This window comes from Clostridium sp. LS (assembly GCF_002760435.1).
In the GTDB taxonomy this organism is placed as follows: Bacteria; Bacillota; Clostridia; order Clostridiales; family Clostridiaceae; genus Clostridium.
The window spans coordinates 1-57,671 of sequence record NZ_AUUU01000009.1 but is presented as its reverse complement, the minus strand read 5'-3'; the positions used below and the strand labels follow the sequence as shown (position 1 = coordinate 57,671).

The 57,671-nt window shown below is 31.1% G+C and carries 46 protein-coding genes and 1 other RNA gene (1 of these 47 running past the window's edge); 6 read left to right on the top strand and 41 right to left on the bottom strand.

Annotated elements, in window-relative coordinates:
- Positions 1-1,248: the 5' portion of a PTS cellobiose/arbutin/salicin transporter subunit IIBC gene (gene ascF, locus COL3_RS02335; RefSeq protein WP_008423335.1), read on the bottom strand. It extends 180 nt beyond the left edge of the window; 1,248 of the gene's 1,428 nt are visible here — the first part of the coding sequence; its start codon is at positions 1,246-1,248; its stop codon lies off the left edge, out of view.
- 312 nt (positions 1,249-1,560) lie between these two features.
- Positions 1,561-2,304, bottom strand: coding sequence for a MurR/RpiR family transcriptional regulator (locus tag COL3_RS02330; protein WP_008423332.1), 744 nt, complete (start codon positions 2,302-2,304; stop codon positions 1,561-1,563).
- A 192-nt stretch (positions 2,305-2,496) separates the two neighbouring features.
- Between COL3_RS02330 and COL3_RS02325 the strand changes: the two genes are divergently transcribed.
- Positions 2,497-2,907 carry an LAGLIDADG family homing endonuclease gene (locus tag COL3_RS02325; protein WP_008423330.1) on the top strand — a complete coding sequence of 137 codons (411 nt, stop codon included), beginning with the start codon at positions 2,497-2,499 and terminating at the stop codon, positions 2,905-2,907.
- A 320-nt stretch (positions 2,908-3,227) separates the two neighbouring features.
- Here COL3_RS02325 and COL3_RS02320 read toward each other — a convergent pair whose 3' ends face one another.
- From COL3_RS02320 to COL3_RS02215, 22 genes are all read right to left on the bottom strand, one after another.
- Complete coding sequence (locus tag COL3_RS02320) at positions 3,228-5,270, bottom strand: DUF262 domain-containing protein (RefSeq protein WP_008423328.1); 2,043 nt, start codon at positions 5,268-5,270, stop codon at positions 3,228-3,230.
- A gap of 2 nt (positions 5,271-5,272) precedes the next feature.
- Positions 5,273-6,808, bottom strand: coding sequence for a DUF262 domain-containing protein (locus tag COL3_RS02315; protein ID WP_008423327.1), 1,536 nt, complete (start codon positions 6,806-6,808; stop codon positions 5,273-5,275).
- Positions 6,809-6,950: 142 nt separating this feature from the next.
- Positions 6,951-7,991, bottom strand: a complete 1,041-nt coding sequence (locus COL3_RS02310; protein WP_008423325.1) for a hypothetical protein — start codon at positions 7,989-7,991, stop codon at positions 6,951-6,953.
- Between the two features lie 18 nt (positions 7,992-8,009).
- Complete coding sequence (locus COL3_RS02305; protein ID WP_242982090.1) at positions 8,010-8,246, bottom strand: YkgJ family cysteine cluster protein; 237 nt, start codon at positions 8,244-8,246, stop codon at positions 8,010-8,012.
- 5 nt (positions 8,247-8,251) lie between these two features.
- The gene (locus COL3_RS02300; protein WP_207655431.1) at positions 8,252-9,703 is read right to left on the bottom strand and encodes a hypothetical protein; all 1,452 of its coding nucleotides are present in this window, start codon (positions 9,701-9,703) and stop codon (positions 8,252-8,254) included.
- Positions 9,704-9,842: 139 nt separating this feature from the next.
- Positions 9,843-10,793, bottom strand: coding sequence for a WYL domain-containing protein (locus COL3_RS02295; protein WP_008423319.1), 951 nt, complete (start codon positions 10,791-10,793; stop codon positions 9,843-9,845).
- Between the two features lie 73 nt (positions 10,794-10,866).
- On the bottom strand, positions 10,867-11,154 hold the full coding sequence (locus tag COL3_RS02290) for a helix-turn-helix domain-containing protein (RefSeq protein WP_008423317.1): 288 nt from the start codon (positions 11,152-11,154) through the stop codon (positions 10,867-10,869).
- Between the two features lie 700 nt (positions 11,155-11,854).
- On the bottom strand, positions 11,855-14,986 hold the full coding sequence (locus COL3_RS02285) for a hypothetical protein (RefSeq protein ID WP_008423314.1): 3,132 nt from the start codon (positions 14,984-14,986) through the stop codon (positions 11,855-11,857).
- Entirely contained in the window at positions 14,980-16,014 is a 1,035-nt protein-coding gene (locus tag COL3_RS02280; RefSeq protein ID WP_008423313.1) for a hypothetical protein, read from the bottom strand. The genes COL3_RS02285 and COL3_RS02280 overlap by 7 nt, the downstream gene beginning before the upstream one ends.
- 12 nt (positions 16,015-16,026) lie before the next feature.
- Positions 16,027-18,414, bottom strand: a complete 2,388-nt coding sequence (locus COL3_RS02275; RefSeq protein WP_008423312.1) for a hypothetical protein — start codon at positions 18,412-18,414, stop codon at positions 16,027-16,029.
- 132 nt (positions 18,415-18,546) lie between these two features.
- A complete protein-coding gene (locus tag COL3_RS02270) occupies positions 18,547-19,338 on the bottom strand; it encodes an ImmA/IrrE family metallo-endopeptidase (RefSeq protein WP_008423311.1) in 792 nt (263 codons plus the stop codon).
- Positions 19,339-19,345: 7 nt separating this feature from the next.
- Positions 19,346-19,789 carry a helix-turn-helix domain-containing protein gene (locus COL3_RS02265; protein WP_008423310.1) on the bottom strand — a complete coding sequence of 148 codons (444 nt, stop codon included), beginning with the start codon at positions 19,787-19,789 and terminating at the stop codon, positions 19,346-19,348.
- Between the two features lie 2 nt (positions 19,790-19,791).
- Positions 19,792-20,124, bottom strand: coding sequence for a DUF4258 domain-containing protein (locus COL3_RS02260; protein WP_008423309.1), 333 nt, complete (start codon positions 20,122-20,124; stop codon positions 19,792-19,794).
- Positions 20,125-20,264: 140 nt separating this feature from the next.
- The gene (locus COL3_RS02255) at positions 20,265-20,783 is read right to left on the bottom strand and encodes a hypothetical protein (RefSeq protein ID WP_008423308.1); all 519 of its coding nucleotides are present in this window, start codon (positions 20,781-20,783) and stop codon (positions 20,265-20,267) included.
- Positions 20,784-20,975: 192 nt separating this feature from the next.
- Positions 20,976-22,076, bottom strand: a complete 1,101-nt coding sequence (locus tag COL3_RS02250) for a 3'-5' exonuclease (protein ID WP_008423307.1) — start codon at positions 22,074-22,076, stop codon at positions 20,976-20,978.
- A gap of 6 nt (positions 22,077-22,082) precedes the next feature.
- Complete coding sequence (locus COL3_RS02245; protein WP_008423305.1) at positions 22,083-22,880, bottom strand: UvrD-helicase domain-containing protein; 798 nt, start codon at positions 22,878-22,880, stop codon at positions 22,083-22,085.
- Positions 22,877-24,925, bottom strand: coding sequence for an AAA family ATPase (locus COL3_RS02240; RefSeq protein ID WP_035283333.1), 2,049 nt, complete (start codon positions 24,923-24,925; stop codon positions 22,877-22,879). Before COL3_RS02240 ends, COL3_RS02245 begins: the two co-directional genes overlap by 4 nt.
- A 160-nt stretch (positions 24,926-25,085) precedes the next feature.
- Positions 25,086-28,175, bottom strand: coding sequence for a DEAD/DEAH box helicase family protein (locus COL3_RS02235; protein WP_008423297.1), 3,090 nt, complete (start codon positions 28,173-28,175; stop codon positions 25,086-25,088).
- Between the two features lie 65 nt (positions 28,176-28,240).
- The gene (locus COL3_RS02230; protein ID WP_008423295.1) at positions 28,241-30,133 is read right to left on the bottom strand and encodes a site-specific DNA-methyltransferase; all 1,893 of its coding nucleotides are present in this window, start codon (positions 30,131-30,133) and stop codon (positions 28,241-28,243) included.
- A gap of 13 nt (positions 30,134-30,146) precedes the next feature.
- The gene (locus COL3_RS02225) at positions 30,147-30,869 is read right to left on the bottom strand and encodes a DUF4391 domain-containing protein (RefSeq protein WP_008423293.1); all 723 of its coding nucleotides are present in this window, start codon (positions 30,867-30,869) and stop codon (positions 30,147-30,149) included.
- Between the two features lie 11 nt (positions 30,870-30,880).
- The gene (locus COL3_RS02220; protein WP_008423290.1) at positions 30,881-34,048 is read right to left on the bottom strand and encodes a helicase-related protein; all 3,168 of its coding nucleotides are present in this window, start codon (positions 34,046-34,048) and stop codon (positions 30,881-30,883) included.
- Complete coding sequence (locus tag COL3_RS02215) at positions 34,032-34,262, bottom strand: helix-turn-helix domain-containing protein (RefSeq protein WP_242982089.1); 231 nt, start codon at positions 34,260-34,262, stop codon at positions 34,032-34,034. Before COL3_RS02215 ends, COL3_RS02220 begins: the two co-directional genes overlap by 17 nt.
- Positions 34,263-34,630: 368 nt before the next feature.
- On the opposite strand from COL3_RS02215, the gene COL3_RS02210 reads away from it, so the two are divergent.
- Together COL3_RS02210 and COL3_RS02205 are read left to right on the top strand one after the other, a co-directional pair.
- Positions 34,631-35,257, top strand: coding sequence for a reverse transcriptase-like protein (locus COL3_RS02210; RefSeq protein ID WP_008423285.1), 627 nt, complete (start codon positions 34,631-34,633; stop codon positions 35,255-35,257).
- Positions 35,258-35,285: 28 nt separating this feature from the next.
- Positions 35,286-36,215 (top strand): hypothetical protein, encoded by a 930-nt coding sequence (locus COL3_RS02205; protein WP_008423283.1) that lies wholly within the window; start codon positions 35,286-35,288, stop codon positions 36,213-36,215.
- 560 nt (positions 36,216-36,775) lie between these two features.
- Here COL3_RS02205 and COL3_RS02200 read toward each other — a convergent pair.
- The 6 genes from COL3_RS02200 to COL3_RS02175 form a co-directional block, all read right to left on the bottom strand.
- On the bottom strand, positions 36,776-37,861 hold the full coding sequence (locus tag COL3_RS02200) for a type I phosphomannose isomerase catalytic subunit (RefSeq protein ID WP_008423281.1): 1,086 nt from the start codon (positions 37,859-37,861) through the stop codon (positions 36,776-36,778).
- 15 nt (positions 37,862-37,876) lie between these two features.
- Complete coding sequence (locus COL3_RS02195) at positions 37,877-39,241, bottom strand: phosphomannomutase/phosphoglucomutase (protein ID WP_008423279.1); 1,365 nt, start codon at positions 39,239-39,241, stop codon at positions 37,877-37,879.
- 17 nt (positions 39,242-39,258) lie between these two features.
- Positions 39,259-40,293, bottom strand: a complete 1,035-nt coding sequence (locus tag COL3_RS02190; protein WP_008423277.1) for a hypothetical protein — start codon at positions 40,291-40,293, stop codon at positions 39,259-39,261.
- Positions 40,290-41,468 carry a glycosyltransferase family 4 protein gene (locus COL3_RS02185; protein WP_008423276.1) on the bottom strand — a complete coding sequence of 393 codons (1,179 nt, stop codon included), beginning with the start codon at positions 41,466-41,468 and terminating at the stop codon, positions 40,290-40,292. The genes COL3_RS02190 and COL3_RS02185 overlap by 4 nt, the downstream gene beginning before the upstream one ends.
- Positions 41,469-41,548: 80 nt before the next feature.
- The gene (locus COL3_RS02180; RefSeq protein ID WP_008423275.1) at positions 41,549-42,592 is read right to left on the bottom strand and encodes an NDP-sugar synthase; all 1,044 of its coding nucleotides are present in this window, start codon (positions 42,590-42,592) and stop codon (positions 41,549-41,551) included.
- Between the two features lie 61 nt (positions 42,593-42,653).
- Complete coding sequence (locus COL3_RS02175) at positions 42,654-43,655, bottom strand: glycosylase (RefSeq protein WP_008423274.1); 1,002 nt, start codon at positions 43,653-43,655, stop codon at positions 42,654-42,656.
- A 680-nt stretch (positions 43,656-44,335) separates the two neighbouring features.
- Between COL3_RS02175 and COL3_RS02170 the strand changes: the two genes are divergently transcribed.
- On the top strand, positions 44,336-44,815 hold the full coding sequence (locus COL3_RS02170; RefSeq protein WP_008423273.1) for a PadR family transcriptional regulator: 480 nt from the start codon (positions 44,336-44,338) through the stop codon (positions 44,813-44,815).
- A 690-nt stretch (positions 44,816-45,505) separates the two neighbouring features.
- Here the strand turns inward: COL3_RS02170 and COL3_RS02165 are convergent.
- The 5 genes from COL3_RS02165 to COL3_RS02145 all read right to left on the bottom strand — a co-directional run bounded on the left by COL3_RS02165 (position 45,506) and on the right by COL3_RS02145 (position 48,494).
- Positions 45,506-47,041, bottom strand: coding sequence for a hypothetical protein (locus COL3_RS02165; RefSeq protein WP_008423270.1), 1,536 nt, complete (start codon positions 47,039-47,041; stop codon positions 45,506-45,508).
- Positions 47,042-47,227: 186 nt separating this feature from the next.
- On the bottom strand, positions 47,228-47,662 hold the full coding sequence (locus tag COL3_RS02160) for a hypothetical protein (RefSeq protein ID WP_008423268.1): 435 nt from the start codon (positions 47,660-47,662) through the stop codon (positions 47,228-47,230).
- Between the two features lie 15 nt (positions 47,663-47,677).
- Positions 47,678-47,983, bottom strand: coding sequence for a hypothetical protein (locus COL3_RS02155; RefSeq protein WP_008423267.1), 306 nt, complete (start codon positions 47,981-47,983; stop codon positions 47,678-47,680).
- Between the two features lie 14 nt (positions 47,984-47,997).
- The gene (locus COL3_RS02150) at positions 47,998-48,285 is read right to left on the bottom strand and encodes a hypothetical protein (RefSeq protein ID WP_008423266.1); all 288 of its coding nucleotides are present in this window, start codon (positions 48,283-48,285) and stop codon (positions 47,998-48,000) included.
- A gap of 14 nt (positions 48,286-48,299) precedes the next feature.
- The gene (locus COL3_RS02145; RefSeq protein WP_008423265.1) at positions 48,300-48,494 is read right to left on the bottom strand and encodes a hypothetical protein; all 195 of its coding nucleotides are present in this window, start codon (positions 48,492-48,494) and stop codon (positions 48,300-48,302) included.
- A gap of 193 nt (positions 48,495-48,687) precedes the next feature.
- Here COL3_RS02145 and COL3_RS02140 point away from each other — a divergent pair, with 193 nt between their 5' ends.
- Together COL3_RS02140 and COL3_RS02135 are read left to right on the top strand one after the other, a co-directional pair.
- A complete protein-coding gene (locus tag COL3_RS02140) occupies positions 48,688-49,449 on the top strand; it encodes a S24 family peptidase (RefSeq protein ID WP_008423264.1) in 762 nt (253 codons plus the stop codon).
- A 16-nt stretch (positions 49,450-49,465) separates the two neighbouring features.
- On the top strand, positions 49,466-51,028 hold the full coding sequence (locus COL3_RS02135) for a recombinase family protein (protein WP_008423263.1): 1,563 nt from the start codon (positions 49,466-49,468) through the stop codon (positions 51,026-51,028).
- A 227-nt stretch (positions 51,029-51,255) separates the two neighbouring features.
- Here the strand turns inward: COL3_RS02135 and ssrA are convergent.
- The 6 genes from ssrA to COL3_RS02105 all read right to left on the bottom strand — a co-directional run bounded on the left by ssrA (position 51,256) and on the right by COL3_RS02105 (position 57,342).
- Positions 51,256-51,590, bottom strand: a transfer-messenger RNA (tmRNA) gene (ssrA, locus tag COL3_RS02130).
- Positions 51,591-51,718: 128 nt separating this feature from the next.
- Positions 51,719-53,533, bottom strand: a complete 1,815-nt coding sequence (locus COL3_RS02125; protein WP_008423261.1) for a PAS domain S-box protein — start codon at positions 53,531-53,533, stop codon at positions 51,719-51,721.
- Positions 53,534-53,566: 33 nt separating this feature from the next.
- A complete protein-coding gene (locus COL3_RS02120; protein ID WP_008423259.1) occupies positions 53,567-53,839 on the bottom strand; it encodes an STAS domain-containing protein in 273 nt (90 codons plus the stop codon).
- An 11-nt stretch (positions 53,840-53,850) separates the two neighbouring features.
- Positions 53,851-55,848 carry a methyl-accepting chemotaxis protein gene (locus COL3_RS02115; RefSeq protein WP_008423258.1) on the bottom strand — a complete coding sequence of 666 codons (1,998 nt, stop codon included), beginning with the start codon at positions 55,846-55,848 and terminating at the stop codon, positions 53,851-53,853.
- 70 nt (positions 55,849-55,918) lie between these two features.
- On the bottom strand, positions 55,919-56,311 hold the full coding sequence (locus COL3_RS02110; RefSeq protein WP_008423257.1) for an ATP-binding protein: 393 nt from the start codon (positions 56,309-56,311) through the stop codon (positions 55,919-55,921).
- Positions 56,312-56,622: 311 nt separating this feature from the next.
- Positions 56,623-57,342 carry a membrane protein gene (locus COL3_RS02105; protein WP_008423256.1) on the bottom strand — a complete coding sequence of 240 codons (720 nt, stop codon included), beginning with the start codon at positions 57,340-57,342 and terminating at the stop codon, positions 56,623-56,625.
- Positions 57,343-57,671: the final 329 nt, after the last annotated feature.

Here is a 57,671-nt window from a genome sequence, read left to right as displayed (position 1 = left end):
AGCCATAGATCTACTTGCGAGTCCTGCTATCCCTGCTACGGCGCCACATACACCACCTGAAATTAATGATGCTATCAAAGGCTTTTTAAATCTTAATGCTACTCCATACAGTGCTGGTTCTGTGATTCCCGCAATGATTGCAGAAGAAGCAGCTGCAATTGCAGTTTGTCTTAACTCTTTATTTTTAGTTTTGAAAGCAACAGCTAAAGCTGCTCCTCCTAATGAAAGGTTCGCACCTATTTCTGAAGGCATTACCATTCCTTCCATGCCTGTTTCTGCTATAGTTGTTAATATAGTTGGAGTAAATACTCTATGCATGCCAGTCATAACAAGTAGTGGCCATAAAGCTCCCATTATTGCTACAGATACCCATCCTAATTTGCTGTGAATAAAATAAACTAAACCTGATATTGCAGTACCAATCCATATACCTAAAGGTCCTATCAATCCAATTGCTATTGGCGCTGCAATCAATACTATAATGGCTGGTTTTAAGAAATTTTTAGTTACTTCTGGTGTTATCTTATCTACAAATCTTTCAATATATGATAATATCCAAGTCATACAAAGTGCTGGTATTACCGTATACGTATACTTAACGGATGCAATAGGAATAAACGCTAAAGTTACTTCCTTACCTTCTGATGCGCTTACCATTAGTTTCATAAAATCTGGATGCACCATAAGTCCTGCTATTGCAACAGCTAAATAAGTATTAGTTTTAAATTTCTTAGATGCTGATACTGCCACCATAATTGGAAGGAAATAAAATGCTGCATCTCCCATAGCATTCAGTAAGGTATATGTAGTACTGTCTGCTGGTAATACTTTTAACATAGATAAAATCATTACTACTAACTTTACCATTGAACCACCAATAATTGCTGGTATCAATGGTGACATTGTACTTACTAATGCATCCAATATATTAGTTCCAACTTTTTTAATAGTTAGCTTTTCTTTTTTTATCCCTTTTGCAATGTCACTTTGATCTCCAAAGTTTCCTAATTTTAAAACTTCCTTATAAACATAAGATACATTATTTCCAATAATAACTTGATGTTGTCCACCTTGGTTCACATATCCGATTACTCCATTAATTTTTTTTATTTCATCCACATTTACTTTTGAGTCATCCTTTAAAGAAACTCTTAAACGAGTCATACAATGAGTTACACTTTCAATATTCGATATTGTTCCTAAATTTTCAGTAATCGTTTTCGCAATTAATGCATAATCCTTTGCCATTTTATTACCTCACTTATATTTATTATTTTCGAATAGCTATTGAATGTATCTTAATGTTAATTGAAAAAGCGAATTCTGTCACTATGTAAACCATTATAAAAAACATGTCTGTTTTTTAATAATTTGTTATTGCCAAAAAACAAAATGTTTTTTGGCAATTAAAATCGAAATGTGTTCTTGACATTTCATATATTTAAAAAACTGTGATTAACAAACAAAAAGACTAATTAAAATAAGCTTTATCAACTTGAGTTAAAAACTTCAAATTAATAAAGCTCTATGTAAAATACTTTTATTTTTAATGGTAGCTATTCACTCATCTTGTATAGATTCTTCTCGACGATTTTGTAGTTTCCTTCCAATCCTTTCTATTATACTAATGATTGGAATTTGAGTGGTAATATCATATATTCCCACTTTAACATATGGCACGTAATATGGGATATTATAATCAGACATTTTCGCTATAGTGCAATTTTCAGTGTTAGTAATACTAACAATACAGCAATTATCTTTTTTAAATCTATTTATATGGCCTATAATATCTTTTGATTCTCCAGACACAGAACATACTATCACAACTGAATTTTCATAAAATTTACCTGTAGTCGGGTAATACGGATCATCAATGCATAAACTAAATTGTCCAACACTTGATAGATATCGTGCCCCATATCTTGCTACAATTCCTGACATACTACTTCCTATAAAAATTGTTCTCTTTGCTTTTAATATAGCTTTTACTATTTCCTCTATCTTTTCATCATATTCTTCAGTATTCGTTTTCTTAAAAAAATCAATTATCTCTGTATTATCTTCACTTACTTTTTTAATTTCTTTTTCTTCTATAAATAATTTAAATTTTAGTTTAAACTCTGAATAACCACTACAACCTACTTTCTTGCAGAAATTTAATATAGTTGTAGTTGATACATGAGATTCAACTGCTAATTCCCTTATTTTCATATATCTGACCTTATCTTTATTATCCATAATATAATTATAAACAGAAATTTCTAAATCATTAAGACTTTTGATTTGACTATAACTGAACATATAATACTTCCTTCCATTGTACTATTGCTTCTACATTATATCAATTGATAACGTTTTTTTCAATTAATGTATATATTAAGTCTGAGTCAAGTAAAAGTTAGGAATAATGATTAATTTACTCTTAGTTAAATTATAGTATTATTTAACTAAATTTTGTAGATACTATAATAAAACATTTTTGAGGTGAAGTTAATGACTGATTTAGAAAAAGCATATATTGCAGGAATAATTGATGGCGAAGGAAGTATTATGCTCCAAAGATTTCATTATAATGAATATCCATCTCCTTGCATTTCTATAGCTTCCACTACATATGAATTACTATATTGGATAAAGTCTGTTATTGGAAAAGGGGTTATTAAGCAAAAGAAAAATTATGATAATTTTAAGCATAAAGATTGTTACAGTTATATTCTGAAATATAATGATGCAATTAAATTACTTAAAGAAATCTATCCTTTTCTAATTATTAACTCAAAAAGAAAGAGAGCAGAACTTATATTAAACAAATATAAATCTCTAACTCCTAGGAACGGTAGATATTCAGATGAACTTCTAAAAGCTAAATCCGATTTTTATAATGAATTTATTTCAATAAAATAAAAAATCATTGATATTACTTTTATAGTAGCATCAATGATTTATATGGTGGAGGCGAACCGTATCGTATGAAATGTACAAAATCTATTGAGGATTATAGGCATAATTAAATTTGTGGGAGTTTAATGACTCCCACTATACTTTGAATATTTCCCTTTCCATATGGCTTAGATAGATGTCACAACCTATTTTGAGTGTATGAGTAATGTATTATATATATTTTTTACATTTCTCAGTTCCTGGGATAGCTCTATAAAGCTTTTTTAGTTTTTTTGTTTCTCGGAAATATATCCAAATAGTTAAGTATTTTTTCAATGAAACAATTAATTAGTATCAGATATGCCTTCTATATATTTTGCTACCTCACCAATTGGATAATCCGTTTTTGTTTCAAACATAACAGTACCCTTTTCATCTTTAATAATAAACTTCTTATTTTTGAAACGTATATATACTCCCTTGGCACATAAGTAACGATCTTCCCAAGTACCTAAATAACCCTCAAATGTTGATTCCAATCCTTTGTGCTTTAAAAATTGATGTAAGGCCTCCAAAAACACTTCATAATTATAACCATTAGAAGATTTATTAGGTATCATAATCAATTCACCATCAACTTCACGCAATCGTAAATGAGAAGTACTCATCCTCTTGAATGAATTAGAAAATTTGATAAAACAATATTTCCAATCATTTTCGAGAACACTTGCATTTTTTACAATACTTTTTAATTGCATTCTAATATCATCAGTTAGATTTATTGAATCAAGTAATTTCTTAACAATTTCACCGTGGTTAGAAAATAACTTTTTCATACTTGGTGTACTAGCACCTTCATTGGGATCATCAACGCACAATGTTTTGTATGCTCCTACTGGTAGAGTATAGTCCCCATACGTAAGCAATGCTTGTCGCAGCAAATGCCCGTGTTTAGGTTTTGATTCATCAAATAATACAGATATCTTATCCCAGTATTGGACAAAAGTTTTCATATCGTATTTCCCTTGGCTATTCTTCGCATAATACAACGCTGAGCGTATTTGGCCACTAAAATATGGATGTTGTTCTGCTTTATAAATTTCCTCCGCAAATTCATTGCTATCATTAATTATACGTGCCTTAAGTTGTTCTTCTGTTATTTGTTCTTGAGAGAAACCTGTAATTGCCCCATCTTTTGAAAAATAACTTAGTAAATCATCCCATTTCTCTGCAAGTTTATTTACCCCATTAATAGCATTTCTGTATAGAATTGAGCTATCAATCGTGGAATTCAGTGTTAAATTTTTGATAATTCTCACCCATTGTGCTAATGAACCGTTATCAATACCTTTTGCCATATACAAATATGTAGTCAAAGCATGGAATAGAACCCTGTCTTGATAAGTACGTTTTTCTGCCAAAGCATTGAAAACAAGGCGTTGTATTGATTTACACTTATGATTATTACTAAGGAAATTAAGCGTATAAAACGCAGTTTTATATATTTCCTCATCAATCTTTTCATAATCAAGCGTGTTAGACCAGTTGGTGTCAGTTGAGCAAATTTCCTTATTCATAAGAAGTACTCCAAAAAACATCAAGAAAGTCTGGTCAAAGTTTTCTTTGCAATTTGACCAAAATAAATCAGTCCATTTACTATCAAAAGATTGCTCAAATTTATCAGTGAAATTAAGTTGAAGCTTCTGAAGTCTGCCAATTAATCGTGCTTTGAAGTTTTCAAACGATGTAAGAGGCTTTCCTCGTGCATTGAGTTTAATGTATAAACTATCCTCCATGCCTAAATCTTTCATTTCTAAAAAATTAAAAACAACTGGTTTATATTCATAATTAGTAAGCCTTTGATCAAGGTTTTCTACATCACAAAAAACATTCTTTATGTCATCAAGCATTATAAGTATAGATTGTATTGTTGGATCATACTTCCATACTGAAACAAACCACTCTGATTCTTCGATTTCTTTGGAAGGCGGTAGATCAGACGTAAAAACAACTAAGCGGTTTTCGGTCAGTTTTTCTAAAAAATCTCGTGAACTCTTGCGAGTTTCATAAGTTAACTTGTGCAGAAGTTTTGTTTTATTTTCATCTTTGCAAAAAGCATAAAGATGCAAAAGAAAAAGTGTTGTCAATCGCTGCTGTCCATCTAAAGGTATAAATTTATCATCTTCTGCCTTGCCATATACAAAATTCAGATCAAGAGGTGGTGTTTCGCCCATAATTGCTGATTTCATATCTTTTAAAAGATTAAAGCGAACCAAATTAGCATGGTCATCTGTTCTTCCTTGTGCATAATCACGTTGTACAACTGGTACTTCCACTTTATATTCTTCAAGTAATTCGAACAATGTGTCAATAGTTTTTTTACTCATTTTCAAAACCTCCCCTTAAAAAAGGATTCAAGTGTATCATTCATTGCATCAATATAGTCCTTCTTGTCTTCAGTCTCCCAAATATCCATATTACTTAGATTTTTTGAATACACCTTTAGAAAAATGTTTTTTGTACATAAAGGCACAAAAAGTCCTTTTGACTCACGCTCGATTATAACTTTTCGTTTTTCTATGAAAGGTGCATTTTGATAACTACGATTTGTTTGTGCATCAAGTAATGTTAAGTTTCCTATATTGTCATCTGCTTCAGCTGTTTCATCTGCTGTAGCATGAATATGCTCAATGTCCCACTTTATTTTGTCAGCTGTTTCCCCTTTATATATGTCAAAAGGAAAGCGGTACTGCTTTTCGCTTTTACAAACCAATGTTGCAATGTTGAATAGAAGAAGTAGCTTGCGAATTTTCCGACGGTCATTTGAGTTATCATAAGAAATATCAGTCAGATTATACTTGCCCGTTACCTCTTTCGTCTTTTCAAGAAGACCTTTCATAACAGCACTTTTGCGCTTCCCCCGTGTAAGTTCAAATATCTCAGAAATTTTTACACCTGATGATATAAGGTAGCCTATTATATGGTACTTATTCAAATCAGAATACCAATCACGAAATTCAGAGTACAACTTTTCTACTTCTCCCCATAACACCTTCACAAATTCCTCTTTGTTAGAATCAGAATTTAACATTTCCAAAAAAACTAAAAAAGAAAAGTAATTTTGATCAGTAGATATAGGTTTAGATAACTTAGCATTTTTTTCCTTTGCCAATAACTCAAATAACATATCAATTCTTGTACCACTTTGTTCTTTTTCATTAAGGAAATACCAGAACGAATCGTCTCGCAATCCCTGCTCTATTCTATCCCATGCAACTGAAATTTCGGTTTGTCTCTTGTTTATATCCATGCTAAAGTTGTCCTTATTCAGTAACAAAGCTTTTATTAGTTCCGCATTCGTAAGCGGTATTTTCCCTAAGTTTACCTTTGTAAACAAAGTTATAGGATCGCTTTCAGAAGGTATCTCATACCAAATAAAAAATACATTCTTTCTTATTTTTGTATTTAACTCTTGAATAGCAACAGACTTGTCTGGCTGATTATCAAACCAATTATCTATTTTTTCATAAGCAGATGCTATATGATAAAAATCAATATTTCCATCTTTGTCCAAATGACTATCATCAGATAAAGATTTTAAGAAATTTGCACTATCGCTCCTTGTAGCGTATTCCAACTCAAATGGGGGAACTGCTGAACGAATTTCCTGAGAAGCAATTTTCATAAATATATACATAGTCGTAAGGCGTTGTTGCCCATCAACTACTTCAAATGCACCATCATCACGACACTTAACAATCAGTGGCTGAATACAGTAACATTTTCCTCCTTCAGTAGAAAATTCATTGATGTCATCAAGCAGTGCAGTTACCTCATGTTCTGTCCAGCGGTATCCACGCTGATATGATGGGACGAAAAAACGATGATCTTTAAGCTCCCCGATTGTTTTAGTTACAATTGCCATACACAATCCCCCTCGTAAAAGTAATTTATTATATCTATGTTATATTGCTTATTTTTATCTGAACACCGTTTGATAAAATATGAGCTTGCTAACCAAGTTATCGTTAGTTACGAGTTATATAATATTAGTTTTAAGAAAGTTTTTAGAACTCTCCTGCCAACCCTCTTTTGCTAAGAAATATTTCTGAATCTGATATTGATTTATTAACTACCTCAGTATTTACTCTATTTGGCTCAGTTTCATTTCCAGATACTAAAACAAGCTGAACTTTACCCATATTGAAAAGCAAATTTACAAGCAAAGCAGTGTTTTCCGTAATAAGCCTTTCTTCATCTGAGAAAGTATTCCAATCTGTTTTTCTCTTTACCTCAACAATATAGGTAAGTTTATTCAGATGACTTATATAAACTCTGTTAACTGTTGAAATTGCCTTGTCGAATTTTATTGCTGTACTGCTCAACTCTTTCATGTATGAGCATATTTTATCTATTTCTCTTTCTGCTTTTTTCATTTGTGACCATGCTTCATCTGCTTTATCAGAAAGTGAAGATCCGGTTATGTTAAAAATAACTCCTCCAACCAGAAGACCAACTCCTAATGTAGCGGCACCAAGTATTGTTGTTCCAAGTGCTATTCCTCCACCGCCTGCAGCAATTGCACCTCCACCTATTGCTGCTAGAGCTGCATTCGTTGCTGCTGCACCACTAAGAGATGCAATTGCTGTACCTGTTGAAGCTGTACCAAGAGCCATAACTGCAGCTGTTGTTGCTCCTGCTGCTGCAAAACCTCCCGCTGTACCAACTGCTGCTCCTCCAATACCTCCGAGCAGTATCCCTGCACCAACCGAAACTTTTTTAAGTTCTTCTGCATTGTATTCAGGAATATTCACCCCGTCTTTATTGTATGTTTTAAACTGTGGTTTACCTTGAATTTTCTCAAAAACCTTAGCAAATTTTTCAAAACTATTAAGTATCTCAAGTTCCTTCTTACCTAAATTATCCATATCAGTACTTGTGATTTTACTTTGTTGTTCAAAATGAGCTATGTTTTTTTTGTGTCGAGAATCTGCAGATTTCATGGTATCATTTGCTTCTTTCATCTTTGCAGCACCTTGGACACCGCTTGCAACACCTGCAACACCCGCAATTGCAGCACCTATTCCCAAAATTAATGGTAATGGCATAATATCATCTCCCTATAGTTAATTTTTTAATTTGATACAAAATTCATAATTAAGTTTATAGTACTTTTCAAGAGTCATAGTATTTTTAAAAAAAGCATCGTAACTCTCATCTACCCGGCACAAAAGTGGCCGATTTTCATAAATGCTACACAGATTCCCATCTAAATGCTTACAAACACCGTTTCCACTGTGAAGTTCTGCATAAATGGGTGACTTATCCAAATTTCTGCAACATTCTCCACATTTATCACACATAAACATTATTCAAATACCAATACAGCATTTTTGTTGCTCATAAAGCTGTCAAAATCACCTTCCCACGGAATTTTAACACCAATTGCATCTAGTGCACTTTTAAGCATTATATTAAGTTCTGTTTCACTTTTCGCATTTTCAATTTTGAGAGCAAGAGAGTAGTACATTGCCGTTTCTTCACTAAATTTTTTAATATCAATTTTCATAAGCTCTGCTGCATATTTTTCAAAATAGGCAGCTTGCTGATAAAAATAATTCACTTCTGTACTTACAGTGTGTAGATTATTGAGTACACGAACTAATTTATTCATAACCTCACTCCTATCAAAGAAGTAAAGCATTGTGCAACTCATAATACCAGTGACAAGAGTTCCACAAAATGTCTGAACTATATCTCCTATAACAGGAATTACTCCGATAGCAGTCTTTCCAACAGCTTCACTGACAATACTACCAACAACAACACTTGCACCTGTAGCAAGAATTTTTACTACAGCACGCATTCTTTCACCAAAAGGTAGATTATCTGGGTTAATAAACAGTATCTTTGCTGCCTGAACAATAGAAGCATAAGTTTGTCGTATTATCTTTATAGCATTTTTTGATGTTGTGAAAAAGATATTACAAAGCGTTGTTGTAAGACTTGAAAGTGCTCCTGCAACTGCACCTTCTTGAAACCTAGCGAGCACTTCTTTATATTTTTCTTTAGCGTTTGCAAAACCTCGTTTAATGCCATTACCGATTGCAGAAAGCAACTCTCCAAAATCAAATTGGTCTTTTACATTCATAAACTCATCTTTAACAGCAAACCACACTTCCATGAATACAAAGCCAAGTGCCTGCCGAAGACCCATCTTTACACTTACATTACCCGCTGCAAATGCTACATCTTTGGCAAACTTTGGACTTGTGTAATATGCTTTTGCCAATTTAGCTTCATACATCGACTTTGATTTATTATAATGTTTCATCATCTTTGCTTTAACTTCTGGGGAAAGTTCTGGATGCTTTTCAATGTAATCCGGAATTTCCATGTCTTGCATTGAAGCATTTAAACTTTTATTTGTAAATTGTAAATTTTCACGTGAGTTAGCTAAATCCTTACCATCAAGTCCTGAAAGTACACGTCCTCTATCTTCATGAACACTCTTTGCGGATATGACATGATCTAATTCTGCATTTATCTTTGGATTAGCGCCTTTACTTTTCCCTAAAAAATGCAAGTCTTCACCAGTATAAGCATCCTCAACACGCTTATTAAATTTGTGGTAGTTATCCCTCGCTTCTTTTTTTATTGTTTGATAATTAGTGCCTTTATGATAGTCAGCGCTATTATACTCCCCCCTGCTTTCATAAGCTTTTTGATTCACTTGATTCTTGTAAGTCATTTGCTCGTCTTTGCCAATTTGACGGACATTGTGTATAGTGTCCACATCTCCACCATGGCGATCTTTCACGAGAAAATCTAGTCCGAAAGAAGTTATTATACTTTCAATAATAACGCTTTCATACTGCTTAAAAATACTAGTCATAATATTATCATCTGGTTCCGGATAAAAATCCGAACCAGTAGCAAGAACGTAACAGTTATTCATTTTAATACTCCTTTGCTTCAAAATCATTAGTTAATATTTTTACTTTGTCACCTTGGCTTCTGAGCCACATATCGATGCCATCGCCGTATACCTCAACCTTTATAGTGTATTTCCCATGCCTCTCAGATAACACCTCTGCTGTAGGAAACTTGTCTAACACGGATTCAACAGATAGACCACTGTACTCAAAAGTCACTCTCCGTAGTTCACCCGAATACATAAATTGAACCCTTTTCCTAAATCCACCATCATTAAACTTATCTTTATATGGAATATTAAAATACTGCTTTGTACCATTTAAATCTGTTATTCTGTCAATTCGGAATACTGTAGGAAAGTCCTTACTTCCATCTGCCATGTAAGCTATAAGATAAAAATAATATTCAGAAAACATTATTGCTACCGGTTTAACTAAACGCTCATTCACACCACCATCTTGTCTTGTATATGTAAACCTTGTTAACTCACTATTTGTTATAAGCTGTGACAGTTCCCATAGTATAGAAAACAAATGCTTCCCATGTTGCAACGGCACATAATGATGTTGCTCATTTCTTATCATATCTTCAATTTTTTTACGGTCATTAGGTACTACTTGAGTTAATAACTTACTGATAAGACTATTTAATTCTTCTTTACAGAAAGCTCGACTCTCCAAAAGAATCTTACATAAAGCTATTACTTCATCATTAGTCAACCACTCCCGTTCAAAACGAACAAGATAGTAGCCCTTTTTTACTTTATCATATTTTATTGCAACCTCACTCTCTGCAAAGTGAACTTCAGCAATATATGCACGAAGATCGTCAATATCTCTTTGAATAGTTTTTGGAGTAACTCCAAAATATTCAGCCAGTTGTGCCTTTTCTATAATTTCCCCTTTGTTAAGACGTTCATATATACTCAGCAATCTAAAACCCTTATTTCCATTATAATCTATACCTAAATTCAATCTGTCACCTCCTAGGCATCTTAATATGATTATATATATGAAGATGGACACATAATGGGGTTTTAAAAAATTCTTATTTTAATTTCAATTCACAATTTAATTCATCAGTATATATCTCTAATATATTAAGAAGTTTGTCCGTATCAGGATTTTTAATAAAGATCAATAGCAAGCTTAAAAAAGTATTCCAAGATAACTTAGCTTTCTTATTTTCCACTTGCATTATAGTATGTCTTGAAACACCAATTAAATTGGCTAATTGTACTTGTGTTAATTCTAACTTTGTCCGAAGCATTGCTAAATTATCTGCCATATTTGTTTTAACTTTTTCTCTCACTAACTCTGTATTATTGTTTTCCAAAATAACGTCACCTCTTTTATGGAAACTCTACCATTTAAATGTATCACAAAATTTTACATTTTACTATTACTGCAGACGAAATGTTGAAAATAATGACTTAAAATATAAAAAAAGCACCAACCAGAGGATACTTTCTCCAAAGTTGGTACTTATAATAATTCTTTATTCTTTACAGCTTCACCTAAATCTCTACCCTTTTGATAATACATCACAAAATAATAGATTTCTTACCACGGTTGTTCCAATGAACTCTACAATATATATCTCCACACTCCCATCAAAAAATCAATCAGTGAGAATGGATTTCTACATCTAAAGTTTCTTTTTTCCTTCTATTATGAGCTGTATTTCTTCTGTTTAGTTCTTCCTTAACCTGCAAGATCCTTTTGAAAATTATAGCCTCATAGCTATTTTCTACATATTGCTATACCCTGTGTCAAATTTGACACCCCCTTACCTATTACTATTCTCATATATTAGTTAAAGCGCTAGCTCAATAAAGTAAGGATTTTATGGTTTGATCAAGAATAACATGTTCATTATCATAATAAAACGCCCAGCTTCTTTTATAAATTTAAAAGGTTATAGAGCTTCATTTATCTCAAAGCTTGGGTTTTCATTTAAGTATTATAGACGCTTATACATAAGAGTATAACATAATAATCTTCTTATATATTCACCTTATTTCAATTTCTCATTTCTATCTATGCAATATTAACTCGTAGTTATTAAACCCATCCTTCAAATCATTATACAAATGATTTGCTAATTCATCACCTCTATTAAGCATTTCTTGCCATGCTATGAATAGTGAAGTGTTTTTATCATCTATTATTTTTGTTATATCTTCTTTAATACTTTGTTCTGCTGTCAATGGATAAAATGAAGCATCTACAATGTGAACAGTAACGTTAGTGCCCCCTCTTTGGCCTCTTCCTGATAATTGCTTCAGCTGAACTAATGTATTTCCCGCTATAGAGTCTTTTATATATTGAGGAGCTCTTCTAAACCCCTTAAAATGTCTTAACTCCTTGTGCAGCTTATACATGTTTCTTTTAATCTCTCTATATGATGATCCAATAGATGATTTATTTAACTCCTTATGAAAATAACTTGTTGATTCTAAAATATCATTTGGTGAAGGCAAAGCCCTGTTCATAATTATAATGTCTCTGAAATATGATTCGCCTTTGTCATTTACTACATTAAATCCACGCTCTATTATTATATTTACTGCAATAAATATGTCAGCTTCACAGGCCCTCTTTTCTATATCCAGCTTTGTTATATGAATATTAGGATCGTAGTCACCCATGAGCTCATGATAAAGTATCTTTGCATTATGTCCTACTTTTATCAACTCTTCTCCAATAGCTTTTGCATTAGCATACGAAGAAGTGGATATCAGTATACCAGTATCTATATCTTTAGATCTTTTTGCAATTAAGTTTTTATTAATCTCTTGAGTTAGATTTTTCAAAGCATTGATCTGATTATCTATTTCAACTCCTGATACAGAGATTGGTGTATCACCTTTATAAAATATATGACACTTGACATTTACTTTTCTATAATCACTTCCCTCTCTTTTTAAGAGATGAGTTACTGGATATTTTAAGTTATACTTAGATGATTCTGTTCCAGCTGAAGTAGCTGATGTTAATATTGTAAATGGTTGTTGAAAATTATAAATTCTAGCTACCGCCCTAGGATTCTCAAATAAAATCTCCCTGCCTATCCCGCTATAACTATTTTTAATTAACTTAGTACCATTTTTATCAATATTTATTCTAAAACCATCAGCATCTCTTATTAAAGCTTTAGGCGCCAACAGATGGTTCTGTGCATTTGTTGAAATACTTATATAATTATGATCGTTTGCCAAACTATCTAAAACTGGTTTTATTAGATCATATATCCTATTTAGGTAGTTGTCTATCGAGCTTAATAATAATATAAATGTAAGCATTTCATTTCTTTTGGCCGTTCCTACTTTTCTCTTTTTCTTAAAATTAACTTTTATTTTACCGGTATCTATGTCATTACCATCAATTAAATTATTTAATTCTTCTTCTGATAGCTCCAAATTACTTACTTCTTTTCTATACCTGTCAAAAATCTCATTAAAAGTACTATCTATTTCTATATCACTATCTTCATATATGGTTAATAAATAATTTATATATTTTGAACGTATATTATCGATTCTATAAGTAAGCAAAGCATAAAATCTATTATTATACTGCGATATATCTAATTCTTTGCTACCATTATCAGCTACAATAGAGGAAATATATTCTTCACTCCAATCGTCAATTAACTGTCTAATAGTGAAATTTTTACCTCCATATTCTTTTCGTACTAATCCGCTTCCCTCATCAGCCAAAAATAACATATGTAATAAATCTATCTCTCTATCATAGTTATTTACAATAGTCTTAAATCTTCTTACATAATCATCAGTTACAATATTCTTTCTAGTTATTGCATTATAAAGAATTTTTAAAAATCCTTCTAAGTGTTGCTTATTGCTTCTTTCTATAGTATCTAATGAATATACTTCTGTTGAAGAAATCAATCTATCATCACCTATTGTCTGTAGCTTGTCAGCTTCATCAAATAATATTACATCAGCCCAAATGCTTAAAATCTCATACATGCTTCTTCGATACTTATCTACTTTTGCAGCCGCTATTGAATCTATCAGGTTAAACGGTGTGGTTATAACTACTTGTGTCTTTGGTAATCTCTTGTACATATTATAAAAGCCACATTGTTCTTTCTTCTCACAACTCTTACATTCCAAATATTCAATGTTATAACAGGTGTAATCTATATTTGAAAATAAGTCTGGATATTTCATTATCAGTTCAGGTATAGACTTTCCTTCCTGTGTACTAATGAATTTGTTAATGTGCTTGCTTCTTTCTTTTCCCATTATAATTGTAGTATCTAGACCCAAATCATCTAGCTTTAGTTTAGTATTTATACTATTTGGAGCATGTGTGTCTGTTACATATAGAACCTTCAATCCTTGTGAAACCAATTTCTTAATATAAATATCAAATAGAACAGATTTACCATCACCTGTTTTGCCTGCTATATGCAATAAATGTGGTAATGGCTTATTCACTTCTTTTAATCCTATTAATTTGTAATTATCAGGATAGTGCTTACCCATAGAATTAACAAAGTCATTGTTTATTGATTTCAAGCTTTGTTTAACTTTCTCATAAACATCATAAGATTTCTTTTCTTTTATTCTGCATTCTAAGTACTCTGTTAAAATATGCTCCTCATTATCTCCTTCCATAGGGATAAGTCTTATATATTGTGGATCAGTAAGAACAGCATTATATTTTTCTAATCTATCTTTAAAACCAGAAAAACTATCATTAAAATAAATTTTAGCTTCCTTGTTCTTTAATAAATCTTGATCTGCTTTAAACATTTGTATTATCTTTGTATTATGATCCTTCTGAATAAAATAGAAATGTGTTAGCAGTGCTCGCTTATTCCATTCATCTTCATGGCTAGCTAAAAAAGTATGTGCTTGTATTATAAATCTATCTTTTTTAATATCTATATCTATAAAATTGCAATGAACTCCTGAAAATAATACTAACATCTCATCTATAGTAAAAGGCCTTTCGTATACCTTGTATGCTGTAAACATTAATAATTCAGAATATAAAAACAGCTTTATCTTAGTATCTTGTTGCCTGTTTTTGCCACTTAGCTTCATAGGATGTTTTACTATATCTCCAAATGCATTTTCATACTCATCTTCATACTTTTTACTGCATAGTCGAGTAAAGTTCATTCTTAACATAAATTCTTACCTTCCCCTGCAACTCTTTTTAATTTATTTAATAAATCTTCAATATTATATAATCTACTACCACCAGCTCTTAACAAATGCCCTATGAACTCCATCTGTTCCTTATAATACAAATCAGGAACTACAATCCATCTATTACGATATTTATCTTTTAAAGTCTTATTATTAGTCAATTCACTATATAAATTTTCAGCATAATTGTAGGCTTTCATATCTAAATATATTTGTTTGCCATATATATTAACTAGTATATCTCCATCTTTTTCTATTTCGGGAAATATAGTAGCGTCAAATCCTGATTTCAAAAGAGCATTGAAAACCTCGTATTCAAATCTTCCTGGATTAATTATTGAGTAGAAAATCTCAGGCTTTACTATTAAAGTACCTCTATTAAATATGTTATCTTCGTATTTAGGATTGCACAGTCTATGGATTACCATATCAGAATCTATATTCTTTACATAACCACAACAGCTGCACACTTTAAACTCTTTCTTAATCTTTAATATATCGTAACAATCTCTTACATATTCGATGGCAAGGTTTCTATATAAAACCGGTATTGATTTCTTTGAATTTATAAAAATATATTTTATTTCATCAGCGCTTTCAATAATTGGATTTTCAATAATATACGTACGCGTTATCCTGTAAAGTTCTTCAGCTGCCTGCTTGTCTATATTCCACAATTCAAAACACTTCTGTCTAAATTTTTCAAACCTTATATCATCCTGACGTCCTTGGCTTGTAAGCCTTATGTGCCATTCATCCCAATAGGAATTTAAAGTTCCATCTGAATCTAGTAATGAAATATCTTTATCAATCTTATCAACATATTCACAAACGGGAATGTTTATTAGATTGTTTATAAAATCAACTATATCTTTACTCGGCAAATATTTGTACATTAATTTATAGTAATAATTTAAATCCTTGTACTCATCAATTCCTGTTTTATCGTTTTTAATATGGTTTATTATTTTTAAAAGATCTTCGTGCCTAATCTTTTTTAAATCCACTTATTTCACCCCTTATACATTAGTATCTTCTGGATTAGTATACGGATTATCTTTAATATTTTTCTCTAATCCTAATATATAATCTGTTGTAATACATCTATTTAGATGGGAGTGTCTTGTTAATGATAGTCTTAACTTGTGTACTAAGTTGCATAAATTCTGATTTTCCTTGTCATTATGCGTTATTATCTTGTAAGCAATTCTATCTTGATATTGAATTTTTGCTCCAATAGAAACCTTATTATGTGAGTTGGTCCATCTTCTTATTTTTGATGCCTCTACTGTAACCTGGCACTGCCCTTTATCTCCAATAGAAATATAAGTTCCTTCCTTTACTTTATAAACGCCTGTCCCTAAAGTAATTTTTCCTTCATTAGTTTGCACTATTTCTTGATGTCCTAATAAATCTGTTGTTATTAGATCCCTACAATTCTGCTTTATTTCTTCAATTATATTTTGATTCAAATAATGTAATACAGAGTTATATTGTGTTTCTCCACCCTCTAATATTACTAAAACTTCTCGTGATTCATCTTTTATATCTTTAAGTAAGCAATTAACTGCAATATCATCAACTTGTCCCACTTCTTGTAATCTAGAATTTAAATTGGGTAGATATTTATAAATATCAGTAATATGCATATATTCATTAGTTATTGCTGGTATTTTCACTTCTATGTTATTGTTGTCTAATCTACAAATAAAATTTATTTTATCAGCTTTGTGAAGTGTATATATTACTTCATTTTCCAATATAGTTTGATTAGCATTTCCAAATCCAATATCATTAAACAAGTCTCTTAAAGAACTGCATATCTTATTATCATTGATTCCTTCATTTCCATTAATAAATTGATTTATGATTCCTCTACTGTCTAGTGCATTTCTTATAATTTTTTTAGCATCTAATTTGCCCATGTTTTCTAAATCAATAAATGCTAACGTAAGTTTTGTTTCATCAAGGTAACCTATATCCTCTAATAGCTTTTCTGCCCTTATATCTGCAGTTTCATTATCACTTTTTATTTCAATTCCCTTTGTTGATACCACTTTTCTTATTTGTAGGTTAACAATTTTACCATCTGACAACTCTAGAGAATATGATCCATTAGCATTAATAGTCATTCCTGCATTATCCTGTATTAACTTTCCACTCTCTATAACATCCTCAGTATATTCATATAACATTGATTCAGAAGGTTGTATTATCAATAAGTCTATATCCGTCTTTGGGCTTCTATAAATTGTATTTGAAAGTATAATTTTATCACTATTGTTTAATGCTCCAGCTCCTTGTCTCCCTACTTTTAATTCATCAACTACTGGAAGCGGTTCTAATCCTTCAATATTTTCAAGTATATAGTTGTAAATATCCAATTTATCTGAGCCAGGTACTCCAGGATTTAATTTATTTTTTCCTCCCATTTTAGTACTATAAATTAAATATATGTCTTCTTTATCCTCAGACTCTATATGTGTTTTTACATCATCAAATGAAATCCCCTTATATTTTTTAATATACTCATATAGCTTCCAATCCTCTGATACTAGTTGTACTTCTTTGCTTGATGTGCCTTTCTTTTCACCGTACTTTACTCTAGGAGAATAATATATACTTCCATCAAAAATCAGTGTAGAATAGGATTTAGCTGTCCCATCCTTTAGTGCATTAACTTTATTATAAGTTACTACTCTTTTTACACCTATCATAGGATATATGTATATATCACCATCTTCAATTTCTATATTAGGAATAATATAAAAAGCCATTTTCTCATTTTTACCATTCAAATCAATGTCTATAATTTCGGATATAAGCAAATGTCCAATTTGTCTGCTATAGGATGGAAAGAACTGTATCTTACTGCCATCTTTTAAATATTTTTCATCTTCACTTGTACCTATATAAATAGACTTTCTATCTAAAGCTTTTATAAACAGCATCTTTACCAAAGTCAAATTTTCTAATAAAACTTTATAATCAACTGTACCTGCATATTTTGGTTCAATTCTTATATCCTTAATGTTAATTTCACCATTATAATTTAAAAGATCTGCTTTATACTTTTCTAAAAACTCTTCAATATTATTAGCTAATAAGTATATTGTTTTATTTTCCTCTTCTTCCTCTAGGGATTCATGGCAATAGAATTCTATAACCTCTTTATCATAATCAGTTTCCTTTAAAGCCATATATGCTGGATTTATAGCATTTAAAATATATGGTAGTTTTAGTACATTATTTGCACGCCATTCTTCTTTCAATACTTCCTTAGAGAACGATTTAATTAAGCTTATTAATGGAACTAATTCTTCATTGCATATAAATTTCTTAAAACTATTCTTTTCTAAAAATTGGCTAGTTATTTTAAATCCTAATCTATTTAATTGTTTCCCCATTGTTTCCTCCCACTTTAACCATAATATGTATTAAAAACTTATATATAAAAACCACGTCATTGATTATTGTCTAACGTGGTCAAATTACATATAATTGAATAACTATTGCTAAGTTTATTTGAAATTAATCTATCACATATCAAAAAATGCATCCATATAATCAGCATCATTAGCAACTCTTAGCAGTGTAAATACCCTACTAAAATTAGGTTGATATAATGATTCCTCTACTATTTCAAAATCATGGCTATTCTCCTGTAGCCATACATCACAACTTAAAATTCTTTTTACTGTTTCATTACTGTATCTGTTATGTAGAAGTTCTTTCGCTGCTGAACCTCTTATAATACCTGGCTTTAAATTCAAATCAAAACTTGATGACTTTGCTTGAACTATCTTTCTTCCATTACTGTAATATATCAAAGCTATAATCTTCTCATCACTATTTGATATTACCTTTCTTGTCATAGCTCCTAATGACACATTAAATTCCTGAGCTAATTCCTTTATTAATTCCATTGAAATTGCTTTCCCCGAAATTTTAGATAGTAATTTATCTGTTGGTATTAGTAGTTCTGATGCAAAAACATCCGCTTGATTTTCTTCTAAATTATCAGAACTAAAATCTCCAATATTAGTACAAGTACACATATTCCTACTATGCCAAGGAATAAAAAAATGACCTACTTCATGAGCTATAGAAAATCTCTGTCTTGGTATATATAAAATCTTTCTGTCATTTATTATTATGTTCTTTTTTCCTTGAGATACAATCAAGAGAGCTTCGGCAGAACTTATATTTTCATAATTGACCTTTAAATCATAGGCTTCACATACTTTAAAAATATCTACAGGAGGAGTTAAATTTAATGATGAAAGAATATCCTGAGCATAAAGCTCAGGACTATTTTCATATAAATACATTCTTAAGCTATAGATATTTAGATATTATCTCAGCATCTTTTTCATTTAACTCCCCTGTTTTACCTCTTGCTGCAATGCCATATGCTTCTTCTCCACCCATAAATGATTCTATATCTTTTCTCAGAAATCTCCATTCCCTTCCGAATTTATGGGCTTTTAGTCTGCCATCTCTTATCATATTGTATATTGTTTGGTTGCTAACTCTTAGTAGATCTGCTACTTCAGTTAAATTTAAGATATCAGGTTTTTGCTCTTCATCCACATTAACTAAGCTTTTACTTAACTTTTGCAGCATAATAGCATCTTTACCTTCGATTGTAACCTCACCACATTGCGGACATACATATGCGTTAACACCATCTACAGTTAACTTATAAGATCCCCATCCAGTATTTATCGATGTGGTCTTTTTCTCCATCTCACTGTTACAGATATAACATTTCTTACTCATAATTAATATTTCCCCCTTCTCTTCAGGACATTATCAATACACTCCCAAGCCTCATCTTTTGTCTTGCATACAGTAATAATTAAAGGAGTCTCTAAGGCTGCAACAACTGTATATACTTCTGGACTTTTATCCGTTGCCTCCTGAAATAAAACTTTAATATCATTTGTTCTCTTATCAGTTTGAAACTCTATAGTCTTCCCTTTTATAATGCATTCCAACACTTTGTCAATATCGATTTCACGTTCTGACATTCTTTCAATAGCATGATTAGTAAAATCAAAATCTCCCTCACTGACTCTTTTGCGGATCATCTTTTCAGCTAATTGTTCTAACATGAATTATTACCTCTTCTTATATATAATATACACCTTAACGCGTTTTTTTACAATAAAATATTATAAATTACTATAAATTATTATAAAATACATATAATAACTCAACTATAACTATTATTCTTCAGCGCCAACATCAACTCTTATTTTCCTTCAACCCACTTAATCATAAAACTCCAGTCACTTACCTGTCCGTTATCATTAAGGATTTCAAGAAATACTCCATCGCCTTTTCCTACTTGCCATATAGCTTGTGCAGAATTACCATTTTCAGAAATACCCGCATTTTTAACGTATTTAAAAAATTCTTCCTTACCAACTCCGAAAGTTTCTGCTACATATGCAACTAAATATATATCAATCACACTTGCACCAAAATCAGACGGTCTTCTTGATAAAATATGCTCTCTTATAATATCCTTCCATGAATAATGTGGAGAAGTCATTATCCTGTTTCTTATATCTTCTATTCGGTATGCTTTATAACTTCTCTTCTCCCACTGTTTGAGCTGAGCAAAATCCCCATTGATTTGTAAAAGTTTTTTAAGCATATTCTCTAAATTACATACTGTTGGTATTATCTTTGCATTAATACTCCTACCTCTTAAATTATCTGGTAATATGTAGCTATGGGATATTATAGTTCTTTTATCTTCTTCCACTTTTCTCTTTCACCTTACTCTCATAAAAGTATGTTTTTACTTAAAAATCTGATTAATTAAAAATTACTTTTAAGTGATCTAAAACATATGATTTTAATAAATATTAATTAGACCTTACCTTCTTTAATAGTGCATGCTAAAACATGGCATTTTTAAATATTTATAATTTCTATTAGTCTATTTATAAAACTTTTACGTTTCAGTAAATGCTACTTCATCCACTACCTGGGATTCACGTAATAACTCATAAAACGTCCGTATCTGAGCTCTGCTCTGAGTTCTCGTTCTATTGAATCTGTCAGTTCTCAAATTACTAAAAGTGAAGATTGCTCTTCTTTTTGCTCTGGACAGTGCCACAAAAAAAGCACACATATCCTCTTGCTGCTGCTGTCTAAAACTCCAAAATGCCCCATCTTCAAGACCTACAAAAATAACTGTATCATATTCAAGACCTTTGCTCTTATGTATTGTCATTATAGGAATAGAGTTAACTCCCTTTAACTCCATTACTGCCTGAGTCCAATCCATAACCTCACTATATTCTTTCCAAAGATTTGATGTTAAATCATCTATTAATTTATAAAGATTGGTAAAATTTTTATACTGAGGAAAAATGCCACTTATAATACTTTCACCTAAATACTTAATAATTCTATTTATTATCTCTTTTAACTGCTCTTTATTAACTGTAGTTTCAAAGGAAGATTTTAACTCCACCAAAAATTTAGTAAGCTCCATTTCTAAATCTATAATCTTCTCTTCTTTTGAATCATCATCATATCCTTTTAACATTTTGAATAATTCCACAACTTCAACCCATTGTACAGGAGCTTGTTTGTCATTAGATAGAATTATTATATTTAAAATTGCTTGAGCAACCTCATCAGACAATAAATCCTGTAAATTGGCTTCGTTTCTCGCTTTTATATTATTGAGTTTTAACCCTTCTACAATAAGTTTACTATAAGCATCAACATTTTGTTTTGCAATAATACATATATCCCTTGGAGAAATATCCTCTTCCTCAAGCCAAGTTTTTATAGACTCACAGACTATTTCCGCTTCTTCTTTCTCATCATCAAATATCCAATTTTCACATATACCATCTTCTCTATTCCACTTTTTATTAGTTTTTATATCTGTTACTCTGCCATTAATAGCATGTGATATAACCTTTTGAATGGCTACTAATCTTGGTGCTGATCTATGGTTCATAATTAGTTCTTTTTGTACTGATGTAAAGTCCTTCTTATATGTATTAAATATATCTTCCATTGCACCGGCCCATTTCATAATACGTTATTTATCATCGCCTACAGCAGTTAATATGGAATTAGAACCTAAAAAAGCTGTCTTAACCAAATCATATTGTACCTCAGTAGTATCTTGAAACTCATCAAGAAAAACATATTTGTAAGTCATCCTTAAAGCTTTTCTAATACTTGGATTGAACCTCAATAAATATTCAGCAAGCCTTGATATCATTGGAAATGTTAACGATGGCGTCAACCAGCTTTCTCCATTTATAAGAGAATGCCATACCTTCCCAATTAGCCATTCATTTATATTATTATAATCTTTGCTTATAGGAAGCATATTTTGGGTAAGATAGAATCTAATAAACTCTGCTGTACTTACTTCATGAATTCCATAAACATTCTCTATATCAGAAGGTAGATCATATTGTCTAATCAAGCGTTCAATATCATCATGTGATGCAATATTATATTCTGCTGGTGGTCTATAATTTTCTGGTATACTCATCCTAAAATGATCCACTAAATGCTTAGCAAAAGAATCGTAAGTCCTTGATACAAATCTTTTAGCCAGATCTTTTCCACATCTTTTTTCTACACGTTCAGCCAAATTCCTAGCTGCGTCTTTTTTAAAGCTTATTGCTAATATTTTCTGTGGATTTGGACATTTATTAGTCTGCAGTAAATAACATGCCTTTTGTGCAAGCAGCTCTGTTTTACCTGCTCCAGGACCTGCTATTACAATACAATTAGTATCTGTTTTCACAGAATCATACGCGGCATCTTCTAACTCAATTCCATCTGATGGAAACCATTTATCACAATTAGTATATCTTATCATAAATTAACGTCACCTACTCCTAATTCAGAAAATGGATCATCTTTTAAATTGCTATAGATGGCTACTACTAATTTTTTTAATGGTTCTGGCATGTTATCCTTTAATTTCTTATTATCTATATTAGATAATGCCATTATGTGCGTACTTGGCTTTTGACGCTGCAAGAAAAGATAGTTGTACCATATCATTAGTTCCCTTTGTTCCTCACTGTAGCTTTTGCCATCTCCACCATAATCCTTTAAAGTTGCTCTTACCGCACTTTCTACTTTTTTATTAAACTCACCTAAATTGGTTAACTTGTCAGGAATTCGTGGTCCTCCATTTTTAGGAGCAGTTTGTTTATATTCATCTGGAAATGTTTCTAACATCATAAAATCAATATCTAATGGTGAAGAAAAAAATACATTATACTTATTTAAGCGTACAATCCAAGAATTTAATCTTTCTGAATCAAGTTCCCATGTATGCATTTTTTCAAGACTGTCATCATCCAATATAGTATTATCTCTTAACAAAAGAAGCTCATATTTGTTATGTCCATTTTTAAGAAGCTGTTTTATAGCATATTTTATTCTACCCCATGCCCCTCCTTCTCTCTCAGTGTCTAAATCAAGCAATGTAATATATGGAATTTTTAAAGAGCTCAACAACTTCCAAAAGTGATTAACATGCCTGCCTCCAAGAGGAACAATTGAGATTCCACTATTATCTATTTTAGGTCCAAGCAACTCCAACAGCTTAGGAATAACAATTTCTTCACTGTCACCCTCACCGAGAATAACTAATCTTGCAAAATAAAGCTCTGGATATGCTCTCACTGCTTCTTTAATATACTTATATGCTTCATCAGTTTTCTCAGGTAGTTTAATCTCATTTAATACTGTAGAGAATTGTTCCTTACTGATTCTTAAATGGCGTATTGATTCAGGGGCAATTCTTTTTATTATAGCTGGAGTATGGGAAGTAATTAAAATCTGAGCATTAGCTTTTTCAGCAATTGAATTTAAGTTGTTAATTATCCTGCCAAGTAGATGCGGCGAAACATGATTTTCAGGCTCTTCTACTGCAAGTACTGTTAATGCAGCTGATGTTGTGTTATTAAACTCATGTCTATCTGTATCTTCACTGGCCTTTTTTTCTATCTCTAACAAAGAATTTACCAGTGATAAATAGAATAAAGATCTCAACCCGTCTCCAAGAGAATCTATTTTATAGCCTTTATTTGTTACACTTGGCAGAAATTCAATTTCCATCTTTTTTAATATGTCTTCAAGTTCGGCACTATTAAACTTAATGTTTGCTTCTGTATATCGAATATCCCTGTGATAGTTTTTCCATTCCTTGTTAATTACCTTTTTTATGTATTTAACAGCAGGCTGATCATCAAATAATACATCCACTTCATCTACTTTATCTTTTAATTTCAAATCAATATCTTCAGGCCATTTTATCATTCTCATTATACGCCATAATATTGTACCAGCTGCATTTTTTAACTGGACAGAAGGCTCCCTAACTGCCGGCACATAAATAACTTGGATACTTGAGCGTTCTTGACTTGGAACCTTGATTTTATTAACGCCTTCCTGTTCTTCTTCATTACTATCTTCAGGTAAAAATATATACCATAAATTAGTTTCTATGTCTCCTTCAGGAGTACTTCCTATCATCCAATCTGATTCTAATCTAATTCTTACGTAAGGAGTTACGCCAGGTTCTTTTATAACCATTCTATTAAAGAATACTGGAACTGCAATACTTTTATCAGTATCCTCTAGCAATTCAGGAAATTCCAATATAGCCTCTATGGATAAACTATTAGTATTTACTTCTTCAGGGGATATCCCTTTGGGTATATGAAAATCACTCTTTACTATTTCTCTATCTTTTGTGTTAGTTCCAAACAGTTTTAATAATGATTGAAGTACAGCTGTTTTCCCGCTACTGTTTGTCCCAATAAATGCCGTTAAATCATTTAATCTAATAACCGTTTCCGTAGGGCCAAAACATCTGAAGCTTTTTAATTTTATTTTATTTATTTCCATAACCATCACCCACTAATAAAAAAATAAACTTTCATATAATATGACTTAAATAGATTTTTAATAAGCATAACTTTTTTAGTTATTGTAATAATAAAAAAATAGTCAATATTATAGGAAAAGGCCTGAAACCTTATAAATTCCAAAGCCTTTCCCTTCATGCTTAAATGCTCCTTCTCCTTAAGATATCTTTCTGCACCAGCTCTTTAAACTTGTTATAGCTGTTAACCCAATCAAAGGTAATATCTTCTGAAACCTTAGCAAAATGCTTCTTTGCACAATTGATTTTAGCATCTTCTACCTGAGTCAGATCCTTCTTTTCTTTATCGCATTTTGTTTCAACTATAAAATAAAGTTTAGCCGCTAAATCATCTACCTTATGGATAATAGCCCAGTCAGGTGAATAATTTCCATAAGGAGTATCAATTACAATACCACCCTTTTTAAGCTTAGTAAATAGCAGCACCTCTGGGTCTTCATCAAGACTCTTTGCAAATTTAAATTCTCCATCGCTATCAACTCTTATATACTTATGAAGTGTTCTTTTATAATCTCCCTTGGTTTTATAAGCCCTTTTATTGTCTACCATACTTCTTTCAATCTCTTCCACAGAAAATATAGAACTTTCCTCAAAGAGATATCCATCTATAACTTCATAGTCAATATTTTTAGCCTTAAACTCTGTTAGTTTGTCTAATATAGCTTTCATAACTTCATCAAGAACTACTTGTTTCTGAAGGAATTTTTTGTTTTTCAATTGTGAAATAATCCTAAACAAGGCCTTTCTTGGAAGCATTGTATGATGCATAAGATAATTTGTAATTTCAAAATCGCTTTTTATAATCTCAATGTTTTCGTCACCAAGAGCAAGGCTTACCTTTGCTGGATCATCGAACTTAAACTTCCTAGATTCGTCATAATCTCCCTTACCTGTGGCTACTTCAAATTCTCTTTTAAGTGCCTTGTAGCTTAATTTCTCATTTAAATCATCAATACATTCTTTAATAAACTGTTCATTATCAATTTTAACCTGATACATAGTTCTCTTAACTATACGATTTTTAAGTTCTATCCATAGTTTTTGAAACTCTGATTCAGTAACAAAACTATGGTATCCATTAACAACAGGTTCTTCATCGCCATTTTTGATTTCAATTCTGCGGCTTCCTTTATTTTGCATATTATCTATAAATCTTTCTTTGATTTTGATTTCAAAGGTTTTTAGTGTAGGATTTTTAAATTCATAATATAATATATCAGCTGCATTTTTAGTAAGTTCATTGTTCTTTGGATTAATAATTCCAGCATCAGTTAATTCCACCTTGAAAGCTTCCACTGTTTCCGCAACTATGAACTCCTTAGGCATACCTGCTTCCTCAAGGGTTCTGTATACTATATCATAAGTTACTTCTTCCTTCTTAAATCCAGCTTCACTACTAAAATCATTTTGTAGTGCTTCTGCAAAATGGTCATAGTAATCATTGGCTATAACAGTTAGAACATTTACATCCTCATCAAAGCATCTATTACCATGTATATCTACTGGTAATCTAAGTCCACGTCCAATCTCCTGCTTCTTTGCTATTTCTGAGCTTCCCTTTTTTAGTGTACAAAGCTGAAATACATTCGGATTGTCCCATCCTTCTCTAAGGGCTGAATGGGAGAATATAAATGCAAGTGGTTCATCGAAGGATATAAGTTCATCCTTTTTATCAAGTATTAGCTGAATTCCTCTCTCTATATCCTCTTGAGCCTTTTTATTCATCTCAATTTCATCCTTAGACCAATCAAAACCGTCTACTTCAGTCTCATTATTCTTCTTATCACGAGCAAAATATCCTTCTCTCACCTTCTGAACACTTTTATAATCAGTAAAAAGCTCAGGATACTTTCTAAAGACTTCATTGTATCTTGGGTCAAGGATAATCTTTGCATATTCTTCATCGAATATTTTAGCATACAGCCCTCTGCCATCTGCTGCTTCACTGTCTCTAAAGTTCTTTACAGCATCTATAAAGAAAAGTGAAATCACCTTAATTTTATAACCTTTTTCAAGTATTTTTAACTGCTTTTCAAAGTGTTTTTGTATTGTCAGCCTTATTTGAATTCTAATCAAATCAAGCTCATCAACATCATAGTTATTCTCTCCTTCCTTGAGGACGAGAACATCATCTCCTAACCCAATCTTAAGGCCATTTATTTTATGTGGATCTTCTAATACAACCATATTTTTGTACTGAGGCAGTCCCCCTGATAGTTCAAATAATGGTGCGTTTTTTAACACATTAAATGTCTTAAACCTTACACTTCCACCAGGTTCACTATAGAATATTTCTATCTTTGCCTTTAAATCTTTAGTAAACTCTACAAATCTAACATAATTATAGTCTTTACTTATATTGCTATATATAGTTTTAACTTCTATTTTTTTAACCAAATCCTGTTTATAAGCCTGATAAGAGTCCAGCTTATATATTTGATTATAAAGTTTTTTATGTGTGGCTGAATATCTTAATATAAACAGAGGATTTAACTCCTCAATTGCACTTAAAGATGCACTCTTTTTCTTACTGCTGCCCTCAAGTCTTTGCGGTTCATCTATAATAACAATAGGATTTACATACTTTAGTAAATCCCAAAGTACTCTACCTGTTTCATCTTCTTTTCTTATTTTGTTTGTATCCTTATTGAAGGATTGGATATTCATTATAGCTATTCTTAAATCTCTTGCTTCAACAAAGTCTGTAAGCTTTCCTGGGTTATCTGAATCATATACAAAAGCATGCTTTGATATATCAAGACCATGATAAAGTGTTTTAATATGTTCCTTTAGCATCTCTATGCTTTTTTCAACACCTTTTCTAATAGCAACGGTAGGTACAACAATTATAAACTTCATAAAGTTATAAGCTTCATAAAGATCTAAAATAGAGCGAAGATATACATAGGTCTTTCCTGTACCAGTTTCCATCTCTACAGTAAAGTTATATCCTGTATCAAAGGTATTGCTTGGAAAGAGCATATTATTATTTTGCACTTCCCTCATATTATTCAGGATTATACTTGGTCCAATATCAAGTCTATTTCTTACTGGGTCCTTTTCACCAAGTCTTTTTATATGGCGTGTTGCACCCCTGTAAATTACATCTCCAAGCTCCCTATCCTGACCTTTGAAAAGATCAACAACTGCATTTATAGCATTTCGCTGATATTCCAAACTTTCATCAAAATTAAACACTATTTTTTGCGTCATACTTTATCTCCCTCCTGTATTCCTAAATAGCACATAATGATTATTAATCATTATGCATCCTGAGCTTAAATAAACTCTACTCTGTAGGATTGTTCTTTTCCTTGATTATGTTTCTTAAGCTGTGCATCAAGGCGGTTCATTGTATTAAGCTTTAGGGAGATATCATCCTCAAAGGCACTATCACGGAATATTACTTTAATAGGCTTTGGCTCTATGGCTGCAATTCTATCAACTATTTTGTCTGTTACCTTTTCCTCTAAACATACAACTATTGCATCAGCGAAGATGTACGTTCTTTCTCCTATATTTGAGAGCTTTTCAATCTTTGATGTTAGAGGAAAATCCCTATGGCGGAGCATTATTTCGTAGACTACGTCTATGTCAGTAAAGCCAGGATTAAAATCAATTAAATCCTTATTCTTAAGTGCAGACTCCTCCATCGTTATCTGACCTTCTTTTAATACTTCACTATTCCATCGAATGTTTGTATCATCTACACGGAAGACTTTAAACCCAATATCAAGATTTTCAATATTTTCATTATCTTTAAAATCTTCTTTTATCTTTTCACCTGCACGACGTATTCGCTCTTTACCAATTTCACATATATTTTTATAACCTGCTTTGTAGGCCTCTGATTTTTCATCACAAGGTTCTAGAAGTTGTACCATTATAAATTTACGATTTCCTCTATCTTCAGCATTAAGTTGCATTATAGCATGAGCAGTTGTTCCAGAGCCTGAAAAAAAGTCGAGAATAACAGAATTTTTATCATTAGCGCAAACATGAAATATCAATTTATTAATCAAAGCAACAGGCTTTACTGTCTCAAACCCATGTTCACCAATTATCGTTTTTAATTCCGCTTTTGCAGTTTCTGCCGTTCCAATTTCTTTTGATATAAACGACCAAAATGGCTCCATTTTATCTTCTTCATCAAATTCTCTAATACGAAAATACGCCTTTCCATTTTTTATTAATAAGTCCCCTCTTTCTCTAAATTTTTCAATTGTTTCAATCCCATATTTCCATTGATTTCCCTCTTTAGGGTATATTCCATCAATAGAAAATATCATAGTATTTCTACCCCTGATTCCACTGGCAGACATTTCTCCTATTTGTTCTAATCTATATTTTCTTCCATTCTCATCAATTTCGGGGTATACTCTAAGCTCAGTTAACTTCAGCGAAAATTCATATCTCAAAGATGATTTTTTATACACTAAAATATATTCTTGTTTGTTCTGCAATTGGTATTTTGCTGTCTTGGTATTTTGACATTTTGTTTTACTTTCCCAATCAATAATTCCCAAAAAATTTGTAGTTCCAAATATCTCATCACATACTTTTTTCAAATTATCTATTTCTTGATTTGCTATACTTATAAATATAATACCATCATCACTTAATAAATCCTTAGCTATTTTCAAGCGTGGATACATCATATTTAACCAGTTAGAATGAAACCTTCCACTTCCTTCTTGATTCTTAATTAGTCTATTGCCTTCTTCATCTATATTACCTTCTATTTTTTCATTTTCAATAACTTCCATTGTGAAATTGTCTTTATAAACGAAGTCATTCCCCGTATTATATGGTGGATCAATATAAATCATTTTAACCTTTCCATAGTAAGAATTTCTCAAAAGCTTTAATACCTCAAGATTATCTCCCTCAATATATAAATTCTCAGTAGTCTCTGGATTCTTGCTGTCCTCTGGTACATATTTTAATGTTTTACCAATTATATCTGTATTGGCAAGCTGTTTTGCTTGTGTTTTCCCAGGCCATGTAAGTTCATACTTCTCATTACCTATCTCTTCAAACTGACCAAGCTCCTGCTTTAATGCTTCGAAATCAACTTGTCCATCTTTTACTATCTCCGGAAACAGACTCTCAAGCTTTTTGATATTTTCATTTATAGGATTGAATATCTCCTTAGTAACTTTGTTCTCCATGTTTATCCTCCTGTCACTCTGTAAGTTTATTGATTTTATCAAGGGTATTCTTAATCTTCATATTAATCTGCGCCTTCTCTGACACAGTATTGGCAATACTCTTTTCTCTCTCAAAGCCTTCAAGTTCTCTTAAAAGGCCCGTCAATAATTTCATAGTATCAATGTCATAGAATATATTTGATGATAAAATACCTTTGTATCCAGAAAAATATGTCCTATTACTAATAACTGCAGCTTTGCTAAACATTTCATAATAATATGATAGCTTATTAACCTTGTTTTTAACTTCGTCAAAATCTAAAAACTTTGATATTAAATCTTTAGTTTCATTCTGCATGAAAATTGATGATATAGGTGTTAATATCATTTCATCTATAACTATTTGGGTATTATCAAGTTTATTCAGCCTTTTGTACGCAAAACAATAGTTTTCCGTCCCCTTGAAATCAAAGAATCTTATCACTACTAATGGTTTTACAACCCTTTGAATAATTTCTCCTATAGCTTTTGCACTTTTTAACGCCTTAACTTCAACCTCAAAAAACATTATAGCTTGACAATTATGTTCATCATCAATAAATGATGCAATATCTTCTCCTGTTATTTGATATTTTAATTCTATTTGAACCACATTATCTTTAAAGTACTTCTTCTCCTTTGGAGTAAGCTGGGAGGTTGTAAACATCTTTATATCAAACTTTTTATTAACTTCATAGTCTAATGGAAGATTAAACATTAAGGCACCTCCTACTCTACAACGAGAAAGGATACTAACTCAAAATCGTCACTGCTTACATTTTCAAAGCTATTTTCATATCCTCCAAAGTCAAAAATGCTCTGCTGTGCCTTCTTATCTTCTTCTCCCTTTATTCCTGATATTGCTTTATTAAGTAGCTTTGAATAATCACTCATATCTGCAGCATTTTTGGTTTTCTTATTAAATCTTTCAAGAAGCAATCTATCAGGTTCTACCTTACCGTAAGTAAGTTTCCTAAACTCCTTTAGTGTCTCCCTGGCACTGCTATTTCCAAAATAAATTTCTCCATTCTCCAAAACATACATAAGATAATATGGATACAATGAACTTTCACTCTTAGGCTTTGCTTCATCCCTTAAATGCTTAAAACAGAAAATGCATCCTTTTTTTCCTCCCTGAGCTACAGAATAAACTCCCCTTGGCACCCTTTTCACATCAAGATTTTGCCTTACAAATCCAGCAAGTTCATAAAGATAATCATTCATATTTAAGTCAGTAAGGGATATATTATCATTTAAATCTTCTATATCTACAACCTCATTTTTAAGTCTTTCAAGCTGTTTCTTTCTAAAGATAAAGTCATTCATTTCAGGTGAAAGTATATCCTCATCCCCTGTTGATGAAAGATTTGCCGCCATCATTTTACCTTTAACTCTCTGCTCAAGCTGCAAATACTCATTAAGTTCCATATTAGGGAAGAAGTTAATCATAGCTATCTTATCATTTTTACTTCCTATTCTATCAATTCTTCCAAACCTTTGAATTAAGACAACTGGATTCCATTGTATATCATAGTTAATTACGCAGTCTGCGTCCTGAAGGTTTTGTCCTTCAGAAATACAGTCTGTTGCTACAACAACATCAATTTGCATTTCCTTTGGAAGTTCTTCACCAAGCTTGGACTTTGGTGAAAAGTGTTTGAGCACAGTATTAAATTCCTTTTTTATTCCGCTTAATGTAGTTTTAGGTTCTCCCGAGCCTGTAATACATGCCGTATTAATTCTATGTTTCTTAAGCTCATCTGCTATTGATTCATAAATATAGTTTGCTGTGTCTGCAAAGGCTGTAAATATTAATATCTTTCGGTTTCCTTGATTATAGGGAGTAGCTATTATTTTATTAACTATAACATCCTCAAGAGTTCTTAATTTTTCATCCCTATCATTTTCAAGTATTTCCTTAACCTCTTTCATAATATTTTTCAGTATATCTTTATCATAGAGCAGATCTTCAAGGAAATTTTGGCTCATCAAATGCTTAACATTTATCTCATATTTATAATCAAGCGTAACTTCATCTTCGTCATCTATATCATCTACTTCAAGATTTAATTTCTGTTCTAAATCTTTAGTTATCACATTAATATAATTATCTATTCTCTCCATAAGCCTTCTTATGGTTTCTCCAAAAGAATAAACAGAACTTTCAAGACGCTTAAATAAATTAAAGCGATGTAATGTAGCTGTTATAAGTTCTCTCTGCTCATGATAAAATATTACCCTATCTCCATAAACCGTTTGGTATTTTTCCCTATAATACTCCTTATATTGCGGTTTAATATATGACATAGGTGAATATACCGCAAGTTTTAACTTCTCAAGAACTTCATTAGTTTCTTTAAACTTTAAAAACTTCTCTTTACTATCAATCTCTGGATTAAAAGTTTTTGGAGGAAGTTTATCTGGAAACTTTCCTACATTATCATTACCATAATATTGTGTTATATGCTTTCTACTTCTTGATATTGTAATCATTTCAAGTAGCTTAAAAAATTCAGATGGCAACCTATCTAAAAGGATATTCTTGCTCCTATTAGCTTCTTTCATCCACTCATTTATCTCCCTTTGAGCTTTTCTTAAAACTCCATCAATACTTGGAATTCCTTCTTCCTTAAAAGCTTTATCATCATCAATCTTTATAACACTTAACTGATTTTTTAAGTCTGTAAGTGAATTGTTAACTGGAGTGGCTGATAGCATTAAAACCTTGGTTTTAACACCCTTCTTTACTATTTCGTTAATGAGTCTACCGTACCTTGTCATCTTTTCAGGATTTTCATTCCTGTTTCTAAAGTTATGGGATTCATCAATAACCAGCAAGTCATAATTCCCCCAATTTATACGAGACAAGTCAAGACCACTACGTGCCCTTCCTGACTGTCTTGATAAATCAGTATGGCATACTATATCAAAAGCAAATCTATCCCTGGCAAATCTATTATCTATATAAGAGTTTCTAAATGACTCCCAGTTATCATAAAGCTTTGTAGGGGTTAGTACTAATACCCTGTGTTGTCTTAATTCATAATATTTTATAACAGCAAGAGCCTCAAAGGTTTTACCAAGCCCTACACTGTCTGCTATTATGCAACCATTATATTTTTCAATCTTTCTAATAGCAGAAACAACTGCATCCTTTTGAAACTTAAAAAGACTACTCCAAATTTCAGTATCCTTAAAACCTATACGGTCATTTTCAAATTTTTCAATATCTGAATCCAGATTATCACCAAAGAGTTCATTCAATGTAAAGAAATAGATAAACTCCGGACCATATTCCTTATATATAAAGTTCAAACTTTCAAGCAGCTGCTTTTTAAAATCCTCTGTATATTCTTTACTATTCCAAAGCAGTTCAAAGTTCTTTGATAGCTGTTGAACCTGCTCCTTATCTGTAAGCTCTACATTAAAATTAATAGTTTTAAATAAGCCTGTCAGTGCCTTTTTAGTAATTTCTAAAGATGAATCTCCAAACACTGCATAGTCATTATCAATAAGCATTAAATTACTCTTTACAATGGCCTTATTCTTTACCCTTTTTACATTTACATGCTTTTCTATGAACTCATGCATACTCCTTGCCTTATTTAAATGATTTAACTTATTCTTTTCAATAATGTCATAGGAATTGAAGAGCATATCATTGACTGTACGACTTATCTCAAATTCTCTGGATATTTCTCGACCTGAAGGAATATAAGCAGAATCTCTGATTACAAGGTTAATATCCTTAACTTTGCTCATATTCTCCTTTAACTCGGAAAAGACAGAAAGAGTTAATTTATCATTTATAATGTTCACTCGGCTGCTTTTCTTGTTAGAAAGCACACTATTTACTTTATTAATAAGTTGTTCATTTGAATTAATAATGCCGCTCACAGTCAATACCCCCACTTAAAACATTATCATCTTTCTTCCTGGTCGCTTTTCGCCCAGCTCGTCCATCTAATGGTTTCTCTGCTTCTTGAGGAATAAGCCAAACAGAAGCTTTTTTAACTGCTCCTACTATTCTCCCTTGAGAACACAACAGTTGCACACGTCTTGCAGTAATTCCCCATTTTTCTGCTGCTTCATGTGTAGTTATATATTCAATCATAGTTAATGCACCTCTACTTTTTGGTGTATATAATAATATTTTATTCGTTTTGACGAAAACATTCAATATATTACACAAAATTTGTAAAAAATACTAATTATATTTTCTAGGCTTTAATATTAAAATCAGAATTTACTCAGGCTTCTCCTCAGTATACTGAGAGAGTTATTAAAAATGATTTGTTTATCTCATGCTCTACCCATAGAAAACATACTTTTCTTAATTTCTTTTTGTTTCTCTAAATCATCAAAACATGTCGGATTTGACACATTATTTTACATTATTGACTTTTGTTGTCGTGTGTTATATTGTTAAGTTGCTAAATCATATTCAAAATATTATTTTAATAGCCTAGGAGGTGTATGATGAATGAATGGATTTGCAACTGCGATGCCAGCAATAATGAAGCAATAGGAATGACTATAGGTATTCAAATAGTGAACACAACAACATCTGAGGAGTTTCTTTTTTCTGAGTGCATAGGACCATGTGGTAATTCCAACTTTGCAGAAGCACAAGCAATCATTAAGTCTTTAACAAAGCTTACAGAACTTTGTAAAAAGGATGATATTATTACTATTTATGGGGACAACCAAGATGTAATTGATAAAGTGAATAAAATAATAATTCGAGGCATGAAAAAGACCAAAAGAAAGCCACCTGAATATGTACTTAATATCATCAATCTTATGTCTAATTTTCAAAATATAGAATTAAAATGGATTCCAAGAAATCTTAATCGCAAAGCTCACTATCTAAGCCAAGAACCATTCTTAGATAAGTACACTGAGTATAGATCAAAGAAAATCAATGTTAAATACATCAACGATAATATTTTTTTAGCTCAAAGTAGTAAATATAAAAATATATATTATACTGTTGATTTAGAGCTTTGCACATGCACCTGCCGCTTCTTTAAGCTGCAACATTGGTGGGAAAGAAAAAAGTGTAAGCATATTATTGCTGCTGAAAACTATACAAATAATCTTTAGACTTCAATATATAAAGGAGAAATATTAAGTGCCAAAAAGAAATGAAAATTTTGAAACAATGTTTAATGGACACAAAAGCACTAATGGCAAATCAAGAGCAATAAAACTAAAGGATGAAGAATCTATTATAGAAATTAATAGTGTTCAACTTCCATTCATAGCTAAATATAAAGGTGAAAAGTTAAAAAGTATATACTATAAATGGATTAATCGAACAGGAAAGCCTGGTCAGAGAGGTATCTTTGTTTCTGGACATGAAGTATTCGGAGTTCCTACTTTAAGAGATTTAGACATCTTAGCTGCATTGCAAAGCATATTTATAAAAAATAAAACAAAGAACGATATCTGCATATTAAAGACAGAATTCATATTTGAAGAAGATCTAACTATAGATTTTACAATTAATGCTTTATCAAAAGAATTAGGCTATAAAAGTTTTATAAGTAATGAGGTTCGTAATAATATTAAAAATAGTATAGAAACCCTTTTAGAAACAAATATTGTCAATTGTTATGATGGCGGAATATACAACATCAAAAGCAAAAATTATATTAAAGATACTTCAACAAAGTATAAGTACATAGAAAGATGTCCAAATTACTATAATTCAAATACAACAGATAACTTGAAGCTTGATAATATAAGTAAAATAAAGCTAAATAGATTCTTCTATGATATGATAATTAATGGACATTTTCTTGTATATAATAGAGAAAAATTAAGATTAACTAATAATCTTACTGCAAGGAAACTTTATTTGCTAATTTCACTGTGGATGCATAATAAAAGCAGCTTAACTGTCTCAATTGATGATTTAATAGAATTTGTACCAGTAGCACAAAGTGAATTAAAATACCAAAGGCAATATATAAAAAAAGCTTTAAATATATTACATGAACGAAAAATGTTTAATGTTTTATACTTACCTGATAATAAATATAAAATTGAAGTAATATAAAGTATCCCATATAGTTTTTAATTTACACAGGAAAGCAGTTAGTATCTAAATGTTTTCCTGTATAAATTAACTGTCAAATCCGACATAATCATTTCTATTATAATTAATTACATGTTTAGTTACTTATATTTATTATCTGTGCTAATCATATTAATGGAAGACTTTTTAAAGACATGTCCTCAGCTATCCCCTGCGTCAAATTTGACGCACCCTTTACACAATATATTCTATAACAGCGAATATCAATATGTTTTATCTTAAAAAAGTATGTAACCAAAAAAGAAAACAAGTAGCTCGAACTACTTGTTCTCGGATTAATTTTACAGCACTGACAGAAGCCAACGGCTCTATCCAATTAATATTATACCAAAATACTTAAAATAATAAATATCTATCTAAATAATATTTCGCTTCAACTCGCTTATATAGTTATAAAATTACATATATTTTCTCCAGGAACCAGGCTATATAAATTAAAATGTATTTCTTAGTTTCATGCCCCACCACCTTTTATTTTGCTAAATTGGATTTCAAATTAATTATGCTTTTGTTAAGCTAGCTTAAACTGCCATTTTAAGAGGAACATAGATATTTTCTACTCCTGCAATATTATTTATTATTTGTTCATTTGAAAAACCTTCCTTTCTCAAAGAAGCATATAAATTAGGTAGAGACTCTGGGATAAAAACTTGAAGTGCAGAAAAAGTCCCTTCTATTTTATAACTTCCTAGATATGCTGGTATTAGAACAGTTTCAAGCGCTGCTACTGGAACCTTTTCATTTCCCCATATTATTTCTCCTTCACCACTTATAAACATGAGAGCTGAAAATTCACCATTTGCCATTAATTCTACTGGAGTTCCTATTCCCTCAATTAATCTAACACAAAAGTGTTCACTAATTGCTAGATAGGTACTTTTTAACTTATCATTCCTTATAGAAAGTCCAGAATATAAAGGCTTATTATTTTTAAAATTAAGTACCTCTAGAGCTTTATTTGTATGAAGTGGTCTTTTATTACCATTTGAATCAATTCTATCATAATCATATAACCTATATGTTAGATCCGAATGTTGTTGAACTTCAGCAATTACTAATCCATCTTTCAACGCATGTACAGTTCCCGCTGGAACAAAAACCACATCTCCTTTTTTTACAGGAACCTCTCTATACAATCCTTCATGTTTGTGATTTAAAATAGAGTCATTTATTTTATTCTTATCAAATCCTTCAGAAAAACCATGAATCACCGTTGCAGAAGGTTTAGCATCTATAATGTACCACATTTCAGTTTTTCCGATTTTCCCATTCTCATTTTTAATAGCATATTTATCATCAGGATGAACCTGAACGGATAATGGTTTATTTGCATCTATCAATTTTAATAAAACAGGTAATAAGTTCTTAGAAACGATAGTAGTAAATTTTTCTCCAAGAACAAGGCTTCCATACTTTTCTATTACATTAGTAAGTTTCTGTCCCTTTAATACTCCATTGACTATTTCACTCTCACTACCAGGTATAGCAGATAATTCCCAACTTTCTGCCACTCTACTTTCAAGCATATGTTTACCCATTTTTTTGAGATTATGTCCTCCCCAAATATAATCCTTATAAACTGGCTTCATCTTATATGGATAAAGCATATCTAAGCACCTCCATTAAGCAACTTTCAAAGGATATATGGAATTATAAATTTCTTTTCTTATTCTATCTAATCCATCATAAGTTTTTGCCTCGCAGCGAAGAATTAGCTCAGGTCCTGTATTAGATGCTCTTACTAACCCCCAACCATCTTCAAATTTAACACGCACTCCATCTATATCTATTATTTCATTTCCTAAGTTTTCAAAATATTCTTTAGCTTTATTTACATAAGAAAGTTTTTCATCTTCAGAACATTCAACTCTTATTTCTGGCGTAGAATATGTTTTTGGTATATCTGCCAATAATTCATTTAAAGCTTTGTCAGTATTTGATAAAATTCTAAGCAATCTAGCACAGGCATATATAGCATCATCATATCCAAAATATTCATCTGCAAAGAACATATGACCTGACATTTCTCCCGTAAATACTGCATTTAGCTCTTTCATTTTTGCTTTTATCAGTGAATGTCCTGTATTGTAAAGCATCGGCTTTCCTCCAAGTCTTTTTATTTCGTCTACCAATGTTTCTGAGCATTTCACCTCAACAATTGCTGGTGTACCTTGATATTTGGGAAGTATCTCTCTCCAGAAAAGTATCATAAGCATGTCCCCCCATAACACGTTTCCTAAATTGTCAACAACTCCAATTCTATCTCCATCTCCGTCAAAACCCACTCCTAAATCAGCATTATTAGCTTTAACAGCTTTTATTAAATCTTTTAGATTATCTGAATTTACTGGGTCTGGAAAATGATTTGGGAAATCAGGATTTGAATCACAATATAGTGGAATTACATCACAGCCTAATTCCTTTAATATTTTGGGTGCAAAAAATCCAGCAGTACCATTTCCACAGTCTACAACAACTTTAAGCTTTCTGTTTGAGAGCTTTATTTTATCTTTTATCATTTCTATATAACTACTTACTGGACTATGTGTAGTTAATTTTCCTTCCCCAATCTCAAAATCATTATCTATTATAATTTTTCGAATATATTGCAGTTCATCCCCATATAGAGTTCTCCCGTCATATTGTACCTTAAATCCATTATATTTAGCAGGATTATGGCTAGCAGTGATCATAATTCCTGATTTTATATTATAGAGATATGTGGAATAATAGAATATTGGAGAAACAACAACACCAATATCTACTACATTAATGCCCGTATCCATCAACCCTTTTACCAAACCATTAAATAACTCAGGGGAAGATTTTCTATTATCTCTTCCTACTATTGCTTCACTCTCTCCCTTTCTTTTTATAAAGGTTCCAAATGCTTTTCCAATAAGTTCTGCATCCTTTACAGTTAAGTCCTCATCATATATTCCTCTGATATCATACAGTCTAAAAATTCTTTCATTAATATTGCTCATAAAAACTCCTCCTCTTCTTATTGATCAATACTCGATATTTTTAGAAAAGATATTATATAAGAAACTAGACTCTCTGCTCCCATATTTAAATTAACACCTTCCTCTGTTAATCCATCAAAGCAACCGCCAGTATTATTATCCACAAGACTAATTCCCCTAGAATTAAATCCTTCATACCACCTATAACAAATTTCTGCTTTTTCCCTATAACTGTTTATTCCTGTTACTTCATATGCTTCTATGTATGTAAGCATTGTTTCACAAGCCTCAACAGGCTGTTCATCAAATTCCGAAGGAACTCCATTTTTTAAAAGCCAACCATTGCAGCCTACTGGTTTAAAATATCCCTCCTTAAAGGTTACATTTTCAAGAAAATTAAGACTTTCTTCTGCAGTTTCAAGAAATCTTTTTTCACCAGTGACTTTATAAGCTGCAAATAGCGACCACGGAAGAATGCTATTACAATAAGTTACAGTATCTTCAAACCATTTCCATTTTCCATCTTTATGGTTATTATACTGCAAACAAAGTGAGTTAGCTAAATCATACACAAGCTTTTGTGCCTCACTATTTTCAATTTTAGATAGACCTATGATGGAATATGCTTTAGCTCTAGGAAAACTAAGGGAGACCACATTTTTTATAGCTTTTTTTAGTATATCTGATAAACCTTGTCTCACTCCAAGTGGCGTAAATTCATTAGACAAAGCAAAACCCAAAGCCCATAAGCATCTACCAAAACAATCCTCTGACCCTTCCTCCTCAAGCCAATTTCTGCTATAATCCATAAAATTTTTAAATGTTCCCTTTTCATTTTGGGCATTTAATAAAAAGGAGGCATACCGATATACTAAATCCATGTATTTTTTCTCTTTGTACCTTTCGTAAATCATAAGAGCCATGATTAATGCTCTTACATTATCATCTGTTGTATATCCATGAGCAGGGTCAGGAATTCCAAATTTTGAATGTTGAAACATACCAGTATCATCAGTAAAACGAAAAATGTAATCATCTTTTATAGGTTTGCTTGAAATCATTCTATTCATCATACCACCATTTTTCCTGATGATTTATCTTTATTAAGCACTTCAATAAAAAGATCTATATATTGTTTTGAAACATTTTCCCACATCATAGTCTTACCAATACTTAATGTACGTTTCTCCATTTCTCTTTTTGCTTCAGGATTACTTAATACATATTTGATATTTCTTGCCAAGGAATCAGAATCACTAAACTCTGCTAAAAGCCCTCTACCATCACTTAGCATTTCTCTTGCATAACTATAAGGGGTAGATACAATAACTCTACCATATCCTACTGCGTAGGCCAACGTTCCGCTTACAGCTTGATCCTTACCAAGATAAGGTGTCATATATATATCTGACAACTGAAGATATTGAATAATTTCTTCTTTAGTAAGATACTTATCAATGAACCATACATTGTTCTCTATTCCAAGTTTTTTCACCATACTAATAAGTTTCTCTCTATAAATTTCACCATATTCCTTTTTTATGCAAGGATGGGTCTGCCCAAGAATAAGATAAACAATATCTTTGTAGCTTTTTGCCACCTTTGCAATTGCTTCAATCCCATATTCTATACCTTTACCTGGACTTATTAACCCAAAAGTACTAATTACATTTCGCCCTGAAAGCCCATATTTTTTCTTAAGCTTCTCTCTGCTGTCAAGGGCCTTATAAGGTACTCCATGATGAATAACTTTCACTTTTAATGGATTAATACTATACACTTTTTCAAGAATAGGCTTTGTATTTTGAGCCATAGTTATAATTTTTGAACTTTTTTCACCTAACCTTTTTAATATTTCTTTTTGCTTTTCTGAAGGATTAGGTATTACAGTATGCAAAGTTGTAACAAAAGGTATATGAAGCCTATCAATAAAATCTAATATAAACTCACCAGATTCTCCGCCAAATATACCATATTCATGTTCTATAACAAGAAGCTCTATATTTGAATTATTAATTGCATCTGCTGTTTTTAAATAGCTTTCTTTATCATGTTGAGAAATTTCCATAATTACTCTACTGCTGTAATCATAGTTATTATTATCGCTTATAGCTATAACTTTAGGTCTATTTCCAAATCCATTCTTATCAATTTCTCTTACTAAATCCTGAGTAAAAGTTGCAAGACCGCATTCTCTTGAAGGATAAGTACTTAAAAAAGCAATATTCATCAATCTTTCCAAAACCATAAGAAAACCTCCTATTAAAAATTTAAAATCATATATTTAAAGTTATAAATACAATTTCTATAGCAGTATACTTTTAATTCTTATACTGCAATTGAATCACTTAGCTTATCTGTAAGAATGTTATTATATTCTTCTCTATTGTTATTAATAGTACAATCTGACATTGCCACTGAATTTATGATAGCAGCACCACTTCCAACAGTTACATTATTCCAAATCACACTTCCGATAATCTTTCCACCTGCACCAATAGATACAGAATCTCCTAGTACCGTATCAGGTCCCACAACAGCAAAAGCACCAACTGTCACATTTTCACCAATATAAACCGGACCATTAATTCTTGCAGTTTCATGTATTTTAGCTGATTTACTAATATATTGCTGCTTATCATCAAAATTTAATAAATCAATCTTAAAATCACCCTTAACAATGTCTTTATGCACTTTAATGTATTTTTCAGGCGTACCTAAATCAATCCAATAAGAACATTTATTATATACAGCAATCTTATATCCTTTTTGCAATAAAGTAGGATATGTTTCTCTTTCTATTGATACAGCTCTTCCTAAAGGTATTTCATTTAAAAGTTCAGGCTCAAATATATAAACCCCAGCATTAATTAGATTAGAAGTACTTTCATGAGGTTTTGGTTTTTCTTTAAATGCAGTAATATAGGCATTTTTATCATGCTCTATTACACCGTAAGCTGAAGGATTATCAACTTTTGTTACAGCGATTGTGGCAAGAGCTTTTTTCTCTCTATGAAAATCTATCATATCTGAAATATCAATATCACTAACTATATCTGCATTGAATACTATAAATGTATCATCAAAAAATTCCTGTGCATTTTTTATTGCTCCTGCTGTACCTAAAGGTATATCTTCAGAAACATAACTTATTTTCAATCCCAAACTCTTTCCATCTTTAAAATACTCTTTTATTTTCTGTGGTTTATAGCAGGTACTTAATACCACTTCATTTATACCATATTTTTTTAACTTTTCTATATTTCTTTCAAGAAGAGGTTTGCCTACAATAGGAATCATAGGCTTTGGTAAATCGTTAGTAATAGGTCTTAATCTAGTTCCAAAACCACCTGCTAAAAATAATGCCTTCATATACATTCCTCCTTTTTTAAACAATAAACTATATTTTTGTCATTTATTAAACAATTCTTATCTAATCATAAGTTTTAGGTTCTGGGCATCTTTTAATATATTCAAGTAAGTCACTTAGATTAGTCTCTGCCATGGCAATACAGGTATCTGCAGCACCATAGTACATTTTTATGTTGCCAGTGTTTTTATCATGAACCCATCCACAAGGGAATACTACATCATCAACATCCCCTTCTCTTTCATAAAGTTCTTGTGGTCCAAATACCCATTCATCACTTCTTTTTAGAACTTTAAATGGATTATCAAGATCTAATAGTGCAAGACCAAGTCTGTAAATTGATCCTCCTGCAGTTTGTCTTACCCCATGATATAATATAAGCCATCCTTCTGGTGTTTCCAGTGGTGGAGTATTAAGACCTATCTTATTGGCATCCCACCATCCGCCTCGCCTAGCATTAATTAATATCTGATGTTCTCCCCAATATTTAAGGTCATCAGATTGCGAAACCCATATATGCGCTCCTGGTTCATGATTTGCTGGAATTGGTCTATGTATAAGAAGCCATTTTCCATTAATCTTTCTTGGAAATAGTGCAGCATCTTTATCCTCTGGAGGCATGATAGCTCCAAGTTTTTCAAATTTTTCAAAATCTTCTGTCAATGCAAGAGATACTAGTGGACCTCCTTTTGAGTATGCAGTGTATACAACAGCATACTTTTTTAGTTCCTCTAGGTATGTAATCCTTGGATCTTCAATACCCCATTCCTCTTCAGGAAACTTTTCTGGATTCGGTTCAAGAGTAGGCTTTGTATCCACTTTCCAATTACCTATACCATCATAACTAACAGCCTTAGTAAGATGTGAAAAACCTCGCCTGTCTTCAACCCTTGCTAGTAGCAATACCTTATTGTCATACATTGTTGCCGCAGGATTAAAAATGGTATTTGCAGCATACGGCCAATCTTTAGAAGTAAGAATAGGATTTTTAGGGTATCTTCTAAATAATTCCCTATAAGAATGATTATCAGATCCTATAAGTTTTGTTTGAAACTTTTCACTCATAAAACCTTCTCTCCTTTTCCAATTGATTTCATAATTACTTTAGCAAAATGCTAAATTACCTTTACCTTTATGCGTTAATATTCCTTTTAGACAAAAAGCGCTTTAAAACCCCTTCTAGTTTTAAGATAAAAATTCATAACGAATAAACGCTATTAATGAATATCAACAAATAAAAGGAATATTAAAACGCTTTGTTAGCACTCCTTATCGCTGAGTGCTAATTTTATTTTAATTAATTTAGATTTTTCTGTCAATAATTTTTATAAATTTTTCATATTTTGTCTTATTCCATTATTCCATGATTCTTTAATTATTTTATACTTACATAAGATTTTTTAATATATAGAACAGCTATCTTATCTTTAAAATCACATATATTTTCTCCCGATACCAGGCTATATAAATCAAAACTTAATCCTTAGTTTCATGCCCCACCCCTCTATAGAATTACATGTTTCATTTTGACCTATCCAAAGCCTTCGGCTTAATCTGATTTAGCTTATACCATAAACCTTTTATAACTATTCATCTTCCTTTTTCAGATTAAAGATTTAGCCCTTAGCAGGGCACTGGTGGTTCTTTTATAACTTTTTATAGGTATGTTTAAGTCTTTGTAATTCTAACTCCTATTTAAAGTATTGAATGAACTATTAATATTTATATCTAAAGGAGGATTCATAATGAAATCAACAAAAAAATCTATTAAAAACTCAAATCTTATCAATCAGAAAGGTCTTAAAAAGGTTAATCCTAAACATGACTATAAGGCTGAATACACAAGACTTTTCCCTACAAAAATGTCTAGTTCAAACTTCTTATCTTTCTACACCCTTCATGTATTAGCCAAACAAAACAGACCTCTATATGGCAAAGAAATACTAGCCTTCCTGCAAGACACAATAGGATCTGCAGTTTGGAAGCCCTCACATGGAACTCTCTATCCGATTTTAAACAAGCTCACAGCAAACAACCTTATTGAGAACATAAAGATAGAGGAAGATAAGAAGTATTATGCAATTACTGAGCTTGGAAGAGAAGAATTAGAAATAAAAATGAGGGAGTTTAAGCCTATGATAATTGAATCCTATAAATTCTTCTCTAAACTTATTGAAGAAATATATGGTTTCAATGAGGATCAAAATGATACAACTATTTCTTAAAATACGTTTATAGCTATTATAGTGACTTAAGCAGTAAGCCCTGAAAATACCATTCCACTTACTATATCATAAAGCCAAACTCTTATGCTCTTATAGGAGTAGCCAAAAGGCTATTCCTATATAATCATCTACAAATGTCTATAAGGTAGATAAACATTTATAGATAAATATTTATGTACAAATGTTTATAGGTATATATCAGCATAGAATTGGTTCAAAATGACCTTCTGGTGTTTTGTGATGATATCTTTATAGATATTCTCTTGGCACTAAGGTATATTAATGCTTACCAACAACCAATGTATCAAAATAGCACATATATACTTAATAATTATATATATTGATATGTAATTATTATGCCCGGTTTAAAATGAGTCGAGTTATATATAATACCTTCTTCTAATTCTACAAGTAACTTAGAAGCCATTATTAAGGTAAAACCTCCTCATGTTTATATTTGTGAGGAAGTTTTTTCTCTAATACTCATGTTGCTTTAAGATGTATCTAATACCGTGGAAGGTGTGGAAGCTGTGGAAGCTTAATTAACTCTTTTTTATATATTAACTATAGAATACTATATAGAAATTAGTAAAATATTAAAATTTACCCTCCACAACCTCCACTGCCTCCACTATAATCTTGCCCCTATAAAATACACTCATGGATACTTGAAGAAGGAGGTGCCTATAATTAACTGCCTAATCTTCTTAAATGGATTATATTATTTGTATTAGTACGTTTAATCTCAAATTTTATTCCTAGTCTTTCTAAGTTACTTTTTATAGATTTCAGTTTTTTACTTACCATATTTGAGGTTGTCGGGAAATCTGAAGAACCAGTGTATATTCTTTCTCTTTCTGCTACTGTTTCTAAAGCTATCATTAAATCACTAGCTTTTCCACTCCAACTTTGATTACTATCTAACAAAGCTACAACCGCTGAAGCAAACGAATTAGAATTGATTGCTTCTAAATTCTGTTTGATTATATTTTTATTATACCTTGATAAAAATTCACTCCCCAAGCCACCAATGGCTTCTGCTATTGCATATCCCCAAGAAGTGAAATCAGCCATTCTATTTAATCTTATTGTTGATGAATCAGAATACAATCTGATTGCTTTTGATAATATGTCAAAAATGCCTCCTAATATCTCTGGCATTACAAGTCTTAATTCTTCTAATAGCTTATACTCACCTTTTCTATTTGAATCTTGAATTCTATCTAATTCAAATAGAATCGATCTATCAAGTAAATCATCCTTCTTAGGAATAACATCTATACCATTTAAGGAAACACAGCGTTTGTAAGTAAATACAACATCATCTTCATTAGTATATATGCCTCTCTTGGAATATCCTTCTCCAGTAACAGCTCTACATAAGGTATCGCTTGTCGTATCTCCTATATTAGATATATTATCAAAGTTACAAAACCAATTGTGAGCTAGATTCTGTATAAGCTCTTCATTATTTTTAGGAAAGGTAATTGTTGGCATAATTGAAGGATCAATTATCATCTTCATTACTTTAGAAGCTGTAGTCTTTGCAGAGCCTTTTTCACCGTAAAATACTCCTATAGGATGAGCAATCTCAGGAATAAAGCAACTAATTAGGTATACCAAAAATAATAGTTTATCCTCCTCTTTAACATTAATATATCTAAATATTGATTTTATATCTCCACCGCCTACCGGTCTAACCTGCTCATTTTGTGTCTTATATCTTTTAAAGAATGCTAATGGATTGTTATTTATTTTCCAACCAGATGCATCAATCTCAACAATCTCCCAATTTCTATTTACCAAATCATAATATATACTTTTGTCATCACCTGCTACTCGAAGATTCAGTTTATATTGAATTCCACCAAACTTTGCATGAGCTTCTATTGAATTTACTATATCTTTTACTGCCATAGTTGATATTGTTTTTCCATATGTATCCCATACTTTTTTTATTATCCAACTTGAAAAGTCTTCTCCTCTGACAGCAAGTATCTCTTTATGAGCACCTACAGGTATAATAGCATGAGCCTCCTTTCTATCATCTATAAACAAATGAGCTTCTCTCAAAATATCTTTTACTAGTACATCCTTTATGTTTGTTTTTTGTCTTTGCTTGTTATTGCTATTACTAATTACTTCACTTTCTTCATCTGTAAAAGCATATATATTTGCTAAAGCGATCTGATCTGGTGCCTGTATATGATTTATATTATTATTCATAAAATTATTCTCCCTTTCTGAAATCAGTATATTTCTTATTAAATTCTTTTACTGCTTAATATTCATTGTGACTTATTTTCTTAACTATCTAAATCGCTTGTATCATTTTACAAGTTCCATTTTCTATAATTCTCCAAAAATATAAGACTTATCTGCAATTTTGCAGACTCGTCTTATATTTTATTATTATTCACAGATTCTATAACCTGTTCTTTCATATAATAAATTGTCAACGCATTCCTTAGTTACATCTCCATTTACTTGAAAACATTTTTTCAAAGTATAAGTAATATTAAGCTCATCTCCATAATGGCTTGATTCAATTCCTTTCTGATCCAGAAGATCTTTTATTTCAGATAAGTTATTAAACACTCTCATATATTCATCAAATGTTTCATAAACTCTATCTTCGCTTTCTTCTAAAAAAATATATTCATCTCCTCTAGCAAAAGTATATTCAGTAGCTCCATCATAAATCCTTTTGAACCCACGTGCTCCTGCTATTTCTTCTACATACTTAACAGCTTCATTGATAGATTTAAACTTAGCCAAAACCCTTTCTATATAGGTATCTCTAACATACTCTTCTTTTATAACTTTTACATAATAATTTCTCTCCATAAAACAGCACTCCTTTTAAGCAATTTCCTTATTGTAATCTTCCTTAACCTTTTTTGTTATAATATATGTATTGGAAGCTTTATATTTTGATTTCTGATTATTGTAGCTATACTTTAGCCTCATAAGATTATGTTTCTCTATTATTTCTTTTAGAGCTTTTTGGGTTTCAAATTCAGAATAAGCATATTCATCTTCTATTGACTGAAAAATATCTATTTCTCTTACATAGCCTTGCTTTTCAATATTACTTAAGACAACATTTTCTATCTTATCTATTAGCTCATCCTTATTAATTTCACACACGCTTTTGCAAAACAACATTTAAGTCACTCCAACTAAAAGATTCCTGCATTATATCTATCGTATAAAATCTTTGCACTGGTTATAAGGTATTCTATCTCTTCAAAGTTTAGATACACTTCTTTGTTCCCCCAGTCTGATCTTTCTGCTCTTATAAAGCTAACAAGCTTGTCTACAAAATCTGAAACCTTATCTGAATCATCATTTAATGCTTCAGGCTTAAATAAGTCACAAATATTACCAGCTCCCATAATAGAATGATTTTTTTCATCGTAGTCATAAGTTATTTTTTCATAGTCATCTCTTGTAGTTCTTATTAACATCTCTATTCTCCTTTCTAAGCAGCATAATCTAGTGAATGCTTTTTATTAATATCTGTTCTAAAAATAAACTTCTCTCTAAGCCCTTCTGCTAGGGTCTTAACGAACTGATTTTCAAATTCAGCCTCTACACTCTTTTGGGTCAATAACTCCTCCTTTACTCTTTCTTTTGATTTTCTATCATAACTGATAGTCACTATTGAAACTTCCAAAATATCACCCCCTTACAACTTAGCTGTCGGATTTGACATTCTAACTTTTGTAACTTAAGTTACAATTATATTTACATTTCGTTCTTGTTTTACATATTAGCATATATTTTTTCACTTGTAAACCAGGATACAAAAAATATTTTATTTGTATCCTAAACTATTTTAGTATATAATATATTTTGAGGTGAATATTATGTTTAATAAAGAAAAATTTAGTGAATTATTAAAAGCTTCTATTGGTGCAAACAGGAGTATTACTGACTTCTCAAAGGAATGTGGGGTTGCAAGACCTTACATATCTAAATTTTTAAATTGTAAATTAGAAAAAGCCCCCTCTCCTGAAATAATAAGAAAGTTTTCTAGTGTTGCTTATAACAATATAAAAGAAGCTGACCTTTTACTTGCTGCTGGTTACGAGATAAGTGATATGGATTACTTTAATTTAACTTTTGAAGCTGTTATTGAAGATGATCCTTTAAATAATTCTGTTTCAAATACTAGAAATAAAATAAAGGAATTACACATGAAGAATAATATAAATTACAGTAATCCAATTAAAGTACCCGTTCTATCTTTTATAGATAATGGTAATATTATTTCTAATGACAGTGAAAATGTAATTAGCTATGACTATATACCAAGTACTTTAGCTTACGATGCTTCGAAATGCTTCTACTATATAGCAGAAGATAATAGTATGTCTAATGCACGAATTCATGACGGAGATGCTGTGTTTATAATTCCAAATATAACTTATAAGCATAATGACATTGTGCTTTTATTAAAAGATGGAGAAGCTTTTTTAAGAAGATATAAGAAATTGAGTAATGTACACTTATTCCAAGCTGAAAGTAACGATTTTGATAGCTTCGCATTAACAAATAATGATCTTAAAAATTCTAAAATAACTATTTTAGGTACTGTTGAGCATATAAAGATAAGAACAAAAATTTAGGAAGGAGAGATGTTTTTTGAATGCAGCAATATATGCAAGATATAGTTCAGATAATCAGCGTGAAGAGTCAATTGATGCACAAATTCGTGCTATAAAAGAATATGCAGATAAAAATGGAATAATAATTACAAAGGTATACACTGATGAAGCAAGATCAGCAACAACAGATAATAGACCTAAATTTCTTGAAATGATAAAAGATAGTGAATATGGACTATTCGATGCTGTAATAGTCCATAAGCTTGATCGTTTTTCAAGAGATAGATATGATAGTGCTCATTATAAGAGAATTCTCAAAAAGAATAATGTAAGGCTTATATCTGTGCTAGAACATTTGGATGACAGTCCTGAAAGCATAATACTTGAATCAGTTCTTCAAGGCATGGCTGAATATTATTCTAAGAACTTAGCTAGAGAAGTTATGAAAGGTATGAAAGAAACTGCACTGCAGTGTAAACACACAGGAGGTCTTCCCCCATTAGGTTACGATGTAGATCCTGAAACAAAGAAATATATTATAAATGAACAAGAAGCAAAAGCAGTAAAGTTAATTTACGAGATGTATTCTGAAGGTCATGGCTACAATACTATCGTAGACAGACTTAATCTATTAGGCTATAAGACGAAAATAGGAAGAAGCTTTGGTAAAAACAGCATATCAGAAATACTAAGAAATGAAAAATACATAGGTACTTTTATATTTAATAAGGCACCTAAGTCCTTCAATGGTAAGCGTAATTCACATAGAACTAAAAGTCCTGAGGAAATTATAAAAATAGAAAATGGATTACCTGCTATTATTTCAAAGGATATTTTTGATAAAGTTCAGAAAAGAATGCTTAACAATAAAAGAAATGCTACAAATAAGGCTAAAGAAGTTTATCTATTGTCTGGAAAGATGCTTTGTGGCTGCTGTGGAGCTTCTATGGTAGGTCATACTAGTTATTCTGGAAGGAATAAAGCAAAATACTCTACCTATAATTGCAGTGCTAGGTACAGAACAAAACAATGCGGTATGAAAAATATACAGAAGAACTTTGTTGAAGAACTTGTACTAAATGAAATAAAAAGCAAAATCTTAAATCCTTCCTCAATAAAAAGACTTACGAAAAAACTTATAGAACACTATAACAAGATGTTAGATTCTAATCATGATGAATTAAAAAGTCTAGATAAGCGTCTAAAAGAAATAGATTTTGAAATTGGCAATATTGTAAATGCTATCTCTCAAGGAATGTTTCATAACTCCTTTAAAGAAAAGATGGACAACCTAGAAGCTGAGAAAACCAGAATATCCAGCTATATAAATGAAATAAAAGCTACAATGAATAGTAGCGAACTTAATGAAAAACTTATCGAGCAGTATTTAATTAAAGATATAAATGCTATAAATGAAAAAAGTGCTAATGATCTAAAAACAATCATTAACACTTATGTAGAATCAGTTTTAGTACATGAAGATAAGGTTGACATTAACCTTATCCTCTTTTTTGTACATATCAATGGTGGAGGCGAGGGGTCAGTGGCATCCATACTTTCATATGGCCCTGACTATATCTTATTCTGTAAATTATTTTAACTTTTACAGAACCTTGGCATATTATAGAAGCTTAGTATCGTTTATATCTTCTATCCTAGTATTTCATGATACTATATAAAATAGCATTTTAGAAACCTATAAGTCGATACGAGGCTGTTAAGTTTCCTTACATACCTCTCGGTATTGCCGTCAGCATTATCTGTTACGGTTTCACCGATAAAGCCAAGTTTTCATTTAAGGATCACTCCTTAATGCGACTCTGTCAATGAATCGAACCCCTGTCCGAAAGCAGCTGAATTTATCTTTCTCCGAGTGCAGTCTAAGTTTTAAGATTCCCCAAAAGCATCGCCCTTAGACAGGCTATACTTTCCGGTAGCTTCATAAATACCCCTCTAGCTCAAAGCTTTGCTAGGCTTCGTTTCCCACTCAAATGACACCAGTGATCCGAGCCGTAGGCAACCCGGGCTGATGAACAGCTTTAAACTAAGCTGCTATTGCAAAATTATCTTCTGCGTTTACATTTAATGCATACTTTATTAACGAGGCACCATGCTTCCCTCGACTCGCTTAATAAACCCATCCCACCCCCGTCGAAGCCAAAACGCCCCCAGGTTAAAGATGGTTTAATAACATATTCAGTTTTCAAAGAAATGTTCATCTTGTATAGTCTATTCTATATCAATCAACGTATACTGTCAACTGGAACATTGTTACTCATTTGTCTACATCCTATTTTATTTCCATGGCTATCATAGTGCAATCATCTTTTAATTTTCCAACATCTAAGATAGTATCATTTAAAAATACATCTATATATTCTTTAAATCTTAATATACTAACCTTTTTCATATACCTTTTAACAATTTTATCTTCATCAAATATAAAATCTAATCCATCAGTAAAAAAGTAAATTTTGTCTCCCTGTTTAAAATGAATGACTTGCTCACAAAAATCACTATCTTCAAACATCCCTAGGAAAGGACCTTCAACAATTATTTCCTCTACATCTTCGTCCTTCCTTTGAAAAATAAATTGATTTATTCCTGCACCTACAACCTTCAACTCATTTATATTAAAATCCATGCTGAAGCAGCAAACAGCAATATAATTCTCGTCATAATAACTAATCAATTTTTCATTTAAATTTTTTACTATTTCCATTGGGTCATTTGTCTTAGCAATCTCTTGAAAACATAAAATATCAAAAGCTGAAATTTGTAAAGCAGCTGATATCCCTTTCCCCCTAACATCTACAATGATCCCAATTATCACATTTTTGCTTACTTCAAAAATTCTATAAAAGTCTCCGCTAATAGTCTTTGCTGGAACATAAGTACTGATAATATCAACAAATTCTTTAGCTGGAAAATCTTTTTGGAGAGTTTTTCTTTGAAGTTCAGCGGCTTTATTTATTTCTTCCTTCATCTCAGTAATATCTCTTATAACTGCTAGAATAGCCGAGTTGCCTTCATATGTTATGTAACTGTAGGAAATTTGAAGGTTTATCAACTTATTAGAGAAATAAAATTCATAATCATGTACATCTTTTACTCTTTTTTCGGCAATTATATTTTTAAATCTTTTATGCAGAGCTTTTGTATATTTTTCATCAAAATGCTTATATATATTGCTTCCAATAAGGCTGTTATAATTTATTCTAAATAAGTTACAGGCCTCATTGTTTGCTAAAGCAATTATATTATCTACTATAATAACGACAGCATCAGGGGAATTAGTTATAATTTGCTTATATCTTTCCTTACTATCTTTAAGTATTTTATCAAGAATCTTTTTTTCTGTAATATCTCTTAGTCTTTCGACAATAAATAATAGCTCTCCTGTTTCATCTAGAACCGGGTTATAGCATACATCCATAAATTTATTTAATTCTGGAATAAATCTCTCTCTCGAAATCTTTTGTTTAGATGCCACAACTTTACCAAAAGAACAATCTAAACATTTTTCTTTTCTATCTAAAATTTCGTAGCACATTTTCCCCTCTACTTCTTCGGGGACTTTATTATGAAACTCATATCCTGCTTCATTAAAAAAAGATATTGAATGATCAGTATTATAAACTTTGATTACATCAGGAATACCATTAAGCACCCCTGTGAATTCTTTTTCTAACTTCTTACGTTCAGTAATATCTGTTGCAATTACTAATAAGTAGTCTTTCTCATACTTACTAAATAGTGATATCTTTGCTTCAATATAAATGTGTTTTCCTTCTTTTGATTTTAGTATCATTTCTATTTTATCATCTTTATTAATAGTTAAATCTCTATATCTTTTTATTTGATTTTCCAGTTCATCTAAGTTAAAAATATTTGAAAGTAATGTTTTCACAAGTTCCTCTTTTGTATATCCTAAATTACTGCAAAGCTTACTATTAAAATCTACAAAGTATTTTGGAGCAAAATTTTCATCAAGCTCTATAACAAATATTAATTCCTCTATTTTGTCCCAAATTTCTTTATAACTAGCTTCAATTATTTCTACATTTTTATCTAATACTGCTGCTTTTGTTTTTCCTTCGCACATAAGCTTATTAGTCCTTTCAATCTGAATTATTCACTACGGACATATTTCAAATACTTTATCCAATCTTGTTAACTTAAACAGTTTCTCAACATCAGGCTTTAGTGACATTAATTTTATGCTGCCACCCTTTTCAGCGCATTTTTTGTAAACAGCTACTAATGCTCCAAGGCCTGTACTATCTATAAATATGCAATCTCTAAAGTTAAAAGTAAAATTATTATTTCCATCTTCTATTAACTTATTAATCTTTATTCTAAAATCTGCTACCTCATCAACAACAAACTCTTTAGGTACATTTATTTCCATCTATAATCACCTCATATTTTAAATCTTTCTACAAGTTTAGTTAATTCTTCAGCCATAGCGCTTGTCTCTTCAGCTGTTGCTGTTAAATTATTAATTGCATTTGCTTGTTCCTCTGCTGCTACAGATACATTTTCACAATTTGAAGAATTGCTTTCGGTAACTGTTGCTATGTTATTAATAAGTTCAACTACTTTATCTGAAGATGCCACTTCATCGCCAGTTATGTCTAGTATTTCATTAACATGTTTAACTATATTTTCTATAGCATTAATTATGTTAACAAACGCTTTATCTGTTTCTGACACTATATGTACTCCATTTTCAACTTCAACCTTTGCCTTTTCCATTGCATTTACTGCATTTTGTGTCTGTTTTACCATTTCGCTAACTAATGCAGCAATCTCTTTTGCTCTGTCATTTGATTCTTCTGATAATTTTCTAACTTCATCAGCAACTACGCTGAACCCTTTTCCATGTTCTCCGGCTCTGGCCGCTTCTATTGCAGCATTTAATGCTAAGAGATTTGTTTGCTCTGCAATTGCATTTATTGTATTTATTATTCCTCCAACTTTAGTAGATAGGCTGCTTAAAGATTGCAGTGCCTTGGAAGTTTCATCACTTCCTGTACTTATCACATTCATTGCCTTAACAGTTTCTTCTACTTTTTCTCTACCAAGATCAGCTGCTGCCATTGTTTGAGACGCATTTGAACTTGTAGACTTGGCCCTGCTTTGTGCTAATTGAACAAGACTCGATAGCTGCACCAATACCTTTGAAACATCTACTATAGATTCATTCTGCTGTTCAGCATCTTGAGCAACCTGAGTTACTGTAGCACTTATTTCTTCAGTTGTTGCACTAATTTCTTCTGATGAGGCCGCCATCTCTTGTGAAGCTGCATTTAGCTGTTCTGCAGCATTAGTTACACTTCTAACTATACTATCTTGATGTTTTATCATCTCATTAAAGGAATTTCCAAGTTCCCCGATTTCGTCCTTGCTGTGTATACTAACCTTAACAGTTAAATCGCCTTCTCCTGCACGTTTCATTAGCTTTTCTAAATTTTTAATAGGATTAATTATACCTTTTGTAGAATATCCATAAGCACATATCATAGCAATCATAATTGATATTAAAACAATAACTATTGTATAATTCCTGATACTTAAGGCTGCTGACATATATTCGTTATAATCTGCTGTTACTGCAATTACCCAATTGCCAACTGGTTGAAAAGAGACGTATTTATATACATTTTCATAAGTATAAAAACCTTGCGAAGTTTTTCCTTCCTTCATCTCATTAATCATAGTTTTTAAGTCATCACTGGCGTTATCACTTGCATTAACTTTCAATATCTTAGTGCTGTCAGGATGGTAAACAATTAATCCATTTTTGTCTATCATATATGCATAGCCGTTTTGGCCTACTTTAACCTTTGATGCATAAGAAGATATACTGTCAAACTTTATACTTCCAACTAAAGTACCAATAACTTTTCCATTGTCCTTAAGCGGGTACGCTATGAATATAGCAGGATTTCCTGTAAATCGTGATGTTAATACCTCACTAACTGCTTCTTTTCCACTAAGGGCAGTTTTCATATAGTCCCTATCGCTTAAATCTATATCTGGTTCTTTTGTTTGGCTATCGATAACTACTTTTCCATAAGCATCTGTAATAATTAGGACTTCCATAAAATCCTTATTTTCTTCTTGGACATTTTTAATATATTCGAAAGCCGAATTAATATTATTGCTATTTAAATCTTGAACCGCTTTTCCTAAATCACTATTTAAGCTCGCTACCTTCAGCGAATGTTTTACTGACTCTATTGATTTATCAATCAAAGCTGCTGTATTTGAAGTCTGATCTTTTAACTGCTGCTCAACTGAAGCTTGTATTGAATTTCTAGTCATATTATAGGATACATAACCTAAAGCCCCCATAGGTATAGAAACTATAATAAAAAAAGCTAACATTAATTTTGCTTTTAAAGAAATTTTCATTTAACTTCCCCCTTTTTGTTTTTTGAAATACTTCTTTAACATAAATAGCACTGTGGTACATTATGCATTATTAATATCCATTTAGATACTTTTCCATAATTATTGAATTACCTTTAAATTTCACTTCATCTGCATAGCTTCTTATGATAAATAATCCTCTTCCACATTCATCCAAAAGACTTTCTTCACTTATTTCTTTATTTGCTTTTGAAGATTCAACTCCTGATCCACAGTCTTTAACCGCAATTCTTATAAAATTTTCTTTTAATTCCCATTGTACATATATAGGCTTACTATTGTCACTATTATTTCCATGAATATATGCATTACTAACGGCTTCAGATATAATCAATTTTATTTCAAAGTATTTCTCCTTTAAATTAAAGTTCTTTATGATATTATCTAATTTCTCACTAATATTACTAATTCCATAAAGTATTATATCTCCATTGGTAACTACCATATGCAATCCCCCTTCCTTAATACAATTAATTTATATATATAACAAAATTTAACCCTCAAATAATCTATTGCAAATATGTTATTATGGAACTAATTTTCTAAAGTTATAAATTTTCACCAACTCCACTTTTATTATCACACTAATTTCATCATTTTTCAACATGTACCATTATTCTTTACAAAAATTAACAAAGCATATATTTTTTATAAATTTATTTTTTTACGTAATCAATACTAAATTTACTTCTTTCTAGTTATATAAAAAAATAGTTGTCAGAAAATGGTTGAAAACTATTTTCCGACAACTATTTTTTATACAGCCGCTGTTATATTATCTTCTAAATTTGCATCCCGTTCACTTACTACTAAGTTCGCAAATCTCTCACCATATGGAAGAAAATATTGTATAAATGGTCCAGTTGATAACATAGATATTACTGTACCAAGACCAATTTTCCCTCCTAAAATAAATCCAATAATTAAAAATCCACCATCCAGTGTCATTCTAATCCATCGATACTCAACTTTTGTCTTGTCCTTTATTATAAATGGGACAATATCATTTGGGGCCACACCTACATTAGCCGCTGATAATACTGAAAAACCTATAGCGATAATTAAGCAGCCAAATATCACAAAAAATGCTTTTATAACATAGTTGTAAGATTCAATTGGAAAATATGAAACTATTCTTATGCCAAAATCAATAATAGGTCCTACTCCAACAACACAAATTAATGTTCCAATTTTTATGCGCTTTCTTTCAGTTAATACAATTATAGTAAATAATAATACTAATATAATCATATTAGCTATTCCTGGAGTTACTTCTGCTCTTCCACTAATTAATTTTACTATTGATAATTCCTTAATACCTGTTTTGTTCAACGTAAATGATAATCCTTGAGTAAATACAGTAAAAGGATCAGAACCTATATTAGTTTTTAGAAATATGGCAACTCCAAACTGAATAATACTCATTCCAATAAAGAATAAGATGAGCCTCTTAAATAAATCAACTGCTTTGTTCATATACTTTCTCCTTTTTTGCTACGTTTAATTCTATAAATAATTACTTCTAAGCCCTAAGAAATTTTACTATACAGTTATTATCTTGTCAAAATAAAATCCAAAATAATTCAAAACAAAGCAGATTCATTCATAAATAATTTTATTATATATAATAACTATGATAACTATTATGGCAACAAAAAAGACATTTATTAAAGGATCTAATAAACTTAGATTTTTCTCCTGCAATAAATGTCAATTAATATCTAGTATGTTATTTTATTTTTCTTGTAAATATTCATCTATAGCTTTTGCAGCTTTCTTACCAGCACCCATAGCTAATATTACTG

Excerpts from the sequence above, each read along its gene's own strand:
- COL3_RS02330 (WP_008423332.1), bottom strand. The coding sequence starts at position 2,304 with ATGTTCAGTTATAGTCAAATCAAAAGTCTTAATGATTTAGAAATTTCT.
- COL3_RS02325 (WP_008423330.1), top strand. The coding sequence starts at position 2,497 with ATGACTGATTTAGAAAAAGCATATATTGCAGGAATAATTGATGGCGAA.
- COL3_RS02320 (WP_008423328.1), bottom strand. The coding sequence starts at position 5,270 with ATGAGTAAAAAAACTATTGACACATTGTTCGAATTACTTGAAGAATAT.
- COL3_RS02315 (WP_008423327.1), bottom strand. The coding sequence starts at position 6,808 with ATGGCAATTGTAACTAAAACAATCGGGGAGCTTAAAGATCATCGTTTT.
- COL3_RS02310 (WP_008423325.1), bottom strand. The coding sequence starts at position 7,991 with ATGCCATTACCATTAATTTTGGGAATAGGTGCTGCAATTGCGGGTGTT.
- COL3_RS02305 (WP_242982090.1), bottom strand. The coding sequence starts at position 8,246 with ATGTGTGATAAATGTGGAGAATGTTGCAGAAATTTGGATAAGTCACCC.
- COL3_RS02285 (WP_008423314.1), bottom strand. The coding sequence starts at position 14,986 with ATGTTAAGAATGAACTTTACTCGACTATGCAGTAAAAAGTATGAAGAT.
- COL3_RS02275 (WP_008423312.1), bottom strand. The coding sequence starts at position 18,414 with ATGGGGAAACAATTAAATAGATTAGGATTTAAAATAACTAGCCAATTT.
- COL3_RS02270 (WP_008423311.1), bottom strand. The coding sequence starts at position 19,338 with ATGTATTTATATGAAAATAGTCCTGAGCTTTATGCTCAGGATATTCTT.
- COL3_RS02265 (WP_008423310.1), bottom strand. The coding sequence starts at position 19,789 with ATGAGTAAGAAATGTTATATCTGTAACAGTGAGATGGAGAAAAAGACC.
- COL3_RS02260 (WP_008423309.1), bottom strand. The coding sequence starts at position 20,124 with ATGTTAGAACAATTAGCTGAAAAGATGATCCGCAAAAGAGTCAGTGAG.
- COL3_RS02250 (WP_008423307.1), bottom strand. The coding sequence starts at position 22,076 with ATGAAATGGGCCGGTGCAATGGAAGATATATTTAATACATATAAGAAG.
- COL3_RS02245 (WP_008423305.1), bottom strand. The coding sequence starts at position 22,880 with ATGATAAGATATACTAATTGTGATAAATGGTTTCCATCAGATGGAATT.
- COL3_RS02240 (WP_035283333.1), bottom strand. The coding sequence starts at position 24,925 with ATGGAAATAAATAAAATAAAATTAAAAAGCTTCAGATGTTTTGGCCCT.
- COL3_RS02235 (WP_008423297.1), bottom strand. The coding sequence starts at position 28,175 with ATGACGCAAAAAATAGTGTTTAATTTTGATGAAAGTTTGGAATATCAG.
- COL3_RS02230 (WP_008423295.1), bottom strand. The coding sequence starts at position 30,133 with ATGGAGAACAAAGTTACTAAGGAGATATTCAATCCTATAAATGAAAAT.
- COL3_RS02225 (WP_008423293.1), bottom strand. The coding sequence starts at position 30,869 with ATGTTTAATCTTCCATTAGACTATGAAGTTAATAAAAAGTTTGATATA.
- COL3_RS02210 (WP_008423285.1), top strand. The coding sequence starts at position 34,631 with ATGAATGAATGGATTTGCAACTGCGATGCCAGCAATAATGAAGCAATA.
- COL3_RS02200 (WP_008423281.1), bottom strand. The coding sequence starts at position 37,861 with ATGCTTTATCCATATAAGATGAAGCCAGTTTATAAGGATTATATTTGG.
- COL3_RS02195 (WP_008423279.1), bottom strand. The coding sequence starts at position 39,241 with ATGAGCAATATTAATGAAAGAATTTTTAGACTGTATGATATCAGAGGA.
- COL3_RS02190 (WP_008423277.1), bottom strand. The coding sequence starts at position 40,293 with ATGATGAATAGAATGATTTCAAGCAAACCTATAAAAGATGATTACATT.
- COL3_RS02185 (WP_008423276.1), bottom strand. The coding sequence starts at position 41,468 with ATGGTTTTGGAAAGATTGATGAATATTGCTTTTTTAAGTACTTATCCT.
- COL3_RS02180 (WP_008423275.1), bottom strand. The coding sequence starts at position 42,592 with ATGAAGGCATTATTTTTAGCAGGTGGTTTTGGAACTAGATTAAGACCT.
- COL3_RS02175 (WP_008423274.1), bottom strand. The coding sequence starts at position 43,655 with ATGAGTGAAAAGTTTCAAACAAAACTTATAGGATCTGATAATCATTCT.
- COL3_RS02170 (WP_008423273.1), top strand. The coding sequence starts at position 44,336 with ATGAAATCAACAAAAAAATCTATTAAAAACTCAAATCTTATCAATCAG.
- COL3_RS02165 (WP_008423270.1), bottom strand. The coding sequence starts at position 47,041 with ATGAATAATAATATAAATCATATACAGGCACCAGATCAGATCGCTTTA.
- COL3_RS02160 (WP_008423268.1), bottom strand. The coding sequence starts at position 47,662 with ATGGAGAGAAATTATTATGTAAAAGTTATAAAAGAAGAGTATGTTAGA.
- COL3_RS02155 (WP_008423267.1), bottom strand. The coding sequence starts at position 47,983 with ATGTTGTTTTGCAAAAGCGTGTGTGAAATTAATAAGGATGAGCTAATA.
- COL3_RS02150 (WP_008423266.1), bottom strand. The coding sequence starts at position 48,285 with ATGTTAATAAGAACTACAAGAGATGACTATGAAAAAATAACTTATGAC.
- COL3_RS02140 (WP_008423264.1), top strand. The coding sequence starts at position 48,688 with ATGTTTAATAAAGAAAAATTTAGTGAATTATTAAAAGCTTCTATTGGT.
- COL3_RS02125 (WP_008423261.1), bottom strand. The coding sequence starts at position 53,533 with ATGTGCGAAGGAAAAACAAAAGCAGCAGTATTAGATAAAAATGTAGAA.
- COL3_RS02120 (WP_008423259.1), bottom strand. The coding sequence starts at position 53,839 with ATGGAAATAAATGTACCTAAAGAGTTTGTTGTTGATGAGGTAGCAGAT.
- COL3_RS02115 (WP_008423258.1), bottom strand. The coding sequence starts at position 55,848 with ATGAAAATTTCTTTAAAAGCAAAATTAATGTTAGCTTTTTTTATTATA.
- COL3_RS02110 (WP_008423257.1), bottom strand. The coding sequence starts at position 56,311 with ATGGTAGTTACCAATGGAGATATAATACTTTATGGAATTAGTAATATT.
- COL3_RS02105 (WP_008423256.1), bottom strand. The coding sequence starts at position 57,342 with ATGAACAAAGCAGTTGATTTATTTAAGAGGCTCATCTTATTCTTTATT.